Source organism: Streptomyces hokutonensis (assembly GCF_042751305.1).
GTDB lineage: Bacteria > Actinomycetota > Actinomycetes > Streptomycetales > Streptomycetaceae > Streptomyces > Streptomyces hokutonensis_A.
Window position 1 is genome coordinate 318478 of the sequence record NZ_JBHYWD010000001.1, and the last position, 49825, is coordinate 368302.

Below are 49825 nucleotides of genomic sequence, written 5' to 3' on the forward strand. Positions count from 1 at the left end.
TAACCCCCCCCCGCCGACACCCTAGTTCTTTTTATCGCGGGGGGGTGCGTTTTTTTCTATAACCCCCTGTAAAACCCGCCCCCGGCCGCCGCGTGGGGGGCGCCCGACGTCGACGCGGTCCTGATCGCCTCACCGGGCCCCGCCCACGAGGCGGCCCTGCTGACGGCCTTCGAGCACGACCTGCCGGTCCTGTGCGAGAAGCCGCTCACCCCCGACGCGGCCTCCGCGCTGCGCGTCCTGGAGGCCGAGGTGCGCCTCGGCCACCGCCGGGTCCAGGTCGGCTTCATGCGGCGCTACGACGCCGAGTACATGAAGCTCAAGTCCCTCCTGGAAACAGGCCAGTTGGGCCGGCCGCTGATGCTGCACAACCGGCACCGCAACGCGGCCAGCCCGCCCTTCTTCACCAGCTCCATGCTGATCAGCGACTCCGTGGCCCACGAGACCGACGCGACCCGTTGGCTCCTCGGACACGAGATCACGGCCGTCCACGTGCTGCGCCCGCGGCCCTCGGCGAGCGCTCCGGACGATCTCCAGGACCCGCAGTTCGTCGTCTTCGAGACCGACGGCGGCGCGATCGTCGACGTCGAGATGTTCGTCAACTGCGGCTTCGGCTACCAGGTCCAGGCCGAGATCGTCTGCGAACGCGGCACCGCCCGCATCGGCGACGGCCACGCCATGGTCACCAACATGGCCGGCCGCTGGGGCGGCACCATCGCCCAGGACTTCACCGAACGCTTCGCCGACGCCTACGACCGCGAGATCCAGACCTGGGTCGACGCCACCCGCCGAGGCGAGGTGACCGGCCCGACCGCCTGGGACGGCTACGCGTCGGCGGCCGTGTGCGAGGCGGGCGTACGGGCGTTGGAGGAGGGTGTGCGGGTGGAGGTCGAGTTGGTGGAGCGGCCCGCGCTCTACCGATAGCGACTTCAGGGGGAGGCGCGGATGGGCCCGGTGCGCATGCTGCTGCCGTTGCTGCGTGCGACGGCACGCCTGGCTCCCGGTCCGGGAGTTCCGCTGCTCGGGACCGCGTTGCTGCACTGCGCGGTCCCCGGCTGGGCCCTGCTGCGTCCGCCGCCGCCCGTCCGCCGGTCGGCCCGGGCCCGGGAAGCGGTCGCCCTGTACCGCTCCAAGGCCGAACAAACCGACCCCGAACAACGCCAGTTGGACGCGCTGAGCCGCGCACTGGTCGTCCACGCCCACACCCTGATGCTCGCGGAGCGGTACGCGGAAGCCGGCACCGCCGTGGACGCTGCGCTGGAGGTGCCGGGTGCGCGGAGGTCCCCGGCCCTGACCGCGTGCGCCGCTCACGCGCGGGCACAGGCGCTCGTCTTCGGTGGCCGGGCGGAGGAGGCCCAGGAACCCGCCCTCGAGTGCGTGCGGTTGTACCGCGGCTCGCCGCCTCCCGCGCGGCGGGACCGAAGCCTGGGTGCTCTGCCGGTCGCCTTGCGCACGCAGGGACTCGCGTTCGCCCTCGTCGGCCGTACGGCGGAGTCCGTCGCCGTGTACCTGGAGTGTGCCGACCTCCTGCGGGCCATGCCCGTACGGCAGTTGTCGCGTTTCCTGCGGCTGCGGGCTCAGGTGCTGGTCGAGTTGGCCGGCGGACTGCGGGCGCTCGGCCGGTACGAGGAGGTCCTCGCGCTGGAGTCCGAGGCGAAGGAAGCGGTGTACGGGATGATCGCGAGGTTCTATCCGGATCTCGTCCTGCCGTTGCGCGTCCGGCTCCTCACGGACCTGGCCTACTGCCACGACGCGACGGGCTCTCCCGCTGCCGCGCGCACGCTCGCCGAAGAGGCGGTCTCCGAGGCCCGTGAACTGGCCGACCAGCCCGAGTGGTTCGCCGAGGCGCTGCACTGCCTGGGCCTCGTCCTCGACGAACTGGCAGCGTACGACGAGCAGTTGGCCACCCTCACGGAACTCGCCGGGCTGTACACCCGCCTTGCCGCCGACCGGCCGGAGGCCTTCGAGCCGCTGCTCGCCGACACCCTGGACGACCTGGCCCGCTGTCACCGGAGGAGCGGTGACCACCTCAAGGCCGTGGCGGACACGGAGCGGGCCGTGGCAGCGTACCGGCGCGTCGGGCGGCACGAGGACCAACTCGCCCGCATCCTCGCCAACCTGAGTGTCCGTCAGCAGAGTGCCGACGACGCCGAGTCGGCCGTGTCGAGCGCCCGCGAAGCAGTCGACATCACCCGCCGGCTCGCCGAGTCCGACAGCGAGACCCACGGTCGCTCGACGGCCCGCCGCCTGCGGGTCCTGGCCCAGGCCCTCGGCCTCGCCGGCGACCACACCGCCGCCGTCGCCCGCTACGAGGAGGCCGAGGCCGTCCTGAGGGACCTGATCGGCGTCCCCGGCGTCGACGCGGAACTGGCGGTCTCGGTCTCGGCTCTCGCCGGCGCGCTCGACACCGAGGTCCAGGAACAACTGGCCGCGGCTCGTCCAGAGGAGGCGGTCGCCGCCCTGCGCTCCCTGCTCGACCTCACCCGCCGCACCGACGCCAGAGACGTCCACGCCCGGTGCGTCATCGCGTTCGCCGAGGCGCGTGCCGAACGCCCGGACGACATCGACGTCGTCCGGGCGTGGGAGCGGGTGGTCGGGGAGCCGTACCCGACCTTCGTCTACCGCAGAACCGACACCCGCGGCCGGGGTGCGAAGCCCGCCGAGCGGTAGGCCTCGTCGATGAGGGTCATCGTCGCGACCGCGTCGTCCGGGCCCAGCGGCAGAGGTGCGCCGTTTCTCAACCGGGCGGCGAACGCCTCCAGTTGGTAGGTGTACGAGGAGCGGCGGCCGAGCCGCTCCGTGCGCTCGCCGTCCGTCGTGCGGATGACGACCCGGTCGTCCAGGTGGGGAAGGACGAAGTTCGGCGAGAACGCCTCGCCCCGGCTGCCGGTGATCCGGCAGCTCATCACCATCTCGTCGTAGGCCATGTGGCAGCGGGCGGAGCCCGTGGCGCCGCTCGGGAAGGCGAGGTCGGCGTCCAGCCACTCGTCGACGCCCGGCGCGCCTGCGCGTTCGCCGCCCCGGGCCGAGACCAGCCGGGGTGCGCCGCCCGCCCAGGGCGCGAGCATGCGCTGGGCGTGCAGGCTGTAGCAGCCCAGGTCCATGACCGCGCCGCCGGCCAGGTCGAGCGACCAGCGCGGGTCGGTGTCCGGCGGGGCCGGGATCGCCACGAGGGTCTCCACGTGCCGCAGTTCACCGAGTTCACCGGAGGCCAGCAGCTCGTGCAGGCGGCGGGTGACCGGGTGGAAGAGGTAGTGGAAGGCCTCCATGAAGACGGTGCCGGACTTGGCCGCGGCCTCCCGGACCTCGGCCGCCTCCTCGGCGTTGCTCGCCGAGGGCTTCTCCGAGAGGACGTGCTTGCCCGCCTCCAGGGCGGCGAGGTTCCACGGTCCGTGCAGACCGTTGGCGAGGGGGTTGTAGACGACCTCCACCTCGGGGTCGGCGATCAGGTCGGCGTACGAGTCCGCGACCCGCTCGACGCGGTGCGCCGCGGCGTACGCCTCCGCGCGGTCCCGGTCGCGGGCGGCCACCGCCACGAGGCGGTGGCCGGTCGTCCGGGCCGGGCCGATCAGGGACTGCTCGGTGATCCGAGCGGCTCCCAGTACTCCGATGCGCAGTGGTTCCCGGCCCGGACCGCTCATGCTTCGCGTACCTCCTGGATGGTGACGGGGCGGTGCTCGTGCAGCGACAGGGTGCAGGCGTCGGCGATCCAGCCGGCCTCCAGCGCGTCGGCGACGGTGCAGGGTGAGGTGCGGGTGCCGGCCACCACCTCGGTGAACGCGGTGAGTTCGGCGCGGTAGGCGGCGGTGAAGCGGTCCATGAAGAAGTCGTGCGGGACACCGGCCGGGAAGGTCACGCCGGGCTCCACGGAGCGCAGCGGCAGCTTGTCCTCCAGGCCGACCGCGATGGAGTCGGTGAAGCCGTGGATCTCCATGCGGACGTCGTAACCCCGGGCGTTGTGGCGGGAGTTGGAGACCACCGCGATGGTGCCGTCGTCCAGCGTGAGGATGGCGCCGGTGGTGTCGGCGTCGCCCGCCTCCTTGATGTACTCGGCGCCCCGGTTGCCGCCGACCGCGTACACCTCGACGACCTCACGGCCGGTGACCCAGCGGATGATGTCGAAGTCGTGCACGGAACAGTCGCGGAAGATGCCACCGGACGCGGCGATGTACGCGGCGGGCGGCGGCGCCGGGTCCAGTGTGGTCGACCGTACGGTGTGCAGCTTGCCCAGCTCGCCGGACTGCACGGCGGCGCGCGCGTTGACGAAGCCGGTGTCGAAGCGGCGGTTGTAGCCGATCTGGATCGGCACGTCGCTGCCCTCGACGGCCTTGAGGACCTGGACGCCCTCGGCCATCGTCTTGGCGACGGGCTTCTCGCAGAAGACGGGGATGCCCGCCTCGACGGCGGCCAGGATCAGGCCCGGGTGGGCGTCGGTCGCCGCGGCCACCACGACACCGTCGACCCCGGCGGCCAGCACGGCCTCGGGGGAGTCCGCGACCTCGGCGCCGAACCGCTCGGCGGCCTTCTTGGCGGCCTCCGCGAACGGGTCGGCCACGACGAGGGACTCGACCACGTCGAGTCCGGACAGGGTCTCGGCGTGGAAGGCGCCGATGCGGCCGAGGCCGAGGATTCCGATGCGCATGAGGGCTCTTGCTTTCTTGAGGGGTGCGGGTTTCCTGCTGTTGTCTCTCGCGGGGGTCGCTCGCGAGACGGTGAACGTCGGTCGGGGGTGCTCCTCAGCTCTCGCGCCGCTCGGCGCCGGCCCGCAGCTCCCCGCGGAGCGCCTGCGGGGCCCACCCCTCGCGCACCGCGCGGCGCACGATGTCGGCCTGCGAGGGCGGGGCGAGACCCTCGACGGGCGGGTCGTTGTCGAGGTTGGTGGGGAAGGGATAGCCCTCGGCGCTGGCCGCGACGACCGCGTCCAGCCACTCCTCGCGCACGCCCTCGGCCTTCCGCCTGAGCAGCACCGGGAAGACCGCGTTGCTGACGGCCTCGCGGTCCACCGTCTCCATCGCCCGCCCGAACGCTGAGGACACCTGGAGCAGGTTGGCCATGCGCCGTACGTCGGCGGTGCGGTTGGTGCCGGCCGCGTGGAACAGCGCCGGGTTGAAGAACGCGGCGTCGCCCTTGGCGAGCGGGAGTTGGACGTGGTTGGCCTCGAAGTAGGCCTGGAATTCCGGGAGTCGCCACGCCAGGTAGCCCGGCTCGTACTTCTGCGAGTGCGGCAGGTACATCGTCGGCCCCGACTCGACCGGCATGTCGCAGTGCGCGACGGCTCCTTGGAGGGTGAGCACGGGGGAGAGGCGGTGCACGTGCGCCGGGTAGCCGGCGGCGGTCTCGTTGCCGAGGAAGCCGAGGTGGTAGTCGCGGTGCACGGTCTGCGCCGCGCCGCCCGGGTGGACCACGTTGATCTGCGAGGTGACCTGGTAGCCGGGGCCGAGCCAGGCGACGGACACCAGGGCCAGCATGTCGTTCGCGTAGTAGTCGGCGAACGCCTCCGGGTCGTAGAGCGCGGCCTTCTCCAGGGCGTTCCACACCCGGTCGTTGGCCCCCGGCTTCGCGAAGTGGTCACCGGCGCCCGCGCCGGAGGCGTGCTGCTCGGCGATCAGCGCCTCGAAGACCTCGGTCGCACGGTCCACCACCGACGCGTCCGGGAACGCTTCCCGCAGGACCACGATGCCGGGTCCCTCGGCGAACACCCGCACCAGCTCGGCCTGCACCTCGCGGCGCTCACCGGCCGCCACGGACTTGCGGAGCCGGGCGCTGTCGTAGACGAGGACGTTCCGCTCGACCGAGGACGCGTACGGGAAGTCGCCGAGGTCGGTGGGCCGCTCGACGAGCGTGCGGAAGGTGTCGAGATCGCAGTCCTGCTCGGTGAGCCAGGCGGGGCGTTCTGCGGATGTGAAGGACATCGTCGTCCCCTCGGGTCACGTGGTGGTGCGGTCCTGTCATTCTTGTCAGTACAAACCCTTCGAACAACCGGCAGCGAGCCATCAAAAACCCCTCAAGGAGACGACCGGTGGGCCACCCCTTCCCGATCAGGGAAATCGCACGTCAGGCGGGCCTCAGCGAGGCCACCGTGGACCGGGTTCTGAACGGCAGGGGCGGTGTCCGCGAGAGCACCGAGCGTGAGGTCCGGCAGGCGATCGCCGATCTCGACCGGCAGCGCACCCAGGTCAGGCTGGTCGGCCGCACGTTCATGATCGACATCGTGATGCAGACACCGGAGCGGTTCTCCACGGCCGTACGGGTGGCGCTGGAGGCGGAGCTGCCCGATCTGCACCCGGCCGTGGTGCGCTCCCGATTCCACTTCCGGGAGACCGCGCCGGTGAAGGAACTCGTCGGGACCCTGGACCGGATCGCCCGGCGCGGCTCGCAGGGCGTGATCCTGAAGGCGCCGGACGTCCCCGAGATCACCGCGGCCGTCGGCCGGCTCGTCACCGCCGGCATCCCGGTCGTCACCCTGGTCACCGACCTGCCCGCCAGCGCCCGCCTCGCCTACGTCGGCATCGACAACCGGGCCGCGGGCGCCACCGCCGCCTATCTGATGGGCCAGTGGCTCGGCGACCGCCCCGGCAATGTCCTCACCAGCCTGAGCAGCGGATTCTTCCGCAACGAGGAGGAGCGCGAGATGGGCTTCCGCAGCACCATGCGCGCCCGCTACCCGGACCGGTCCCTCGTCGAGATCACCGAGGGCCACGGCCTCGACGCCACCCAGTACGAACTGGTCCGGGCCGCCCTGAAGCGCGACCCGGACATCCGCGCGGTCTACTCGATCGGCGGCGGCAACATCGCGACCCTGCGTGCCTTCGCCGACCTGGGCCGCGAGTGCGCCGTGTTCGTCGCGCACGACCTCGACCACGACAACACCCGGCTGCTGCACGAGCAGAAGCTGTCGGCCGTCCTCCACCACGACCTGCGCCAGGACGTCCGCGAGGCCTGCCGCATCGTGATGCGCGCCCACGACGCGCTGCCGCCGGCGGGCCCGACCCTGCCGTCCTCGATCCAGGTGGTCACGCCCTACAACTTGCCTACGCCGCCCCTGCGTTGAGGCGGTTCACAGATTGATGGCGTACGCCTTGCGCAGCGTCTCGTGCACCGTCCACGTCGTACGGTCGCCCTCGCGCAGCACGGCCATGTCCCCGGGACCGACCTCCAGGGTCTCGCCGCCCTCGACCTCGATGGTGGCCGAGCCGCTGATCACCACGAACAGCTCGTCCGCCTCCGTGTCGGTGACCACACCCGGGGTGATCTGCCAGATCCCGCGGATCTGCCGCCCGTCCTCGGACTCCCACACCTCCTTCCCGGTCACCTCGGGTGTGCCGGAGACGATCTGCGCCGGGTCCAGCGGCTCGGGTTCGAGCTCGGCGTCGGGGATGCGGACAACGAAACTGTGCGTCATGCCGCGACCCTAGCCCGGCCGCCCATGGCACGGATGTGGACACTGTGTGGGGCATCGGCCCAGGTGGGAGGACACTTCGTCGCGGAGTGGCGGCCCGGGTGGCCCCGGGCGATGGTGGAGGGCATGGCGCAGACCACGGAGGCCGTCCCCGACCCGTACCCGCACGCGCACGCGCACGCGACCCGGGAGAACATCCTCTTCGGAGGCGTCTACGGCGCCGTCCTGGCCTGCTCGATGGTCGCCGCGCTCACCCAGTACGGCCACACCTCCCAAGGCAGCCGCCGCTACGACGCCCTGTGGCTGCTGGTCACCGCCGGCGCCTCGGCGCTGGCCCACGGGTACGCCCACTACATCGCCGAGCGCGCCCCGCACCGCCGCTGGGACGCCCTGCGCACCCTGCGCGACGAGTGGCCGCTGGTCGCCGCCGCACTGCCCACCGTACTGCTGCTGGCCGGGGCGGGCTGGGGCTGGTGGCCCGCGAACGGAGTCGAGTACGCGGCCTTCGTCCTCAACATCGCGCTGCTGTTCGGCCTGGGCCTGGTCACCGCCCGCTGGTCGGCGCGGAGTTGGGTGGTCGCCGTGGCGATCGGGGCGGTGGACGCGCTGCTCGGGGTGGTCGTGGTCGTGGCGAACGCCTTGATCAAATAGGCGGGTTCGCCGCCGGACGGGCCCGTACGGCCTGTTAGGAGACGCCCTGGTATCCGCGCAGCTTCCGGTACAGCGTCGCCCGCCCGATCCCCAACGCGGCAGCCGCCCGCGCCTTGTTGCCGCCGTGCCGACGCAACGCGGCCAGGATCGCGGCGCGTTCGGCGTGCTCCATCTGGCTGAGCCGCCGGGCCGCCGGGCCGCCGGGCCGCCGGGCCGCCGGGCCCTCCCGGACGGGGTCGGGGAGTTCGGCCCGGCGCACCGGACCGGTGACCCGCCGGTGTTCCGCCAACGCCCGTACGACATGCGCGAGTTCGGTGACGTTCCCGGGCCACGGGTGTTCCTCCAGGGCCCGCAGCGCGTCCAGCGTCCAGCTGAGCGGCGGCTGTCCCGGGGCGGGGCGGGGAGCCAGGACCGGCAACAACTCCCCTACGTCCTCCCGGCGTTCAAGCAGCGCGGGCAGCGCGACCGACCGGGCGGCCAGCGTGTCGGCAAGGGCCGCTTCACCCCCTCACCGGCATCGGTGGCGAGACCTGGCTGGGCGCGGCTCAGGCACGGTCCCTCGACATCGCCACGGTCGTCATCGGCCCCGGCCGGCAGTACGAGGACCCGTGCGGCGACTGGGCCCGCCTCAGCGAGGTGTCCGACGCGGGCGCCCTGTTGGTCCGCCCGGACGGCTATGTCGCCTTCCGTCACGCCGACGCGGCCGAGAACGCCGAACAGTTGCTCACGGAGGCGCTGCGCCGCATCCTCGGGCACGGCTGACATTTCGTATCGGGCAGGGAGCCGTAAATGACCACTCACGTCACCGTCACGGACGAGGCCGTCGCGAGTCTGCGGGACACCGCCGACCCGCGCCTGCGTGAACTGCTATCCGGTCTGATCCGGCATCTGCACGCGTTCGCGCTGGAGACCCGCCTCACCCAGGCGGAGTGGGAGCGGGCGATCGGCTTTCTGACGGAGACCGGGCAGACCTGCACGGACACCCGGCAGGAGTTCATCCTCCTGTCGGACGTGCTCGGCCTGTCGTTGCTAGTGGAGACCATCAACGGAGACCGCGAGGCCGGCGCCACCGAGTCGACGGTGCTCGGCCCCTTCCACATGACCGAGTCGCCGGTCCGTGAACTCGGCGCGAACATCGACCTGGTGGGCGGCGGCGAGCCCTGTGTGGTCAGCGGCCGGGTCGTGTCGGGGGACGGCACCCCGCTCCCCGGCGCCCTCCTCGACGTGTGGCAGACGGACGGCAAGGGCTTCTACGACGTGCAGCAGCCGGACGTCCAACCCCCGGGCAACGGACGGGGGTTGTTCACCACGGACGCCGAGGGCCGCTTCTGGTTCCGCACGTGTGTGCCGAGCCCATACCCCATCCCCACGGACGGCCCGGTCGGCGACCTCCTCAGGGCGACCGGCCGCCACCCCTACCGCCCCGCCCACATCCACTTCATCGCCTCGGCCGACGGCCACACCCCCGTCACCACCCACATCTTCGTCGCGGGCAGCGACTACCTCGACTCCGACGCCGTCTTCGCCGTGAAACAGAGCCTCGTCGAGGACTTCGCGACGACCGACAACCCGTCCCTGGCAAAGGAGTTCGGCATCGCCAACCCCTTCCGGCACGCGCAGTTCGACCTCGTACTGGAGCAGCAGTCGTGAAGGGCTCCCTGGACTTCGCCTACGACGCCCAGCCCATGCGGGTCGTCTTCCGCCCCGGCGCCGCACTGACAGCGACCGCCGGTGAGGCCGAACGGCTCGGGCTGCGGCGGGTGTTGGTGCTCTCGGGGGCCCGTGGCGCCGACACCGCGCAGGCGGTTGCCGACTCGCTGGGAGAGGTGTGCGTCGGGGTGCACGCGGAGGCTCGTATGCACGTCCCGATCGAAGTCGCCGGCCGTGCCGTCGAGTTGGCGCGCTCGCTGGGCGCCGACGGATGCGTCGCGGTCGGCGGCGGCTCGGCGATCGGTCTCGGCAAGGCCATCGCTCTGCGCACCGGCCTCCCGCTGATCGCCGTACCCTCCACCTACTCCGGCTCCGAGATGACCCCGGTCTGGGGCCTCACCGAGAACGGCGCCAAACGCACCGGCCGCGACCCCGTTGTCCGGCCCCGCAGCGTCGTCTACGACCCCGAACTCACCCTGGAACTCCCCGTACCGCTCACGGTGACCAGCGGTGTCAATGCGATCGCGCACGCCGTGGAGGCCCTGTACGCCCCGGACAACTCGCCGTTGATGGCGATGATGGCGGAGGAGGGCGTAGGGGTGCTGGCGGACGCGCTCCCCGAACTGGCCGCCGAGCCGCGGTCGTTGGAGGCCCGGAGCCGTGCGCTGTACGGGGCCTGGCTGTGCGGTTCGTGCCTCGGCGCCACGACCATGGGCCTGCACCACAAGCTGTGCCATGTCCTCGGCGGCACCTTCGGCCTCCCGCACGCGGAGACGCACACGGTGGTGCTGCCGTACGCGCTGGCGTACAACGCGCCCGCCGCACCGCAGGCGGCGGCCGCCGTGGCCCGTGCGCTGGACGCCGAGGATGCCCCAACTGCCCTGTGGGAGCTGGCCGGGCGGCTCGGCGCCCCGCGCTCGCTCGCCGAACTCGGCCTGAGGGAGAGTGACTTGGCGACAGCCGCCGCGCAGGCGGTGAGCCAGGCGTACGCCAACCCCCGGCCGGTCACCGAGGACGGGGTGCTCGCGTTGCTGCGCGCGGCGTACGAGGGAAGGCCCCCCGCCTAGTCGCTCAGTGGTTCGTGCGGACGCCGTCCAGCGCGATGGCCAGGACGCGGTCGCGCTGGGCGTCGTCCACGAACTTCGTCCCGGTGACGCCGGCCACCAGGCGCAGCAGGTCGCCGAAGTCCATGTCCGCGCGGGCCACGCCCGCCTTCTGCGCGCGCTCGAACAGCGGACCGCCCGCGGAGAACATCGACTCGCGGCAGGTCCCGAAGATCTCCGAGTCGTTGTCCAGCGCCTCGCGCACCGCCTGCTTGGTCACCATGTAGCCGGCGAAACGGTTCAGCCACGAGTTCAGCGCCTCCCACGGCTCCTGGTCGGCGACGGCCAGGGCGACCTGGCACAGGGCGTTGACCTCGTCCGCGTAGACGCTCTCGAAGAGGGACCGGCGGGTCGGGAAGTTCCGGTAGAGCGTGCCGATGCCGACGCCCGCGCGGCGCGCGATGTCCTCCAGCGACGCCTCCGAACCGTGCTCCGCGAAGGCCTCGCGGGCGGCGGCCAGCAGGGCGTCGTAGTTGCGGGCGGCGTCCTTACGGTGGGGGCGCTGGGCCGCGACGATCTCGCTGACGGGGAACGGCTGGGCCGTCACTGGTGCCTCCCGGGGGCGGGCTGGGTTGAACCGGAGGGGTGCCTCCGTTATGGTGGAGGGGTACCTCCACTTTAGCAGTGGCGGGTGCGTACCGCCGTGGACATGCGCGTGCGGACGTGCCCTGCCTGCTTGTTTCGGAGAGGCTCTCCATGCCCCGCACATCCACCACCCGCCTCACCTTCGCGGTTCTCGCGACGGGAGCGGGCGTCTTCTCCATGCTGCAGTCGCTGATCGCGCCGGCCCTGCCGACCGTCCAGCACGCGCTGCACACCTCCCAGTCCACCGCGACCTGGGTGATGACGGCCTATCTGCTGTCCGCCTCGGTCTTCACCCCGATACTCGGCCGCGTCGGCGACCTGATCGGCAAGAAACGCACCCTCGTCGCCGTCCTGCTGGCCGTCCTGGCCGGCTGTCTCGTCGCCGCGCTGGCGCCCAACATCGGCGTACTGATCGTCGCCCGGGTCGTACAGGGCATCGGCGGTGCGCTGTTCCCGCTCTCGTTCGGCATCATCCGCGACGAGTTCGACGCGTCCCAGGTCCCGGGCAGTATCAGCAACCTGTCCGCCGTGATCGCCGCGGGCGGCGGTGTCGGCATGGTGGCCGCCGGACCCATCGTGTCCGCGCTCGACTACCGCTGGCTGTTCTGGTTCCCCGTCGCCATCGTCGCCGTCACCACCCTCATCGCCCTGCGCTACGTCCCCGAGTCGCCGAGCCGCGCCGAGGGAAGCGTCAACTGGTCGGGTGCCGTGCTCCTTTCGGGCTGGCTGGTCGCCCTGCTGCTCCCGCTCAGCCAGGCGAGCCGATGGGGCTGGGGCTCCATCCGGGTCGTGGGCCTGTTCGCCGCGGCCGTCGTACTCTTCGCGGCCTGGCTGTTCGCCGAGGCCCGCTCCCGCAGCCCGCTCATCGACCTCAAGGTGATGCGCCTGCCGTCCGTGTGGACCACCAACACCGCCGCGCTGCTGTTCGGCGCGGGCATGTACTCGATCTGGTCCTTCCTGCCCGGCTTCGTGCAGACCCCGTCGTCCGCCGGCTACGGCTTCGGCGCCAGCGTCACCGCGTCCGGACTCCTCATGCTGCCGATGCTCCTCGCGATGTTCGTCTCCGGCGTGCTCAGCGGCCGGCTGGAGCCCGTCGTCGGCGCCAAGGCGCTGCTCACCACCGGTGCGGCACTCGGAGCGGTCGCCTGCGCCATCCTCGCCCTCTGGCACGACCAGCAGTGGCAGATCGCCCTCGTCGCGGGCATCTTCGGCCTCGGCATCGGACTCGCCTTCGCCTCCATGGCCAACCTCATCGTCGGCAGCGTCCCGCCCGAGCAGACCGGCGCCGCGACCGGCATGAACGCCAACATCCGCACCATCGGCGGCTCCATCGGCGCCGCGGTGACCAGCGTCCTGGTCACCGGCCACCTCCAGGCGTCCGGCCTGCCGTACGGCTCCGGGTACACCCACGGATTCGCGCTGCTGGCGGTGCTGCTCCTCGGGGCCGCGCTGGCCGCGCTCCTGGTGCCGGCGCGACGGTCCGGCCGTAGCGGAGGAACAACGGTCAGCACCTCCGAGTCGGCGCTCCTGAAGGCGGAGGAGGAAGCGTCGGTGATGGCTCCCGGCGCCCTCAACTGATCCGGCCGGTGTGCCAGCATGAGCCGATGATCGAACAGAGCGCGCGGCGCCCCGGCGCCGAACTCCTGGACGTCCACCGCCTCAGGCTCGTCGAATCAGCCGCTCCTCGGCTCACGCCCGAGGAGCGGCTGGCGATGGACCAGGTGTGGGACGCGAAGGTGCGGGACAACCCGAGCTTCTTCGACGGGCCGGTCCTGGTGTGCGCGGGCACGCGGCGCGAGGGGCCGTACGGACTGGCCGTCTCCTGGGTCAGGACGACCTACCGGCACTTCGCCCTCCGCCGCGTCCCGTGGTCCACCTCGTGGCTGCCCTCCTTCTTCGTCTCCGTCCTCCAACCGGCGGACGACGGACGGCTGTTGGTCGGCCGGATGTCGAAATCCACGGCGGCGCCGGGCCGTTGGCAGCTGCCGGGCGGCTCGCTCGAACCCCCCGAGGGCGACGAACCGCTCGACATGCGGGCCCTGCACCGGCATGCCGCACGGGAGTTGATCGAGGAGACCGGCATCGACACCCGGCCCGACGACCTCACCTTCTGGAACGTCACCCGCGCCGGGAACGGCGGCATCGGCGTCCTCTTCCGCGCCCCGTCCCGCCCGGCGGCCCACCTGCGCGAACGGTTCGAGGCGATGACGGCGGCGGAGCGGGCCCAGGGCCGCGAACCGGAGCTGGACAACATCTTCCTGATCCATTCGGCGGCCCAACTCCCGCTCATGGTCGGTCCGCACGCGGACTACCTGGAACCGATCGTCCGCCGCTACGCGGAAGGTGGCGGAACGGGTGTCTCGATATGAGACACCCGCAAAGGTGGCAATCCCTTCAAGATCGGCAGTGCACGACTGCTGTGAAGAAAGGTGATCACCATGGCCCTCGCACTGCTCAGGCGCTGGCTGCCCCAGGGCGCCTCCGCCCCGGCGGCGGGCCTCTCGCTCCCCCTCCCGTCCGGCGCCGGTGGCCTCGGCCGTGAGATCGTCGACCCGATGGGCGTGCCCATGGCGTCCGCCGAGGTCACGGTGACGGCCCTGGACTCGCACCGCGTCACCGCCTCCGGTACGACCGACCCGTACGGATTCTTCCTCGCCGCGCTGCCGCCCGGGCGCTACAGCCTCCTCGTCTCGGCCCAGGGACTCCAGCCGCACCAGGAGACGGTGGAGATCGCCGCCGGAACGGCCGCGCCCACCGAACGCGTATGGCTCCAGCCCGGCCGCGCCCAGGAACTCCCGCCGCCCGGCACCTGGCTCTTCGACCCGCCGCACACCGCGATCCGGTTCATCGCCAAGCACGTCGGCATGGCCCATGTGCACGGCCGCTTCGAGCGTTTCCAGGGCGGCATCCAGATCGCCCAGGAGGTGACCGAGTCCAAGGTCCACGTCCGCATCGACGCGTCCGGCATCACCACCGGCAACACCACGCGGGACAACCATCTGCGCTCCGGTGACTTCCTCGACGTGGAGCGCTACCCGTACATCGACTTCACCAGCACGCGGTTCGCCTACCGCGGCGGCAGCAAGTGGACCTTGCAGGGTTCGCTCACGACGCACGGCGTGAGCCGCTCGGTGAACCTGGACACCACCTACCTGGGCACCGTCAACGGCAGCTACGCGGAGGAACTCCGCTGCGCGGCCCTCGCCACGGCCGAACTGCACCGCGAGGACTACACGTTGAACTGGCACAGCATGCTCGCCCGGGGCATCGCGGTCGTCGGTCCCACCGTCCAGCTGGAGCTGGACACCCAGGCGATGTACCGCACCCACGACACCCCGACGCCGCCGAAGTGACCCGGCGCATGCGGTAAGGTTTACCTGCGCGTTCACCCGACCGACCGGGTGCGACGCGACCGGGACGTGGCGCAGCTTGGTAGCGCACTTGACTGGGGGTCAAGGGGTCGCAGGTTCAAATCCTGTCGTCCCGACTTTTCGAAGTCGTGGATCAGGGGCCGTTTCAGAGGAGATCTGAAACGGCCCCTTGGTCATTTTCGCGTGGTTCATCCCCGGCGATCACGTGGTCCCGAGGGTGTGATCGTCCCTACCGCCTTGAGCGTACGCAGCACCGGCGCCGTCTCCAGAGCACTGATCGCCTTGACCGCGCCCAGGCCGTGGGTGAGGTACCGGTACAGCGCGGCGCTGTCCGGGCACAGGGCGTGCGCCACGAGATTGGTGGGGCCGGTGGTGTGGGCCACGAAGGCCAACTCGTCGTGGCGGGACAGGGACTCCGCCACCTCGTCGAGATGAGCCGGAGAGACCGACATCCACAGCAGGACCTTGACGGTCCCGCCCAGCAGGGCGGGGTCGATCTCTATGTCGAAGAAGATCGCCCCGCAGGCACGCAGGTGGTCCAGTCGTCGTGAGACCGTCGCCGGTGACCAGCCGGTGCCGGCGGCGAGTTCCGCGACGGCGGCCCGCCCGTCCCGTCGCAACGCGTCCATCAGGGCGTGGTCGGCGGGGGACAGCTGGACCTGGCGGCAGTGGTCGGAGGGAGGTGCCTCGCCGTACCCGGGGAACGCTCTTCCGCCCAGCATGCGTTGCTGACGCGGGGTCAGTGTGTTGGCGCTCATCCGCCATGGTGTGCGCCAGCCCCGGTAGGTGTGCAGCAGGTGGTGGGCGGAGACGGCCGTGAGCCCCACACTGGGCGGCAGTTCGTGCAGGAGCAGCGAGTGGCCGTGTGCGGTGCCCAAGGGGGTCTCCAGCACGGCGACGATCTCGGTGCCCCCGCCGGTGAGGTACACCCATGAGGTGTCCGGACGGCGCACCAGGGCGTGCGCGAGGTCCAGGGCGGTCTCGGGAGCGGCGGTGAGACGCAGCAGCCATTGTTCGTGTCCTGTCAGCTGAGGGTCGGGCAGTCCGACGACCCTCAGAGCCGCCTGCTCGCGGAGCCGGTCGTAACGACGGGAGATCGTCTGGGGGGACACCGCCAGCACGGTGGCCAGCTGGGTGAAGGAGGCGCGTCCGTCGATGTGCAGTGCGTGTATCAGGGCGCGGTCGAGTTCGTCGAGCATTCGCACACCATCCTTCACGCACCCTGCGGGGCAGGATGAAACACGGCCGCCGACGGGGAGGGGGCAGCAGCTCCCTCGTCGGCGGGGGCGGTGGGGATTCACCGCCACGGGCAAGGGGGTCGGTGTCAGTCCCTGATCACCGACTTGCAGCGCATGAGGAACTCGGCGAGATACCCGTCGTGCGGCAGCCCGGAGTCCATCCAGTACGTCGGGTGCTTTCCCACGTACACGTTGCTGATCGACGGTTCCTCCACCAGGTCGGCCACCAGCTGGTCGTCGTGTGTGGCCGCGGTCAGGACCAGGCTGTTGCGCAGGGGTGCGACGCCCGCCTCGCGCGTCCAGGGTGCCACCCACACGCAGGGGAAAGGGAGTTCCACGGCGGCCTGCGGAGCATCGGGCCGGTCGAGCTGGTGGACGGCGGCGCGCAGTACGGCACTGCCGTCGCCGAGTTCGTCCCGGACGCCGTCGCCGCCGAGCCATGGCCTGGTGCCGGTCGCTCGGTGCAGCAGAAGGGCTTCGAGCGCCTTGGCCGTGGCCAGCGGCTGGACGGGGAAGACCGCGGCCGGATCCTCCGGGGGCAGGCTCGGGACGGCCGCCAGACGTTCGGCGAGCGCGGCGCACAGCGGGGCGGGATCACCCTCCACGAAGACGGCCGTGGTGTTGACGCAGCCCGTGCCGCCGTGAGCGCTGACCGAGTCGACGATCGTGTCGAGGTATTCCTGCCAGTCCACCTCGCGGGTCAGCAGGATCTTCGACCGGCCCGGACCCTGCGGCAGCACCGAGGGGTCGCCCGCGTACTTGCCCACCACGTCATCGCCGCCGTACACCAGCCCGAGATCGGCACCCCGCAGCAGGGCGTCCGCCGTCGTGTGGTCGGTCGGCAGGAATGCCACCTGGTCGTCGCCGAAGCCGGCCGCGCGCAGAGCCGTGACCAGTCGGTGAGGAGTGAACGGCTCACGGCGGGACGGCCGTACGGCGACGCGATAGCCCAGTGCGAGCGCCTCCGGCCAGAGACTGTGCGGTCCAGGATGGTTGCCGGCCGCGTGCACCCCGAACACGTTCCCGCGCCGCACCCACACGGCGCGCCCGGTGCGGGTCAGCGGATCGTCCCACCGGCGCACGGCGGCGGCCGGCCTGGCGTGCTCCACGCTGTAGTGGGCTTTGCGCAGCCGTGCCGCCGTGGCCGTCGTAGTGGCCCGCACCACGGAGATCGGCGTTCCGCCGACCCTGCTGACCCGGTGGGCGTACTCATCGGGTGTCAGTCCGTCCAGGGTGGCGGTGGCGAAGAGTTCGGCGGCCCGGCCGATCATGCCGATCCGCTCGTCGGGCGGGGGAGTACTGGTCCTGTGCAGGGCCTTCATCGTGCGATCGACGAACAGGGCCGGTACGAGGCTGAGTTCGGCACTCTCCCGGCCCGCCACGTCGGACACGGTCAGTCGGTTGCGGGCACGGTACGGTCCCCGGGGCCCCAGGGCGTCGAGCGGGACCACGTCGGAACGGAGCCCGGTCATCAGTACACACCCTCGATCACGGCCTCGTTCTCGAAGGTCGCCACCGGCGCGATGTCGGCCACGGCGTCGCCCACATGCCCGGTGAGCGCTTCGATCCGGGTCGCGGTGTCCCGTTCCAGGTTGTTGGGCAGGAAGAACGACTTGCTGACGTGATGGACGAGGACGCGGCCCCGATCCCCGTGGTCCACCGGGCGCAGCGTCTTCGGGTCGACGACGGAGAACGTGACGTACGGGCTGTACGGGTCGAAGACACAGCCGGCGTCGTCCGGCAGACCGGGCCGTTCGCCGGCGAAGCCGAGGATCATGGTGCTGCCGTAGTTCCCGCACAGGACGACGTCGGGGAAGATCTCGGTCTTGTAGAGGTGGCGGGAGTCGGGGTCCAGTTGGGTTCCGCCCCAACGGATCGCCCGGACCTTCTCGTTGACCAGTTCGGTCAAGTCGTCCCGCCGGGCGATGCGTTCGAGCAGCGGGGGAGTGATCGTCAGCACGCCGATGTCCTGGGTGCGCAGCACGAACGACGCCTGGTCGACGAGGTGTTCGGCGTAGGCGTCCGCCTCGGCCCGGTGGCCCGAGGCGATCAGCTTCTTCACCCACCGGGGGTCGAGGTCGAGGGTGAACCCGTGTCGTCCGTGAGTGGTCGCGGACCTGCGGAAGTACTCGCCGACGATGTGCGGGCCGCTCGGCACCAGGCCGAGCCAGTCGACGCCCCGCTCGAAGCCGTGGGCGTCGAGGTTGAGGTTGCTCCAGTGGAGCATCCGCTCCAGCCAGTCCCGCAGCAGGACGACGCGCTTCGGCGCCCCGGTGGTGCCGCCGCTCTCGAAGACCCCGACGACATCGGGAGACCGACCGTACCCACGCGGTATGAGGTCCTGCGCTCGTACGTCCCGCAACTCGGCCGTCACGTTGGGGAACAGGGTGAGGTCGTCGTGGGTCCTGACATCGGTCAGCGGATCGAACGGCAGGCTCTTGGCCCGCTCCAGCCAGAACGGTGACCCCGTCTCCGGGCCGAAGTGCCACGCCATGGCAGCCCGGATCAGCTCGTCCGGCTCCGGCGGGATGTCGATGGGAAGGTCGAGGACCTCGGTTGCAGCTCGCGACACTGGGACTCCTGAGTCGGTTGGCGAACGGGGCGGTTGCGGAACTACAGCTCGACGACGACGGCACCGACGTGCCGTCCCTCGATCACCTCCAGCAGGGTCCGCGGCGCGTTCTCGATGCCCTTGACGCGGACATGGGGGAAGGTGATCTCCCCGGCCCTGAGCCACGCACCGAAACGCTCCGTCCACTCGTCCTTGTCGTCGTAGTCGTCGGAGCTGAAGCCGCGCATCTCGATGCGCTTGTGGATGAGCGGCAGCGAGTCCAGCTCGACGGGGGCCGTGGTCCCGGTGCCCTCGGGCGCCAACTGCCCGGACAGCGCGCCGATGAGCACGAACCGGGCGCCCGGGCGCGCAGCGTCCACGGCCGCTCGCAGTTGCTCTCCGCCGACGTTGTCGAAGTAGACGTCGATGCCGTCGGGTGCCGCCTTCGCCAGTTGCTCCGCGAGCGGTCCGGCGCCGCGGACCACCACGTCGTCGTAGCCGAGTTCGGTGCGCAACCGGTCCGCCTTCTCCTGCGAACCGGCACTGGCGATGACCCGCCCGGCCCCCAGCTGCCGCGCGATGAGCCCGGCCATCGAACCGATGCCGCTGCCGCCGGCGGAGACGAACACGGTGTCACCTGGGCGGAGTTCGACCCCGCGGGTCAGCGCCGCGTACGCTGTCCAGCCCTGCTGGAGGTGAGCTACCGGGTCCGGCAGCGCCGTACGGTCGAGCCAGGTGCACTCGGCCGCCGGTACGACGGCGTACTCCCGCCAGCCCAGCCAGTGCGAGACCAGGTCGCCCGGCCCGAGGCCGCTGCCCTCCGGTGCCTCGACGACCTCACCGATCGCGGCGCCGACGAGGGTGTCGCCGGCGTCGAGCACGGGGAACGGGGTGTCCTGGGTCGCACCCGCGATCAGGATGCGCAGCGTGGCGAAGACATGGAAGAAGAGGTTGCGTACCAGCACCTCGCCCTCCCCTGGCGGTACGACGGTGGTCTCGACCACGCCGAAGTGCTCCGGACGTGGCAGCCCGGTCGGCTTGGTGAGGAGGCGGACTTCTCTCTGGGTGGCGGGCACTATGGCCATGCGCGCTCCTGAACAGGATGTACGTGATGGGGTCGGGCCCCGGAACGCCGGTGGCGGCCGGGGAACCCCAGCGTGAAGTGATCACCTGCGGCTGCTCCAGTGGCGACGGGAGACTGGAGCATTTCTTCCATCGGGAGCGCCCTGTTGAAGGAACCTCACACGGCACACCCGGACCCGAGCACGCACGAAGGTGTCGCGGACGTCCTGCTCCCACCGGAGGGGGAAGTGAGAAATCGACTCCAGGGGCGGCGTTGATGGAAGGAATCCGCCAAGTCGCCGCTCTGGCTGGAGCACCTCGTCTCCCCGGCTCCACGCTCGGCAGTGGTCGGTCACGAAGCCTCGCCCGCCGAGGTCGGACCGGCGTGTCGACGACGGTGGAGAGGAACCCCCGATGACTGCTGAGCGTGTGCTGACGCCGACTCCCACGGCGTACCGATGGCGGTGGCTGGCGCTCACCGCCCTGCTGCTGGGCGAGGCGATGAACCTCCTGGACGCGACCATCGTGCAGGTCGCCGCGCCGAAGATCCATGCTGATCTGGGTGGATCGGTTTCCGACATCCAGTGGTTCACGACCGCCTACACTTTGCCGTTCGCGGTGCTGTTGATCATGGGCGGTCGGCTGGGAGACATCGCCGGACGCAAGCGACTGTTCGTGATCGGTGTCACCGGATTCATGGTCGCGTCCGCCGCCTGCGCCGCGGCGCCCACGGTGGGGCTGCTGATCACGTTTCGGGTGGTGCAGGGAGCCGCGGCGGCCGTGATCATCCCGCAGACCATCGGCCTGATCAAGACGATGTTCGCCGGTCCCGAGATGTCCAAGGCCCTGGGCAGCATCGGTCCGGTGATGGGGTTGGCCGCCGTGTGCGGGCCGGTGCTGGGTGGCGTACTCACTCACGCCGACCTGTTCGGCTCCTCGTGGCGTGCGGCGTTCCTGGTGAACGTCCCCGTGTCGCTCGTCGTCCTCGCGATCGCGCCCAAGCTGATGGAGAACCGTGCCCCGAAGCGGCCCGGCCTCGATGTGACCGGCACGCTGCTGGCCATGGCCGGCATCGGTCTCGTCGTCTACCCGTTGATCGGCGCCGACCTGACCGCCCTGTCGGGGTGGAGCTGGGCGGCCATCGCGGCCGGGTTGTGCCTGATGGCGGTGTTCGCGGTGCACCAGCGCCAGGTGGCCGCCGCAGGGCGCAGCCCGCTGGTGGAACCGAGCCTGTTCGCCCACCACGGGTTCCCGGCCGCGCTGGTGACGTCGATGACCTTCTTCGCCGTCACGAACGGTCTGATGATGGTCATCGTGCTTCAGCTCCAACTCGGTCTGGGGACCGATGTGTTGAAGGCGGGGCTGACCCTCGCTCCGTGGTCGGTGGGCCTGGCCGTCGCCTCCTGGGTGGCCGGCGCGCACCTGGTCAGGCGCTACGGCCACCGCATGATGTCCCTCGGCCTGGTCGTTCTGCTGGTCGGTGCGCTTGCGGCCATCGCCGTCTATCACACGGCCGACGCGCACAAGTACCCGACGCCGCTGCTGCTCGCCCTGGCGGTCGTCGGACTCGGAGTCGGCCTGTTCAGTCCGGCGTTCTTCACCATCGCGCTCAAGCCGCTGCAGCCGCAGGAGATCGGCTCGGCCGCCGGTCTGCTGAACGCGGTCCAGCAACTGGGCGCCACGCTCGGGGTGGCGGTTCTCGGCAGTGTCTACCTCGGCAGCGCCGGTGACGGCGGTGCCCGGCCGGCCCTGCACGCCGTCCAACTCGCCTTCTGGGTCGCCGTGGTGCTGGTGGTGGTCAGCTTTGCGACCAGCCGGATGATGATCGACAAGAACGCTCCGGCCGACGAGGGGGCCGGGCACTAGGTCGTGTCCGCGAAGTCCCGTCGTCCGCCCGGAGGGCGGGCCTCGCGGCGTTCGGTGCGTGCTCTGGGGGTCCCCCCCGGCCGAAGGCTGGGGGAGTGCCGGGCGGAAGTCCTCGTACTGGTCGTACGTGGGCTTTCGCCCGGTGCGGCGAGTGGGGGCCCCTCCCACGCCCTTGAGGCAGTGAGGGAGCGTGCCAGGCGTCGCGGGGCTGGGGGTACCCCCTCTGCGGGAGGGACTTCGCGGACACGGCCCAGCGGAGCGATGTCCCGCTGGGTGTGGGCGGCGGCCTTCGGGCCGCCGCTTCGGCGTGCCCGTGGCTTGTGGGCCACAGGCCGTCAGATCCGGGTACGGGCAGGGGCAGGGGGGATCCGGGTGCGGGCCAGATCAGTGATGATGGGGCTCGACGCCTTGAGGTTCTGCAGGACCGGGCTGGTCTCGAGGGTGTGGATGGCGTCCAGGGAACCCAGCCGCCGGGCCAGATAGTGGTGCAGGTCGGCCGGGTCGCGACACAGGGCCTGAGCCACCAGGTTGGTGGGCCCCGTGGTCGCCGCGACGTAGGCCAGCTCGTCGTGTCCGGCCAGTGTCGTCGCCACGTTCTCGAGGTGTGCGGGGCTCACCGACATCCACAGCAGCGCCCTGGTGTTGGCACCGAAGTGGCCGGTGTCGACCTCGACGTCGAAGAAGATGGCGCCGCCCTCCTGGAGATCCGCGAGCCGGCGCGCCACGGTGACCGGGGACCAGCCCGTCTCCTGCGCCAGCTCCGCGTGCGTGGCCCGGCCGTCCTTCTGCAGGGCGACCAGCAAGTCCGCGTCGCCTTCGGTGAGTTGGCGCGGCACGGGCACGTACGAGGTGTCGGCCGTCTCGTGCTCGCGCAGGACACGTTGCTGCTTCTCGTCGAGCGTGTCGGCGCTGCGGCGCCAGTTCGTCGGACCGCCGAGGTAGGTGTGCAGGATGCAGTGCGCGGACACGGCGGTGATGTTGCTCGTGCGTGGGATGTCGCGCAGCAGCAGGGAGTTGCCGGTGTCCGCCTCGGTCGGCGAGTGGATGATCGCGACGATCTCGGTGCCGCCGGAGGTGAGTTTCACCCATGACGTGTCCCGTCGGCGCACAAGCGCGTAGGCGAGGTCCTGAGCGGAACTCGCCGCCGCGGTGAGCCGGACGAGCCACTGCGTCTGACCCGCCTGATGGGGGTCCGGAAGTCCCACGACCCGCAGGGATGCCTCGGTGCGCAGCCGACGGTAGCGACGGGCGACGGTCTGCGGCGAGACGTCGAGGGCGGCGGCGATCTGGCTGAAAGGCGCGCGGCCGTCGATGTGCAGCGCGTGGATCAGGGCACGGTCCAGGTCGTCCAGCATGCACACATCCTTCAGTGAGGGCCTGCTCCGTGGAATAAACTTGAAGATAACGCAGAGCACGCTACCATCGCACCGGTAAGGTCCCACAGAATTCCATCAGGTCAACCGCTCGGGCTGAGATGCGCGGGCGTAGCGGGGGCATGTACGGCGAACGAGCGGGGTCTCTTCCCTCCTCTTTTCGCGCCCCTTCCGCCAGGAAATAGTCAGCAATTTTTACGGATGTTCACGGTCGACGATCTGCATACGTGGACCGCACCTTTCCGTTGAATTGAACTCGTCTTGGGGAGGATTTTATGGTGGAGCTGAAGACACCTTCCGTCGGGGTAGGACAGACCGCGCTCTTCACCGCCTGGATGCGGCAACTGGAAAGTGAGCGTCCGGATGCGCTGTTCCGGGACCCGCTGGCCACCACGATGCTCTCGGCGCTGGCCGAGAACCCGGTGCTGGCCGAGGTCGCCGAGGTGATCAAGCAGACCCACAACAGTGCCGCCGGCTTCCCCACGTACTTCGCGGTGCGCACACGCTTCCTCGACGACGAGATCCTCGCCGGGATCGGCACCGGGATCCGTCAGGTCGTCACGCTCGCCGCGGGGGTGGACGGCCGTACCGTACGGCTCGCGCTCCCTGCCGGGACCCGGTGGTTCGAGGTGGAGCTGCCGGAGATGACGCAGTTCAAGGACGCCCTCATCGCCCGCTCCGGACTGCCCCTGGCCTGCGAGCGTCACGGAGTCGCCGCCGATTTGCGCGAGGACTGGCAGTCCCTGCTGCGAGCTGCGGGCTTCGACCCGCGGCAGCCGACGGTCTGGCTGGTCGAGGGGCTGCTGATGTACTTGAGTGACACCGCGGGAGAGTCGCTCCTCGCCGGTCTCACCGAACTGTCCGCGCCGGGGAGCCGGCTCATGCTGGAACACCTCAAGGCGGCCATGCTCGAGGAAGAGGGCAGGCCCGTGCGTGAACGGGTCGAGGAGCAGGGCGCCAAGTGGCTCTCCGCCCGCGACGACCTCGAGGAATGGCTCGGCGGCCACGGCTGGCGGGCCCGCGTGTACGCGGGAGACGATCCGCGCATCGGTCACGGGCGCACGGTCGCCCCGCTCCCGGCCTGCTGGCTGGCGGCTGCGGAAATCTGAGGGAACTCGCGGGTGCGCGGTCGGTAATTCGGAATTCCGCATTCCGTTGCCGGTTGCTGTATTTCACGCCACGCCGCCCCTGTATTTGGCCGAGACGCGGTCCATGGTGCGGGTTTGGCCCAGAGGGCATACGGGGATAACGCCGGGTACGATCGCTCGCAGTGTATTTCCCTGCGGTTCATCCCCCTGTTAATCGGGGCGGCTCAGCGACGGATTTCGTCCTTATCGCGTCCCGCTAGCCGAGAGTCGCTTTCCCGTGACCCGCAACGAGAGATTCACGGCCTACATGGGGCTCTTCCCGCCGGTGCAACCGGGAAATCGTCCCCGTCATTCGCCTCACGGACAGCAGAGGATTCGCATGTCTGACGACACCGCACGCCCGCATGATCCCAAGGAGCCTCGTGCCCGCAGCGGCCACTGTGTGGTTCTCGGGGCCAGCATCGCCGGTCTCTTCGCCGCCAGGGTGCTGTCCGACACGTTCGACCGCGTCACGGTGGTCGACCGGGACGTCCTCCCGGAGACGGATGAGAACCGGCGCGGTGTGCCGCAGGGGCGACACGCCCACGCGATCCTGCCCGCCGGCACCCGCGGGCTGCAGGAGATGTTCCCCGGGCTGCTGGAGGAGTTCGAGGCGGGTGGCGTCCCCGTCGTCCGGGAGCCGACCGAGATGTACTTCGCGCCGGGCGGTCACCTCCTGTGCCAGGAGGGCCGTTACGCCGACCCCACACCCACCTACCAGCCGACCCGGCCTCAGCTCGAAGGGGGGATCCGGGCGCGGATGAGGAAGGTCCCCGGTGTGGAGATCATCGACCGGTGCGAGGCCGCGGGGTTGCTCAGCGCGCCGGACGGATCCCGTGTCACCGGTGTCCGGGTCGTCGAGCGCGAAGGCGGTGCGGAGCGGGAGTTGACGGCCGACCTCGTCGTCGACGCGACCGGCCGCGGTGGGCGCGCCACCCGCTGGCTGGCCGACCTCGGCTACGAGCCTCCGGGTGAGGACCGGATCGCCGTCGACATCAAGTACGTCAGCCGCACCCTGCGTCTGGCGCCGGGCGCCCTCGGTCGCCGCAAGGTCGTGATCGTGGGAGCCACACCGGGCCGGCCGGCGGGTGCGACCTTCCTCCAGCACGAGGAGGACCGCTGGATGCTCACCCTGATCGGCTACGGCGGCCACCATCCGCCGACCGACCCCGCCGACTTCCTGGAGTTCGCCAAGCCCATCGTGCCCTCCGACGTCTTCGAGGCACTGTGCGCCGCGGAGCCCCTCGACGATCCGGTCGCCCATCGCTACCCGGCGAGCGTGCGCCGGCGTTACGAACGGCTGGAGAGGTTTCCCGACGGGCTGATCGTCTTCGGCGACGCGATCTGCAGCTTCAATCCCGTCTACGGCCAGGGCATGTCGGTTGCCGCGCTTCAGGCCGCCGCGCTGCGGGAGTGTCTCGGCCGAGGACACGACCGGCTGCCGTACCGCTTCTTCCGGGCGGCCGCCCGGAAGATCGAGGTGGCCTGGCAGATGGCCGTCGGCAGCGACCTGGCCCTTCCTCAGGTCGAAGGGGACCGGCCGCTTCCGGTACGGCTGACGAACGCGTACTTCGAACGGCTGCTGACCGCGGCCGAGCGGGACCCCGCACTCACCCAGGAGTTCGTCAAGGTCAGTTCCCTGCTCTCCTCGCCCCTCATCCTCCTCAGCCCGCTCACCGTCGCCAGGGTCGTGCTCGGCAACCTGCGCCGCCCCGTCGGCTCGCGCTGAGAAGACGGACGCCCGAAGACGCGGCCGAAAAGCACGGCGCGTAGTTGAATCCTGCAAATTTCAGCGTTCTGGATTCTTGGTGAATTGGAAATAGTCACCCTTGACTTCCGGGATTTCGGGCCCCTAGCGTTCCACCTGTCGAGAAACGCGAAAGGAATGATTCGGAATGTCAAATTCCGTGTTCCCAGTCGATTCGGTCACCAGTGAGGAACTGATTCCCGACCGTGCGGAACTCGTCGCGCGAGCCGAAGGTCTGCGGGAACTCCTGTGGGCGGACGCCGTCGAATGTGAACGGGAACGGCGGATATCCGACCGGGTCCTCGCTGCCATGACCGGGGCCGGACTGCTGCGACTGCAGACACCGCGCCGGCTCGGCGGCTACGCCACGGACATGCGCACCCTGCTCGAGGTCGCCACCGCGCTCGGCCGGGGCTGCCCCTCCGCCGCCTGGATCGCCGGCGTCCTGAACGCCGGCAACTTCATGGCCGCCCTGTTCCCGGCAGCGGCCGGCGACGAGGTCTGGGGCCGGACTCCGGACGCCCGGTGCGCACTGGTCCTCGGACTGCCCTCACCGGCCGTCGAACCGGTCGAGGGCGGCATGATCGTCAGCGGCGAGTGGGCGTACGTCTCCGGCAGCCTGCACGCACAGTGGGTCAGCGCCCTGATCGCCGTCCCCGCCGACACGGGCCGGCCCGACATACGGTTCGCCCTGATGCCGGCCGACGAGGTCGCCATCAAGGACACCTGGTACTTCGCCGGAATGCGCGGCACCGGCAGCAACACCGTCGTGGCCGACCGGATCTTCGTACCGGACCGCAGGCTGGTGCCGTACCTGCCGATCCTCAACGGCGAGACCGACGGTGTCGTCGATCCCGCGCTGCCCTACCGCAACAGCCTGACCGGCCTGTTCTCGATCGGCCTGATCGGCGCACTGATCGGCGGCGCCGAGGCGGCCCTGGACTTCGTCCGCGACAAGGGCCCCACCCGGCCCGTCGCCGGCTCCACCTACCGGAACCAGACGCAGTCGCCGACCTTCCAGCTCGACCTCGCCGACGCCACCTCGAAGATCGACATGGCGAAGCTGGTGGCCGGACGCATCGCGGACACCGTGGACGAACTCGCCCGGGCCGGCGTCAACGCCGACCTCACCGTCCGGGCCCGCAACCGGCTGGAGTCCACGCTGGTCGGACGGTTGTGCAGGGAGGCCGTGGACACCCTCCTCACCGCCCACGGCTCCTCCGCCTTCAACGAGTCCAACCCCCTCCAGCGGCTCTGGCGCGACATCAACGTCGGCAGCCGACACGCCGGCTTCGGCATGGGCATCCCCGAGCAGGTCTACGGCCGTGCCCTGGTCGGCGGCGACCCGCGCGACATCAGTTTCATCGTCTGACCCCCGCACATCCCCCTCACCCCTCGTCCCGCCGAGCAGAGGACACCCATGCCAGAACCCCGAATACCCACCGACCGGACCGAACTGCGCGCCCACAACCGGGCCATCGTCGAGCAGTACATGAACACGCGTGGTGAGGACCGGCTCCGGCGCCACCTGCTGTTCACCGAGGACGGTGCCGGCGGCCTGTGGACCACGGAGAGCGGCGAACCGATCGTCATCCGCGGTCGCGACCGGCTGGGCGAGCACGCGGTCTGGTCGCTCAAGTGCTTCCCCGACTGGGCCTGGACCAACGTCGAGATCTTCGACACCCAGGACCCCGACCGTTTCTGGGTCGAATGCGACGGCGAGGGAAAGATTCTCTTTCCCGGATATCCGGACGGGTACTACCGCAACCATTTCCTGCACTCCTTCCTGTTCGAGAACGGGAAGATAAAGCAGCAGCGCGAGTTCATGAATCCCTGCCAGCAGTTCAAGGCACTGGGAATAGACGTTCCGCGCATCGAACGTGCCGGCATCCCCACCTGATCCGCCCGCCCGCACGCACGGTATGCCATGACCCGAACATAAATCCTCTCCGCTTCACGGGGGCACTGTCGTGGGACACGCACTTACTGAAATACAGAGGGCCAAGGCGCTGCAACAGCCCGATTGGCCCGACCTCGCGCAGGTCCAGCGGGTACGGGAGATCCTCAGTTCCCGTCCACCGCTCGTCCGGATCGACGACGTCCACACCCTCAGGTCACTGCTCGCCTCCGTCGCGGCGGGGGAGGCCCTCGTGCTGCAGTCGGGAGACTGCGCCGAGGACCCGGAGGAGTGCACGTCCGAGCACGTACGGCGCAAGACCGCCGTGCTCGGTCTGCTGGCCACCACCCTGAAGATGCTCACCGGGAAACCCGTCCTGCGCGTCGGACGGATGGCCGGCCAGTTCGCCAAGCCGCGGTCGAACGACTTCGAGCAGGTCGGCGACCTGGCACTGCCCGTCTACCGGGGGCACATGGTCAACAGCCCGGAGCCCGACCCGGAGGCCAGGCGTCCCGACCCGCTGCGCATCCTCACCGGGTACATGGCGGCCGGCGACATCGTGGAACACCTCGGGTGGCGCGCCCCCGCCCTGCGCACCTGGCCGGGCATCGAACCCCTGGTGTGGACGAGCCACGAGGCGCTCCTGCTGGACTACGAGGTCCCGATGATCCGCGAACTCGGCGACTCCACGCGGTGGTTGGGCTCCACACACTGGCCGTGGATCGGTGAGCGCACCCGCCAGTTGGACGGCGCCCACGTCGACCTGCTGGCCGATGTGGTCAACCCGGTCGCCTGCAAGGTCGGCCCGGGCATGACCCCCGAGGAGATCACCTCGCTGTGCGAGCGCCTTGACCCGCTGCGCGAACCCGGCCGCCTCACCCTGATCTCCCGAATGGGGGCCGACGCCGTCGGTGAGCGGCTGCCGGCCCTGGTGGCGGCGGTCCGCTCCGCGGGCCACCCGGTGATCTGGCTGTGCGACCCGATGCACGGCAACACCATCACCGCACCGGGCGGCCGGAAGACCCGGCTGCTGACCACCATGGCCCGCGAGGTGCACGAGTTCGGCCACGCGGTGGCGGCGGCGGGCGGCGTTGCCGGAGGACTCCATCTGGAGACCACACCGGACGACGTGACCGAGTGCGCCGCGGATGTCTCGGCGCTCGGCCGGATCGGCGAACGGCACACCACCTTCTGCGACCCGCGCCTCAACTCCCGGCAGGCCGTCTCCCTGGTCACGGCATGGGCCGAGACCCTCTGACACGCCCCGCCGCCGCGTCCACCCTGCTGGAAAGGAGCTGAGCCATGGCCGGCCTACCCCCTGTCACGTCGTACGTCCTGCCCACCGCCGAACGCCTGCCCGAGAACGTGGCGGACTGGATCCCGCATCCGGACCGCGCCGTCCTGCTCGTCCACGACATGCAGCGCTACTTCCTCCAGGCGCTGCCCGACCCCCTGCGCGGCGAACTCGTCCACAACGCCGCCGCCCTGCGCAAGCGTGCCGTCGCCCTCGGGGTCCCGGTGGCGTACACCGCCCAGCCCGGCCGGATGACCGACGAACAGCGCGGACTGCTCAAGGACTTCTGGGGTCCCGGTATGCGCACCGACCCGGCGGACCGCGAAGTGGTGCCCGAACTCGCGCCGGCCGAGGACGACTGGGTGCTCACCAAGTGGCGTTACAGTGCCTTCTTCCGCACCGACCTGCTCGATCGCATGCGGGCCGCGGGCCGTGACCAGCTCGTGCTGTGCGGCGTGTACGCCCATGTCGGCGTCCTGGCCACCGCGCTGGAGGCGTTCACCAACGACATCCAGACCTTCCTCGCCGCCGACGCCCTCGGCGACTTCTCCGAGACCCACCACCGACTGGCCCTGGAGTACGCGGCCCAGCGCTGCGCCGTGGTGCTGCCGTCCACGGAGGTGTTCGTATGAGCACACGACATGACCCGGGCTTTCGAACCCCCGGCGACCTGCTCGGCCGCGTACTGGACCTCCGGGCCCCCGCCTTCGCCCTGCTGCACCGTCCGGAGACCGGCACCCCGGACACGGTGGACGTCCTGGTCGGCGATGTGACGCTGCCGGAGACCCTGGCCGACATCCCCCTCACCGACGACCCGGCGCCCGGCAACGCGGAGACCGGGCACGATGTCCTCGTCGTGGCGCCGTACCGGCAGATCACCGAACGCGGCTTCACCGCTCCCGACGACGGCGCACCCCTCATCGCCCTGTCCGTCACCAGCCAGGACCGGGTCTCGGTACCCGAACTCCTTCTCCGGCTCCCGGACACACCGACCTCCGTGACGGCCCGGGGCTTCGACATCGACGACGAGCGGTACGCCGAAACGGTACGCCGCATCGTCGCGGACGAGATCGGCACCGGGGAGGGCGCCAACTTCGTCGTCAAGCGGTCCTTCCTGGCCGAGATCGGCGACTACTCGCTCCGCGACGCGCTGGTGTTCTTCCGCAGGTTGCTGGAGCGGGAACAGGGCGCGTACTGGACGTTCGTCATCCACACCGGTGAGCGCACGTTCGTGGGTGCCACCCCCGAACGCCACATCTCGGTGAGCGGCGGGACCGCGGTCATGAACCCGATCAGCGGCACCTATCGCTACCCGCCGGCCGGCTCCACCCTGGAAGGCGTCACCGAGTTCCTCGCCGACCGCAAGGAGACCGACGAGCTGTACATGGTCGTCGACGAGGAACTGAAGATGATGGCCCGCATCTGCGAGGGCGGCGGCCGTGTTCTGGGGCCCTATCTCAAGGAGATGGCGCGGCTGGCCCACACCGAGTACTTCATCGACGGACGCACCGACCGGGACGTGCGCGAGATCCTGCACGAGACGCTGTTCGCGCCCACGGTCACCGGCAGCCCGCTGGAGAGCGCGGTCCGGATCATCCACAAGTACGAGCCCGAGGGCCGCGGTTACTACAGCGGTGTGGCCGCGCTGATCGGACGGGACACGAGCGGCGAGCGTGTCCTCGACTCGGCCATCCTCATCCGTACCGCCGACATCGACCCCCGGGGCCGGGTGCGGATCGGGGTCGGCGCCACCCTGGTCCGGCATTCCGATCCCCTGTCGGAGGTCGCCGAGACCCGGGCCAAGGCGGCCGGTCTTCTCGGCGCCCTGGAGAACGGACGTGTCCGGCGGTACGGCACACACCCCGACGTGCGCGCGGCCCTGGAACAGCGCAACAGCGGCATCGCGCGGTTCTGGCTCGACGAGAGCGCCGGCCGACGGCCCGCGGTGACCGGGCTGGAAGGACTGAGTGCTCTGATCATCGACGCCGAGGACACCTTCACCGCCATGATCAGGCTTCAACTCCGCTCTCTGGGACTGAAAGTGACGGTCCGTCAATTCGACGATCCATATGCCTTCGACGGCCACGACCTGGTCGTGATGGGCCCAGGACCCGGAGACCCCCGAGCGGCCGACGACCGCAAGATCCGCAGTCTGCGCTCCGCGATCGACCGCCTGCTGGCCGAGCAACGGCCCTTCGTCGCCGTGTGTCTGAGCCACCAGGTCCTCAGCCTCGGCCTCGGCCTCGACCTCATCCGCCGGGATGTCCCGAACCAGGGCGTGCAGCGCGAGATCGACCTGTTCGGCAGCCCCGAACGCGTCGGCTTCTACAACACCTTCGCCGCCCACAGCGAGGAGGACAAGCAGGACATCGCGGGGATCGGTGCCGTGGAGGTGAGCCGCGACCCGGCGACGGGAGAGGTACACGGACTGCGCGGACCCGGCTTCGCCTCCATGCAGTTCCACGCCGAGTCGGTGCTCACCGTCGACGGTCCGCGCATCCTGGGCCGCACCATCCAGGAGGTGCTCGGCCGTGCGGGTTGACATCGCCTGGTGGGACCTCGACGGAACGCCGCAGACCATCGACTCCCTCCGGGAACACCTTCGAGAGGGGGCGGTCGCCGCGTGGAGCGACGTACCGGGTCTGCGGCTGAAGTTCTGGATGGCGGACCGGCAGCACAACCGGTGGGGCGCGGTGATGCTCTGGGAGGCGGACCGCCCCGCCGAGCTGCCGCCCAACCGGGCCGCGCAGCTGATCGGGCGCCCGCCCACGCACCGGACTCGCTTCGACGTCGAGGCCACGGTCGAGGGCGCGCACATGCTGCCCCGACTCGACGGACTCGGGCCCGTGTTCACGCCGACCGCCTGAACATCCGTACCTATACCCGGGGGACCCTCACGTGCACGAATACACAGTCGTCGACGCCTTCGCCCGTACTCCCCTCGAAGGCAATCCGGTGGCGGTCTTCTCCGACGCCGCGGACCTGACCACCGAGCTGATGCAGCGCATCGCCCGGGAGATGAACCTCTCCGAGGTCACCTTCGTCCTGCCCCCCGAGCAGGGCGGAGACGCCCGCATCCGCATCTTCACCCCCGTCAACGAGCTGCCGTTCGCCGGCCATCCGCTGCTGGGGACCGCGGTGGCGCTGGGCCACACGCTCAAGGAGGACCGGCTCAGGCTCGAGACAGCCATGGGCGTCATCCCGTTCGAACTCGCCGCCGACGACGGGGTGACGACCGTACGGATGCGACAGCCCATCCCCACCTGGGAGCCGTACGAGCACCAGGAGGAACTCCTGGCGGCGCTCGGAGTCGAGGAGACCGTCGCGCCGGTGGAGATCTACCGCAACGGCCCCCGGCACGTCTTCGTGGGACTCCCCGGCGTCACGGAACTCTCCGCTCTGCGCCCCGATCACCGCGCCCTCGGCCGATTCCCGGACATGGCGGCGAACTGCTTCGCCGGCGCGGGCGTCCACTGGCGGACCCGCATGTTCTCACCCGCCTACGGCGTCGTGGAGGACGCGGCGACGGGCTCGGCCGCCGGCCCTCTCGCCATCCACCTGGCCCGGCACCGGCTCGCCGGCTACGGGCAGCGCCTGGAGATCCTCCAGGGCGTCGAGATGGGCCGCCCGTCCCTGATGCTCGCCACCGCCGAAGGCAGCGGCGAGTCCGTCCGGTCGGTCGAGGTCGGCGGCCACGGCGTCGTCGCCGCCCGCGGCACCCTCTACGTCTAGCGAGGAACGCGTGAACAGCAGCCGATTCGAGAGCCTCACCGGCGAAGTCGACCTGGACTTCCCCGAGTACGACAGTCCGCCCGCCGAGCCCATGGGCCTCGTCCACCAATGGATCAGTGAGGCGACCGCACGCGAGGTGCGCGAACCCCGCGCGCTGGCGCTGGCCACCGCGGACAGCCAGGGGCGGGCCTCCAACCGCATCGTCTCCGTCACCGACATCACCCCCCGCGGGCTGGTGTTCGCCAGCCACTCCACCAGCCAGAAGGGCCGCGAGATGGCGGCCACCGGCTGGGCATCCGGCCTCCTCTACTGGCGCGAGACCGGCCAACAGCTCATCCTCTCCGGGCCCGTGGCCCAGTTGAGCGACGCCGACTCCGATGCCCTCTGGTCCGGCCGGCCGATCCCCATGCACTCCATGTCCGCGGCCTCCCGGCAGAGCGAACCCCTGCGGGACGCGGCCGCCCTGCGTGCCGAGGCGGATCGCCTGGCGGCACCGGCGACCCCGCTGCCGCGCCCCGCACGCTTCGTCGCCTACCTGCTCAGCCCGGTCGCCGTGGAGTTCTGGTGCGCCGACTCGGACCGACTGCACCGCAGGCTGCGCTACGACCGGCACGACCGAGGATGGCGCACGTGCCGCCTCCAGCCCTGATCCGCTCGCCACCGGAAGGTGATCGCCCCATGAAAGGCACAGCAGGCACTACCGGCGCGGCCCTGACCCACGCCATGTCCAGGGTTCCCGGACCGGTGACCGTGGTCACGACCGTCGACGGCACCGGGCGGCGCCGGGGTTTCACGGCGACCTCCTTCAGCTCCCTGTCCCTGGACCCGCCCCTCGTCCTGGTCTGCCTGAACAAGACCGCCAGCACCCACGCGGCGTTCGCGTCAGCCGACCGCTTCCTGGTCAACCTCCTCGCACACGGGCAGGACCAGATCGCACTCCGCTTCGCCCGGTCCGGCGTCGACCGATTCGCCGAAGGCGACCTGGAGGGGGACATCGTGCCCTGCGAGCTGGGCCTGCCCGGCGCGCCGGGAGCCTCCGCCCGGATCGCCTGCGCACTGCACGCCGTCCTGGACGGGGGCGATCACAGCATCGTCGTCGGCCGCGTCCTCGACACCCACGTGGACGACGACCGCACTCCGCTCGTCTACTACGACCGGACGTTCACCCACCCGGCCTCCGCCCTCGGCATGACGGATCCGCTGCTGTCCCTCCACCTGGCGGACTGGTGATGACCGGCAGGGACACCGCCGTGAAGGTCACCGTCGTCTACTACTCCGCCACGGGCCACGTCGCCGACATCGCCCGGGAGATCGCCGACACGGCCGAGAAGGCCGGCGCCGAGGTCCGGCTCCGCCGGGCCGCGGAACTGGCCCCCCGGGAAGTCGTCGCGTCCCAGCCCGCGTGGGCCGCCACCGCCGAGGCGACCGCCGGCATCCCGCTCGCCGCTGTCGAGGACGTCGTCTGGGCCGACGCCGTCCTCATGGGTTCCCCGACCCGGTTCGGCAACATCGCCGCCCAGCTCAAGCAGTTCCTCGACACCCTCGGCGGCGCCTGGAGACGTGGCGAACTGGCCGACAAGATCTACAGCGGTTTCACCTCCACCGGCAGCCCGCACGGTGGCAACGAGTCCACTCTGCTCGCCCTCATGCAGTCCTTCCACCACTTCGGCGGCATCGTCGTCGCCCCCGGGTTCACCCACCCCGACAAGTTCGTCGACGGCAACCCCTACGGCACCGCCCACCACGATGCCGGCGGCACCGCCCCCGTCGGCGACGTCACCCGCAACGCGGCCCGAGTCCAGGCCGAGCGGGTGGTGCGCCTCGCCAAGGTCCTCACCACCGCCGCTTCCTGACCACACATCACCCTCAGCAGGGCCGGAGAGCTCCTACTTCCCCCGGGGAGCTCTCCGGCCCGACACCCTCGCGCCTTCCCGTTCGACGTTCCACCAGTCAGCAGCCGCTGCGACCCCAGGGAGAGCCATGTCCCGCCGCCTGTTCACCTCGGAGTCCGTGACCGAGGGACACCCCGACAAGATCGCCGACCGGATCAGTGACACCGTCCTCGACGCCCTGCTCACGGAGGATCCGCGGTCGCGGGTCGCCGTGGAGACCCTGATCACCACCGGGCAGGTGCACATCGCCGGCGAAGTGGCCACCACCGGGTACGCGGACATCCCCGCCCTGGTCCGGGACGCCGTCCTCGACATCGGCTACGACGCCTCCCAGAAGGGGTTCGACGGACGGTCGTGCGGGGTGTCCGTGTCGATCGGCGCCCAGTCCCCGGACATCGCCCAGGGCGTCGACACCGGCGGCGCGGGCGACCAGGGCCTGATGTTCGGCTACGCCTGCGACGAGACACCCGAACTGATGCCGCTGCCCATCCAGTTGGCCCACCGCCTGTCGCATCGGCTCGCCCAGGTCCGCAAGGAGGGCATCGCCCCCTATCTGCGCCCGGACGGCAAGACCCAGGTCACCATCGAGTACCTGGGCAGCCGCGCCGCCCGCCTGGACACGATCGTCGTCTCCGCGCAGCACGCGGCGGACACCGACCTGGACGGCCTGCTCACTCCCGACATCCGCACCCACGTCGTCGAGCACGAACTGGCCCGGCTGGCGGACCACGGCATCAAACTGGACACCGAGGGCTACCGTCTCCTGGTCAACCCGACCGGCCGCTTCGAGATCGGCGGCCCGATGGGCGACGCCGGTCTGACCGGCCGCAAGATCATCATCGACACGTACGGCGGCATGGCCCGGCACGGCGGCGGCGCCTTCTCGGGCAAGGACCCCTCGAAGGTGGACCGTTCGGCGGCGTACGCGATGCGCTGGGTCGCCAAGAACGTGGTCGCCTCCGGACTCGCCCGTCGCTGCGAGGCGCAGGTGGCATACGCGATCGGGGTGGCCGAGCCGGTCGGCCTGTTCGTGGAGACCTTCGGCACCGCCGCCGTGTCGCACACGGCGATCGAGCACGCAGTCCGGCAGGTCTTCGACCTGCGTCCCGCCGCGATCATCCGCGACCTCGACCTGCTGCGCCCGATCTACGCCCGGACCGCCGCATACGGCCACTTCGGGCGCGAGCTGCCCGACTTCACCTGGGAGCGCACCGACCGGGTCGACGCCCTGCGCGAAGCGGCCGGGCTCTGACATGCGGATCGCCGTCACCGGTTCCATCGCCACCGACCACCTGATGACATTCCCCGGCCGTATCGCGGACCAACTGCTCGCCGACCACATCGACCGTGTCTCGCTGTCGTTCCTGGTCGACACCCTGGAGATCCGCGACGGAGGAGTGGGCGCGAACATCGCGTACGGTCTGGCCCAACTGGGCCACCGCCCGCTGCTGGTGGGGGCGGTGGGCGCGGACTTCGCCCGGTACGGGCAGCGGCTCTCCGCGCTCGGCGTCGACACCTCCGGGGTCCATGTCTCCCGCAGCCGCCACACCGCCCGCTTCCTGTGCACCACCGACCCGGACGGCAACCGGATCGCCTCCTTCTACCCGGGAGCGATGACCGAGGCCGCCGACATCGACCTCGTCGACGTGGTGAGCCGGGGCGGAGGCGCCGATCTCGTCCTCGTCGGTGCCGACGACCCGGCCGCGATGCTCCGGCACACGCGCGCGTGTCGCGCCCACCGCATCCCCTTCGCCGCCGACCCGTCCCAGCAACTGGCCCGGCTCGACGCCCCCCGGATCCGCGAAGTCGTCGAGGGCGCCGACCACTTGTTCACCAACGAGTACGAACACGCGCTGCTGCTCGCCAGGACAGGCTGGTCCCGGGCCGACGTCCTGCGCCGTGTCGGCGTATGGGTCACCACCCTGGGAGAGAAGGGCAGCCGCGTCGAATGCGCGGACGGGCCCGCGCTGGACGTCCCCGCCGTCGCGACCCCCGAAGCGGCCGACCCGACAGGCGTGGGCGACGCCTTCCGCGCCGGATACCTGGCTGCCCTGGCCGCAGGCGAGGACACCACCCGATGCGCGCAGTCGGGCTCGGCCCTGGCCGCCCAGGCGCTGTCCTGCGTCGGTATCCAGACCTACACCACGTCCGCCGCACGTCTGCGAGACCTGACGACCGCGGCGTACGGACCGGCAACCCCGCCAGGAGGCGACACGGCATGACGGCTCCCGCCCCGGTGGCCGAGCGGAATCGCACAGGACCGGCCGAACTGATCACGGCAGGCCACCGCTCGTACTCCTTCGAGTTCTTCCCGCCCAAGACCCCCAAAGGGCAACGCGCCCTCTGGGACGCGCTGCGCCGCGTCGAGACTCTCAACCCGTCCTTCGTGTCGGTGACGTACGGCGCCGGCGGCACCTCCCGGGAACGCACCACGGCACTCACGCGGCGCATCACCGAGGACACCACGCTGCGCCCGGTGGCCCACCTCACCGCGGTCCAGCACTCCACGGCCGAACTGCGCGCGATCATCGGCCGCTACGCCGACGCCGGTATCCGCGACGTCCTCGCCCTGCGCGGAGACCCGCCCGGAGACCCCCAGGGCCCGTGGCTCCCGCACCCCTACGGCCTGCGGCACGCGGCCGAACTCGTCGAACTCATCCGCCGGTGCGGCACGTTCAGCATCGGCGTCGCGGCCTTCCCGGAACGCCATCCCCGCTCACCGGACTGGGACACCGACATCCGCCATTTCGTGGCCAAGTGCCGTGCCGGCGCCGACTACGCCATCACCCAGATGTTCTTCCGCGCCGAGGACTACCTCCGGCTGCGCGACCGCCTGGCCCGCGCCGGATGCCACACCCCGGTCATCCCGGGCATCATGCCCGCCACCCGCTACGAACAGATCGCCCGGTTCGCCCGCCTCAGCAACGCGACGTTCCCCGACGACCTCGCGCTGCACCTGCGGACCGCGCAGTACGACCCGGGAGAGTCCCATCGCATCGGTGTCGACCACGCCACCGAACTCGCCCAGCGGCTGCTCGACGAGGGCGCCCCCGGGCTGCACTACATCACCCTCAACCAGTCGTCCGCCGCCATGGACATCCACCGGGGGCTGCGCCTGCCCGTGCCACCCCGCAACCCGGAGGTGGTCACATGATCACGGACACCGCACGCGGCACGAAGCCCCTCATCGGCCGGATCCCCGGCTCCAAGAGCCTGACCAACCGGCTGCTGCTGCTCGCCGCTGCCGCCGAGGGCACCAGCCGCATCCATGCCCCGCTGGTCGGCGAGGACACGCTCACCTTCCGCGACGCGCTCAGGGAATGCGGTATCCCCGTACGGGTCGGCCCTGAGGACGAGTACTGGGCGGTGACGGGAGCGGGCCGGGGCCCGGCCGGCCGGGCCCGCCCGTGGTGCGCGGACGCCGGGACGGCCGCCCGCTTCCTGCCCCCTTTCGCCGCCGCCGGCCGCGGCACCTTCCTCTTCGACGGCTCCTCCCAACTCCGGGCCCGACCCCAGCAGGCGCTGCTGGAGGCGCTGCGCGGACTGGGAGCCGACATCGAGGCAGGTCCTGGCAACGGCCTCCCCCTGCTGGTCCGCGCCGAAGGACTGGCCGGCGGGAACATCGCGGTGGAGTCGTCACCGAGCAGCCAGTACCTCAGCGGTCTGCTCATGGCGGCGCCCCTGATGCGCACGGGACTTCGGGTGCGCGCCCCCGGCCTGGTCAGCCGCCCCTACGTCGACATGACGGCGGCGCTGATGCGACGGTACGGCGCCCGCGTCACCGAAGGCGAGGACGGCGAACTGCGGGTCGAGCCGGGGTCGTACACGGCCACCGACACGGTCGTCGAACCGGATGCCTCCACGGCGTCGTACGTCTTCGCCGCCGCGGCCGTGACGGGACGCACCGTCACCGTGCCCGGCCTCGGCGCGGGCAGCCTTCAAGGCGACCTCCGCTTCGTGGAGATCCTCGCGAAGGCGGGCGCCGAGGTCCGGGTGGACGAGACGGCGACAACGGTGACCGGCACCGGACGACTGCGTGGAGGCTTCGCCGTCGACATGGGCGATATCTCGGACACCTTCATGACCCTCGCCGCGATCGCCCCGCTGGCCGACGCGCCGATCACGATCCACGGGATCGGACACACACGCCTGAAGGAGTCCGACCGCATCGCCGCCATTGTGCAGAACCTGCGGTCCTGCGGAATCGAGACCGCCGAGGGCACCGACTGGATCACCGTGCACCCAGGTACGCCACGCTCCACGCACGTCGCCTGCCACCACGACCATCGCATCGCGATGGCCTTCTCGGTGCTCGGCCTCACCGTCCCCGACACGCTGACTCTGGACGACCCGCACTGCGTGGCGAAGACGTTTCCGGGGTTTCACAGCGAGCTGCGGCGGCTCTTTCCTTGGTACGAACTGCCCGTTGGCGCAGCCGAGTCGATGGAGGAGCACCGTTGAGCAGGTTGCGCTGGCTGACCGCGGGGGAGTCCCACGGTCCCGCACTCGTGGCGACGTTGGAGGGTCTTCCCGCCGGTGTGCCGATCACCACGGAGATGGTCGCGGACCACCTGGCCCGGCGTCGGCTCGGTTACGGGCGTGGTGCGCGCATGAAGTTCGAGCGTGATGAGGTGACTTTCCTGTGCGGTGTCCGCCACGGCCTCACGCTCGGTTCCCCGGTCGCGGTCATGGTGGGCAACACGGAGTGGCCGAAGTGGGAGCAGGTGATGGCGGCCGACCCGGTCGACCCGGAGATCCTCGCGGGGCTGGCCCGCAACGCCCCGCTGACCCGCCCCCGCCCCGGCCACGCAGACCTCGCCGGCATGCAGAAGTACGGTTTCGACGAGGCCCGCCCGATCCTGGAGCGCGCCTCCGCGCGCGAGACCGCCGCCCGTGTCGCACTGGGTGCGGTGGCCCGGTCGTACCTCAAGGAGACGGCCGGAATCGAGATCGTCTCGCACGTCGTCGAGCTGGCCTCCGCGAAGGCCCCGCGGGGTGTCCTGCCCACCCCGGCGGACGTCGAGCGGCTGGACGCCGACCCCGTGCGGTGCCTGGACGCGGATGCCTCGAAGGCGATGGTCGCGGAGATCGACCAGGCACACAAGGACGGCGACACGCTGGGTGGTGTGGTCGAGATCCTGGCCTACGGTGTTCCGGTGGGTCTGGGCTCGCATGTGCACTGGGACCGCAAGCTGGACGCCCGTCTGGCCGGTGCCCTGATGGGCATCCAGGCGATCAAGGGTGTGGAGATCGGTGACGGGTTCGAGCTGGCGCGGGTGCCGGGTTCGAAGGCGCACGACGAGATCGTGAAGACCGATGAGGGTATTCGTCGGGTCTCCGGGCGGTCCGGGGGTACGGAGGGCGGGCTGTCCACGGGTGAGCTGCTGCGGGTGCGGGCCGCGATGAAGCCGATCGCGACGGTGCCGCGGGCGCTGCAGACCGTGGATGTGGTCACCGGTGAGGCCACGCAGGCCCACCACCAGCGCTCCGACGTGTCCGCGGTCCCGGCCGTCGGCATCGTCGCCGAGGCGATGGTCGCCCTCGTCCTCGCGGACGCGGTCGCGGAGAAGTTCGGCGGCGACTCGGTGCCCGAGACCCGGCGCAACGTCCGTTCGTACCTCGAGAACCTGGCCATCCGGTGACCGCGACCCCGCTGGTCGTCCTGGTCGGTCCGATGGGCGTCGGCAAGTCCACCGTCGGACAGCAGCTCGCGGAGCGGCTCGGTGTCGGCTACCGGGACACGGACGACGACATCGTGGCCGTCGAGGGCCGTACGATCGCGGAGATCTTCGTGGACGAGGGTGAGCCGGTCTTCCGTGCGATCGAGAAGCGGGCGGTGGCCCGGGCGCTCGCCGGGCACGACGGTGTCCTGGCGCTGGGCGGCGGTTCGGTCCTCGACGAGGACACGCGTGCGCTGCTGGCCGCGCACCGGGTTGTCTATCTCTCGATGGACGTGGACGAAGCCGTCAAGCGCACCGGCCTCAACGTGGCCCGCCCGCTGCTGACCATCAATCCGCGCAAGCAGTGGCGTGAACTGATGGAAGCCAGGCGGCACTTGTATGCCGAGGTCGCGCGGGCCGTCGTATCCACCGACGGCCGCACCCCCGAAGAGGTCACCCAAGCCGTCCTGGACGCACTGCCGGTCGCGAGATGGACGAAATCGACGCGAGCGACTCAAGGAATGGAAGGAACAAGCGAGTTGACCGCGTTGGCTGGAGCCCTGTCCTGCGGCACAGCCACTCTGGGTGAAGATCGATCGTTGTGACCCGAGGAGAACCGATGAAGATCACTCGTCATCCTGCCGGTGCACCGTGCTGGGCGGATCTCGACACCCCCGACGTCGCCTCTGCCCGCACCTTCTACACCTCCCTTCTGGGGTGGGAGGCCCTCGAACTACCCAGCGGATACGTGAACTTCGTGCTGCGGGGCGAGAAGATCGTGGGCGCGGTCAAGCTCAGGGAAGGGCAGGAGCACTCGGCCGGCTGGAGCGTCTACTTCATGTCGGACGACCTGAACGGGACGACCAAGGCCGTCGAGGAGGCCGGGGGCCGTGTGGTGAGTCCGCCCACGAAGGTGTCGGTCGCCGGTAGCGCGGCCGTCTACGAGGCCCCGGACGGGGCGGTGTTCGGCGCCTGGGAGCCCGACAAGCACCCCGGTTCCGGACTGGTGCGTGAGCCCGGCGCGCTGTCCTGGTTCGGCCTGAGCACACCGGACATCGACGGCGCCAAGGCGTTCTACACCCAGGTCTTCGGCTGGAGCGCCGCTGTACCCCCGGCCGGCGGGGCCGCGGCTCATCTGACCTTCGTCGGCGGAGTCGCGGAGTTCGGCGGCATCACGAGCGGGCCCGAGGGCGCCGCCGGCTGGACCCTGCACTTCGGTGTCGCGGACGTGGACGGCGCGTCCGTCGCCGCGGTCGCGCTGGGGGGCACCGTCGTGTCCGCGCCTTCCGAGGCGCCCGGCGTCGGACGAGTCGCCGTACTCAGGGACCCGGCAGGTGTGAGTTTCGCCCTGGTCCAGCACACCTGACGGCCCGAGAGCCGCCCCGGTGGGCCGGTACATCCCGCCGGGGCGTCACCGTGGCGCCTCGGCGCTTCGACGCCCTGATCGTCTGCACGCATCCTTCAGGCGACTCATCCGGTACGGAAGAAACCCCGCAGATCGGCCGTACGGCTCGCGCGTGGAGTACGGCGTGAGCACGATCTGCCTGTCGGCCCAGGACATTCGTCAGTGGAAGAAGGAGGTGGTTCGCCGTGCAGAGCGAACCTCCCAGTCAGCCCCGGCGTACCGCAGCCCCTCACCCACGCGGGCCGTGACGGCTCACGGCTGACCCTTGTCAGGGCGGTGACGGACTCCGGTATGCGCCTTCGAGCAGGAGAGCATGCTCCTTCCCTCCGTCCCGCCGAGGTGACCTGTCATGACACACACTCAGCTGCCCGACGAACTGCCCACCGAGCTCCAGAACGCCCTGGAGCGCCATGACCTCTGCGATGCCCAGCACCTGCTGTGCCGGCGCCCTTCGCACGTGATCGCCGACGATCTGGCCCGGATGGACACCGTGGACGCGGTCGTCGCGTTCCGGCTGCTAGGCAAGGACCAGGCCATCGAGGTGTTCGAAGAGCTGGAACCCGTGGATCAGCAGGCCATCCTGATGGGACTGCGGGACGTGGCGTTCCGCGAGCTGGTCGAGGAACTGGACCCCGACGACAGAGTGCGCATGCTGCGCGAAGCGCCCGCCAAGGTGGTCCGGCGGGTCCTGGCCGGGCTCAGCACGCACGAGCGCCAGGTGACGGCGGCGCTGCTCGGCTACCCGGAGGGCTCGGTGGGGCGCTACATGACACCGGAAGTCGTCGCCCTCGACGGACAGTCGACGGTAGGGCAGGCACTCCAACGGGTCCGGACCAAGGGCGCGGACGCGGAGACCGTCTACACGCTGCCGGTCGTGGACACCGGGCGCCGCCTGAGCGGCGTGGTCACCTTGCGTGAGCTGGTGCTCAGTCCGCCGGACGACAACGTCACGGACCATGTCGTCACCGGCGCTGCCCGCGCGTACGCCTCCGATTCCGCCGAGGGCGCCGCGCGCCTCATGCGCGAGACCAATGCCCTGGCCCTGCCGGTCGTCGACAGCGAGGAGCGGCTCGTGGGGCTGCTCACCATTGACGACGCGGTCGAGGTCATCGAGGAGGCGGACACGGAGGATGTCGTGCTGCAGTCCGGGGCGGCTCCCTGGATGGGGCACTACATGGCGGCGTCCGTCTGGCAGTTGGCGCGGTATCGGGTCGTGTGGCTGTTGCTTCTGCTACTGGCCGCGACGCTCACGGTGACCGTGACAGAGGCTTTCGAGAGCACGCTCGAAAGGGTCACTCAACTGGCCATGTTCATCCCGCTGTTGATCGGCACCGGAGGCAATGCGGGAGCGCAGGCGGCCACCGCCGCGGTACGGGCGCTGGCCGTGGGTGAAGTGCGCGTCTCCGATCTGCCGGCGATCATCTGGCGCGAGTGCAGAGTGGGCGTGGTGCTGGGCACGATGCTGGCCACCCTCGGGATGGTGCTGGGCACGTTGTTCGTAGGCGCGCAGATCGCCGTTGTCGTCGGCGTCACGCTGGTGATCATCTGCGGGTGGGCGGCCACGGTCGGTGGCGCCATGCCGTTGCTGGCCAAACGCCTCCACATCGATCCCGCGGTGGTGTCGGCCCCGATGGTGACGACCCTGGTGGATGCCACGGGGCTGGTGATCTACTTCCTCACCGCCCGCGCGGTGCTGGGCATTTGACGGGATGGGCCCCGAACGCTGAGGGGAAGACCTGACCGGTCGGAACCTTGTCGGGCTGTCTGACGCGTTCGTAGCGTGTGTTGTGGCCTGGTGCCTGGGAGGCGTCGACAGGGCGACGCCGGTGAAAGGGCTGACCGGCCAGGGCAGAGTGCGGACGGTGTGCGCGTCCGATCGCCGGCGGTTGTCGTGGTGACGTTCAGATTTCTCGGGCCCGTCGGGATAGTGGGCCGCGGCCAGGTCGACGTAGGTCCTCCGCAGCGGCGCAGTGTGATGGCGGCGCTCGCCGTGGACGCCGGCCTGGCGGTGCCGCTCGAGACGTTGATGAGGCGGGCGTGGGGCGAGGAGCCGCCGGAGGGGGGATGCTCCGCGAGGCTCAGGACCTGTGGCGCGGGGAGCCGCTCACCGGACTGTCGGGGGAGTGGGTGTCGCGGATGCGCGACAGCTGGGAGCGGCAGCGGCTGGCCGCGGTCACGGCGTGGGCCGACGCGGAGACGGCGGTGGGCAACCACGCGGTGGTGATCGGCTGGTTGCCCGAACTGATCGGCGAACACCCGCTCGTGGAGCCGCTGGTGGCCGTGCTGATGCGGGCGCTGTACGAGGCGGGGCGCGGCGCCGAGGCCCTGGAGTGCTTCGCCGAGGTACGGAAGGGGCTGGCCGGGGAACTGGGCGCCGATCCGGGTACCGAACTCCGGCAGATCCACCGGGCGATCCTGTACCGGCCTTCAGCGGCCGGGAGGGGGAGTTGGCCCGGCTCGACAAGATCCTCGCGGAGGGCATCGGCAGCCCCGCACCGGCGAGACCCGAGCTGCACAGCGGGCCGCCCGGAGCGCGGCGGACATCCTCGGCGAACTCGGCGTACCGGGCTCGGACGGCGTCCGGGCCCGGCTGCGCCGGCTCGGCCGGAGTGCTCCGGTTCAGAAGCCGCAGTAGTAGTGGGAGCCGTTGTTGGGCAGCAGGGAGTCGCTCACCCACCCGTACGTGCCGTTGGTTCGTTCTTGAGGTACGTCCAGGTGGCGGTGCCGTTGAAGGTGTAGCAGTAGTAGTTCGGGACGTCCTGGTTGTTCGCGTAGTGGCCGTTGTTGGGGCAAGCGGTGCTGGACCCTGTGCGCATGTTCGCCGAGACGCCTGCCGTCTGCCTGACATAGGCGCCCGGGTCGAGGATGGGGCCGGACGTACCGCAGGCCGCCGCCGCGGACGCGGACCCGGCCGTTCCGACCACGGCCGCCGGAACGGCGAGTGCGGCCACTGCGACGGACGCGAGACCGTACGAGACCACCGGACAGGAACTGGCCCGCTACACCTACCGGCCGCCACCGGCCCGGTTGTGACCGCTCCCGACCCGTGCCGAGCGGCACGGGTGGGGAAGCGGGAGCGTCGGCCGTGCCGCAGACGCGGCGTCACCGACCGCCCCCGGCCGATGTCGTGAGCCGCTACCGCCGCGTTCCGCACCCCGGGCAGAACGCCGCGCCGTCCGGCACCGTGGCGGAGCAGGACGCGCACGCGTTGGACTGGGCGAGGTGATAGCCGCAGCCGGAGCAGAAGGCGGCGCCATGGGTCTCGGTGCGGCACTGCGGGCACACCAACTGCCGTGGTGGGGTGGGGTCGTAGCCCTGCCCGGCCTGCTGGCCCGCGGCGTACGCCCGCTGGGACGCCATGTCGTTGAGGCCGCGCTGCTGGGCCGCCATGGCCTCGGCCGCGGTGTCGGGCGCGCAGCGCAGACACAGGCCCTGCGCCGCGTTCCAGCAGCGTCCGCAGACGTAGTCGGTGCAGCGTGCGCAGCGGTTGAAGTGCCCCTCCGCGTTGTCGATCGCCTGCTGGAACGCGTGGTCGCGGGCCTGCCCCCAGCCGGCTCCCGCGAGCCCGTCGGCCGCGGACGACACTCCCCGGCCCGCGCTGCCCAGCAGACTCCAGGCCACATCGACGCCCTTGCCGAGCCAGGTGGCGGCCCGCTCACCGACGTACGCCTCGAACGGCGAACGCCATGTGTCGTAGCAGCGGGCGCACGAGAACTCGAACTGGAAACCGGCCCCCGTTCCGTTGCGCACGCACAGGTCTCGGTAGTTGTTGCTGAAGTAGATCTCACCGCTCACGTGGTCCCCCCACAGTTCAGGCCGTCGGCACACTGCCGTATGACGCGAGCGGCAGGGTACTGGTTCTGGCCAAATTCCCGATGATGGGGGGACATCTGCCCAGCGGAAGGGCTTGCGGTACGTTCGGACTCAGGATGTGCACGCCGTCCTGAGAGAAGGCGGGAGATGGCCGAACCCCGGTCCCGGACCCGGTGGCGATGGCTCGTGCTCGCGGTCTTCGCGGTCGTCGTCTACGTCCTCGTACGCGCGGCCGACACTCCCCAGGCAGCGACTCCGCACCCCGCGACCGGGGCGTCCGGATCGGCGACGGCGGGCGGTTCGCGCAGTCCCTCGCCCTCGCCCACCACCTCGTCCTACGACCCCGCCGCCTACGTGTCCCAAGTCCGTACCCGGGCCCAACAGGCGGGAGTGAGCGCCCAGTTGGTGATGGCGATCCTCTACAACGAGGCCTACAAGCCGCACGACGCGGCCTTCGAGCGGGCCTGGCAGCGGTACAAGCCGGACGCGGCCTTCGGTATCGCCAACATGCACCGCGCGACCTTCGACGAGGTCAAGCAGGGCCGGGACTTCGCCGACCGGCGCTGGGACGAACTGCCCGACGACCGCGACCTCGCCATCGAGGCCGAAGCCTGGTACCTCCACGACCTGGCGGCTCAACTCCCCGCGACCCGCCACACCTCCCTCGGCAAGGACGATCTCCTCGCCCTCGGCTACAACACCGGCGCGGGCAACATGCTCGCCTTCGCCCGCGGTACGACACCGGGCAGCCAGGCCCAGTCGTACCTGGACCGCTTGCACGCCAACTGGGCCAGGGCCGCGAAAGCCGTTGCCGGGTAGGGCAGTTGAGACCTCCGCCGCCTGATCGGCGCGCCTCAGGGGGAGAGCCCAACGGCGGCACCGATGACGGTTGCTATATTGCGCAATCATCCGGTGCGAGGGGTGTGCCCTGACGTGCGGGTGGGCCAGTTGGGGCGGCGGTCGGTGCCGGTGCCGGTGACAGCGTAGGGAGTGGTGGATGAGCGACCCCCGGGGCGAGAGGTCCGGCCGTGCGGCCACGCGGGATCGCTCCGGCATGCCACGTCCGCGCAGAGCGGACGAAGGGTCTGCCCATCGGCCACCGGCCGGCAGAGCCGCCGCGCGGCAGGCGGCGCGGAACGGCGGTCACCGCTCGCGCCGCCGGGCCAAACCGGTGGCCCGGCGCCGCAGGGCCGCCCGCATAGCCCTGATCACGGTCTCGGCGCTGATCCTCGTCACCGCCGGAGTCGGCACCTGGCTCTGGCAGCACCTGAACGGCAACATCAACAGCGTCGCCCTCGACGACGGCGCGGGCGGCAAGGAGAAGGCCGACGCCTTCGGCCGTACCCCGATCAACCTCCTGGTGATCGGTTCCGACGGCCGGAACAACGCGGCCGACTGCAAACTGGGCGGCGGCTGCGGCTCGGGGAAGTCGACCGTCGGCCACAACGCGGACGTGGAGATGGTGGTGCACGTCTCCGCGGACCGTTCCAACGCCACCGTGATGAGCGTGCCGCGCGACACCATGACCCAGGTGCCCGCCTGCAAGGACCCGGACAGCAGCCAGACGACGGCCGGTTACTACGGCCAGATCAACAGCGCGCTGCAGTACGGTCCGGCGTGCCAGGTGAAGACCGTGCACCAGCTCACCGGCATCACCATCGACCACTTCGTGATGCTCGACTTCGCCGGCGTGGTGAAGATGTCCGACGCGGTCGGCGGTGTCTCGGTCTGCGTCAGCGACAACGTGTACGACACCTACTCGCACCTGAAACTGGCCAAGGGCACCCACACGCTCAAGGGCACCGCGGCCCTTGAGTTCGTCCGTTCCCGGCACGGCTTCGGCGACGGCAGCGACCTCGGCCGTACCGTCTCCCAGCACCTCTTCCTCAGCGCGATGATCCGCAAGTTCAAGAGCGCGGGCACGCTGGCCAACCCCGCCAAGGTGTACTCCCTGGCCGACGCCGCCACCAAGGCCCTGACCGTCGACACGGGCCTCGGCAGTGTCGGCAAGCTCGTGGACCTGGCGACCGACCTGGACAAGGTCCCGTCCAAGCGGATGACCTTCACCACCATGCAGACCGGCGCCGACCCGGCCAACGCCGACCGCGTCGTCCCGGCGGCCGGTGCCAAGTCGCTGTTCGCGGCCATCGCCAACGACCAGTCGCTGAGTTCGGGCAGCGGCAAGAAGAAAGCATCCTCCTCGCCCTCCGCGACCGCGCCCGCCGCGGTGCCGGCCGCCGAGGTCGCCGTAAAGGTGGAGAACGGCACCACCATCGGCGGACGCGCCTCCGTGATCGCCAACGCGCTCATCGCCAAGGGCTTCAGCCCCGGCACCAGCACCGGCAACGCACCCGAACAGACGGCGACCACCAAACTCACCTACGGCCCCGGCGAGAAGGCCGAGGCACAGACGGTGGCCTCCGCCCTCGGCCTGTCCGCCTCCCACCTCACCCAGAGCAGCGCGAGCGGCCTGACCCTCGTCATCGGCGCCGACTGGACCACCGGCACGACGCTCTCGAGCGCATCGTCCGCCGCCCCCGCCGACACCCACGCGGCCGTCTCCAACGCCAACGCCTCGACCGCCGACCAGTCCAAGACCTGCGCCAAGGTCAGCCCGTACAAGACCGTGTCCCTGAACGGCGTGCCGATGACACCCGCCCAGGCCTACGCGGCGGCGAGCAGCAGGAAGGACTCCGCTTCGTAGCCGACGAAGACCGTCGCAATATTCCGAGCGGACGTCCTCCCCGCGTCCGTATGATCCTGCCGCGATGAAGAGACGTGTGCAGTTCACCGAGCAGGTGGCGCGGTTCCGTGACTACATGCCGGCCTCGGACCGGGAGAAGTTCGAGCGCCTTGTCGACCGGATCGCGGCCGATCCCGAGGGCGACGACAGTCAGCTCGTCTACACCACCGACACCGTGACGCGTTCGGCCTGGGAGGACCGCGTCAACATCCACTACGTCGTGACGTCTTTCTTCGTGGTCGTCATCGAGTTGGACATCTACGACGCGGCGCGCGGCTTCAACGAGGAGTAGCCCTCGGGGGCTCCACGACACGGCGCGCCACATTTGCGAATTGCGCGATGACACAAGGAACTTGCGGACATTTGCGCAATTCATTCTTTACTTCGTCGTAATCTAGCGGGCTGGATGCGGGCTCTGTACGGTCGGGGCGCCGGATTCCCCCACTCCGCGAGGGAGCAACTCGGTGAACTACAACACCAACAGCGACGGTTCCAAGACCTACTACAACCCGATGACGAATGTCACCGTCAGCGACAACACCTCGATCGCGCCCTGGGGCGGCAAGGGCGTCGGCATCTACGGCGGCAGCGGCCACCCGGTCAAGGACAACTACGTTGGTGACACGGCCCGTTACATCGGCCTGGGCGCCGGACGCTTCGGTGTCAACGGCAGCGACCTGCTCTCCGCGACCGTGACCGGCAACACCGTGGTCCGCTCCGGCGGCAACGCCTAAAGCCAGGGCCGGCCCGCCCTGCACATCGGCAACGGCGGCGACGGACAGAACGTCGGGACCGTCGACAAGGTCACGGTCACCGGCAACACGGTCACCGACTCCCTCTACGACGGCATCGGCTTCTCCACCTCGACCAACACCCTGCTTCAGGACAACACCGTCAACACCCCGGGCCGCAACGGCATTTCGATCTCGCCGCCGTTCCACCCCTCGCCCACCGGCTCCGCGACGATAACTGGCAACACGGTCACGGGACTTCGCTCCGGCGCCTCGGCCTTCGTCGACAACTCCACCGGTTTCACCGCCACGTTGAGCGACAACCACTGGCCGCCGCCCGCACCTGAGGGCCCCTACGGCGGCACCCCGGCGGCCGTGCCCGGCACGGTGCAGGCGGAGGACTACGACACCGGCGGCCAGGGGGTGGCCTACAACGTGACCTCCGTCAACGGCAACGCCAACTCCTACCGCGCCGACGGCGTGGACCCGGACAACACCGCGGACACCGGCGGGGGTTACAACCTGGGCTGGACCGGCGCCGGACAGTGGTTCCGCTACACGGTCGACGTCGCCACGGCCGGCACGTACACCCTCGGCCTCCGGGTCGCGGCCCCGACCGCGGTGTCTGGCGCGCTCCATCTGTCCGACGCCTCCGGCACGAACCTCACCGGAGCCGTCGACCTGCCCGCCACCGGCGACTGGCAGACCTGGTCCACCGTGACCACCCGGGTGACACTGCCCGCCGGCCGCCAGGTTCTGACACTCGATCAGGACACCGGCGGCTGGAACATCAACTACCTGGCCTTCGCCGCGAGTTCGGACACCACCGGCACCGCCGCCACCACCTTAACCACCCCGAAGCCGTCGGCCACCTGACCCCTGACCCCTGACCCCTCAACCCTGACCCCACCCTCCCCACGGTGCCGCCGGACCCTCGG

The 49825-nt window shown here is 70.6% G+C and carries 47 protein-coding genes, 1 tRNA gene and 4 pseudogenes; 39 read left to right on the forward strand and 13 right to left on the reverse strand.

What is annotated here, in order from left to right; all coding sequences use genetic code 11:
* Positions 1 to 81: 81 nt before the first annotated feature.
* Positions 82 to 921: pseudogene (locus ACFXC1_RS01435) on the forward strand (Gfo/Idh/MocA family protein); the annotation flags it as partial.
* Positions 922 to 942: 21 nt separating this feature from the next.
* Entirely contained in the window at positions 943 to 2667 is a 1725-nt protein-coding gene (locus ACFXC1_RS01440) for a tetratricopeptide repeat protein (protein WP_381237199.1), read from the forward strand.
* On the opposite strand, the gene ACFXC1_RS01445 is transcribed toward ACFXC1_RS01440, so the two are convergent.
* The 3 genes from ACFXC1_RS01445 to ACFXC1_RS01455 form a co-directional block, all read right to left on the reverse strand.
* Positions 2616 to 3638, reverse strand: coding sequence for a Gfo/Idh/MocA family protein (locus ACFXC1_RS01445; RefSeq protein WP_381237200.1), 1023 nt, complete (start codon positions 3636 to 3638; stop codon positions 2616 to 2618). The genes ACFXC1_RS01440 and ACFXC1_RS01445 overlap by 52 nt on opposite strands.
* Positions 3635 to 4639 carry a Gfo/Idh/MocA family protein gene (locus ACFXC1_RS01450; protein WP_019072704.1) on the reverse strand — a complete coding sequence of 335 codons (1005 nt, stop codon included), beginning with the start codon at positions 4637 to 4639 and terminating at the stop codon, positions 3635 to 3637. The genes ACFXC1_RS01445 and ACFXC1_RS01450 overlap by 4 nt, the downstream gene beginning before the upstream one ends.
* A gap of 94 nt (positions 4640 to 4733) precedes the next feature.
* Positions 4734 to 5909, reverse strand: coding sequence for a phytanoyl-CoA dioxygenase family protein (locus ACFXC1_RS01455; RefSeq protein ID WP_381237203.1), 1176 nt, complete (start codon positions 5907 to 5909; stop codon positions 4734 to 4736).
* Between the two features lie 107 nt (positions 5910 to 6016).
* On the opposite strand from ACFXC1_RS01455, the gene ACFXC1_RS01460 reads away from it, so the two are divergent.
* The gene (locus ACFXC1_RS01460; RefSeq protein WP_381237204.1) at positions 6017 to 7048 is read left to right on the forward strand and encodes a LacI family DNA-binding transcriptional regulator; all 1032 of its coding nucleotides are present in this window, start codon (positions 6017 to 6019) and stop codon (positions 7046 to 7048) included.
* Positions 7049 to 7054: 6 nt separating this feature from the next.
* Here the strand turns inward: ACFXC1_RS01460 and ACFXC1_RS01465 are convergent, their stop codons facing one another.
* Positions 7055 to 7399 carry a cupin domain-containing protein gene (locus tag ACFXC1_RS01465; RefSeq protein WP_381237206.1) on the reverse strand — a complete coding sequence of 115 codons (345 nt, stop codon included), beginning with the start codon at positions 7397 to 7399 and terminating at the stop codon, positions 7055 to 7057.
* Between the two features lie 123 nt (positions 7400 to 7522).
* Between ACFXC1_RS01465 and ACFXC1_RS01470 the strand changes: the two genes are divergently transcribed.
* The gene (locus ACFXC1_RS01470) at positions 7523 to 8047 is read left to right on the forward strand and encodes a hypothetical protein (RefSeq protein WP_381237209.1); all 525 of its coding nucleotides are present in this window, start codon (positions 7523 to 7525) and stop codon (positions 8045 to 8047) included.
* A gap of 34 nt (positions 8048 to 8081) precedes the next feature.
* On the opposite strand, the gene ACFXC1_RS01475 is transcribed toward ACFXC1_RS01470, so the two are convergent.
* Positions 8082 to 8465: a helix-turn-helix domain-containing protein gene (locus tag ACFXC1_RS01475; RefSeq protein ID WP_463293152.1), complete on the reverse strand. Its 384-nt coding sequence runs from the start codon at positions 8463 to 8465 to the stop codon at positions 8082 to 8084.
* 66 nt (positions 8466 to 8531) lie between these two features.
* Here ACFXC1_RS01475 and ACFXC1_RS01480 point away from each other — a divergent pair.
* The 3 genes and pseudogenes from ACFXC1_RS01480 to ACFXC1_RS01490 form a co-directional block, all read left to right on the forward strand.
* Positions 8532 to 8809: pseudogene (locus ACFXC1_RS01480) on the forward strand (aromatic-ring hydroxylase C-terminal domain-containing protein); the annotation flags it as partial.
* 27 nt (positions 8810 to 8836) lie between these two features.
* Positions 8837 to 9697: an intradiol ring-cleavage dioxygenase gene (locus tag ACFXC1_RS01485; RefSeq protein WP_381237210.1), complete on the forward strand. Its 861-nt coding sequence runs from the start codon at positions 8837 to 8839 to the stop codon at positions 9695 to 9697.
* Positions 9694 to 10764 carry a maleylacetate reductase gene (locus ACFXC1_RS01490; protein WP_381237212.1) on the forward strand — a complete coding sequence of 357 codons (1071 nt, stop codon included), beginning with the start codon at positions 9694 to 9696 and terminating at the stop codon, positions 10762 to 10764. Before ACFXC1_RS01485 ends, ACFXC1_RS01490 begins: the two co-directional genes overlap by 4 nt.
* A gap of 4 nt (positions 10765 to 10768) precedes the next feature.
* Here the strand turns inward: ACFXC1_RS01490 and ACFXC1_RS01495 are convergent, their stop codons facing one another.
* Positions 10769 to 11347, reverse strand: coding sequence for a TetR/AcrR family transcriptional regulator (locus ACFXC1_RS01495; RefSeq protein ID WP_381237214.1), 579 nt, complete (start codon positions 11345 to 11347; stop codon positions 10769 to 10771).
* 149 nt (positions 11348 to 11496) lie between these two features.
* Here ACFXC1_RS01495 and ACFXC1_RS01500 point away from each other — a divergent pair, with 149 nt between their 5' ends.
* The 4 genes from ACFXC1_RS01500 (at position 11497) to ACFXC1_RS01515 (ending at position 14872) form a co-directional block, all read left to right on the forward strand.
* Positions 11497 to 12963: an MFS transporter gene (locus tag ACFXC1_RS01500; protein ID WP_381237216.1), complete on the forward strand. Its 1467-nt coding sequence runs from the start codon at positions 11497 to 11499 to the stop codon at positions 12961 to 12963.
* Positions 12964 to 12989: 26 nt separating this feature from the next.
* Complete coding sequence (locus tag ACFXC1_RS01505) at positions 12990 to 13754, forward strand: NUDIX domain-containing protein (RefSeq protein WP_381237219.1); 765 nt, start codon at positions 12990 to 12992, stop codon at positions 13752 to 13754.
* Positions 13755 to 13823: 69 nt separating this feature from the next.
* Positions 13824 to 14738 (forward strand): YceI family protein, encoded by a 915-nt coding sequence (locus ACFXC1_RS01510; protein ID WP_381237221.1) that lies wholly within the window; start codon positions 13824 to 13826, stop codon positions 14736 to 14738.
* 60 nt (positions 14739 to 14798) lie between these two features.
* Positions 14799 to 14872 (forward strand) — tRNA-Pro (locus ACFXC1_RS01515).
* A 72-nt stretch (positions 14873 to 14944) separates the two neighbouring features.
* Here the strand turns inward: ACFXC1_RS01515 and ACFXC1_RS01520 are convergent.
* The 4 genes from ACFXC1_RS01520 to ACFXC1_RS01535 form a co-directional block, all read right to left on the reverse strand.
* Positions 14945 to 15955 (reverse strand): Lrp/AsnC family transcriptional regulator, encoded by a 1011-nt coding sequence (locus ACFXC1_RS01520; protein WP_381237224.1) that lies wholly within the window; start codon positions 15953 to 15955, stop codon positions 14945 to 14947.
* A gap of 125 nt (positions 15956 to 16080) precedes the next feature.
* The gene (locus tag ACFXC1_RS01525) at positions 16081 to 17466 is read right to left on the reverse strand and encodes an aldehyde dehydrogenase family protein (RefSeq protein WP_381237227.1); all 1386 of its coding nucleotides are present in this window, start codon (positions 17464 to 17466) and stop codon (positions 16081 to 16083) included.
* A complete protein-coding gene (locus ACFXC1_RS01530) occupies positions 17466 to 18566 on the reverse strand; it encodes a phenazine antibiotic biosynthesis protein (RefSeq protein WP_381237230.1) in 1101 nt (366 codons plus the stop codon). Before ACFXC1_RS01530 ends, ACFXC1_RS01525 begins: the two co-directional genes overlap by 1 nt.
* A 41-nt stretch (positions 18567 to 18607) precedes the next feature.
* Positions 18608 to 19630 carry an MDR family NADP-dependent oxidoreductase gene (locus tag ACFXC1_RS01535; protein ID WP_381237233.1) on the reverse strand — a complete coding sequence of 341 codons (1023 nt, stop codon included), beginning with the start codon at positions 19628 to 19630 and terminating at the stop codon, positions 18608 to 18610.
* A 391-nt stretch (positions 19631 to 20021) separates the two neighbouring features.
* Between ACFXC1_RS01535 and ACFXC1_RS01540 the strand changes: the two genes are divergently transcribed.
* Complete coding sequence (locus tag ACFXC1_RS01540; protein ID WP_381237236.1) at positions 20022 to 21473, forward strand: MFS transporter; 1452 nt, start codon at positions 20022 to 20024, stop codon at positions 21471 to 21473.
* 335 nt (positions 21474 to 21808) lie between these two features.
* Here the strand turns inward: ACFXC1_RS01540 and ACFXC1_RS01545 are convergent, their stop codons facing one another.
* On the reverse strand, positions 21809 to 22828 hold the full coding sequence (locus tag ACFXC1_RS01545) for an Lrp/AsnC family transcriptional regulator (RefSeq protein ID WP_381237239.1): 1020 nt from the start codon (positions 22826 to 22828) through the stop codon (positions 21809 to 21811).
* A gap of 293 nt (positions 22829 to 23121) precedes the next feature.
* Between ACFXC1_RS01545 and ACFXC1_RS01550 the strand changes: the two genes are divergently transcribed.
* The 21 genes and pseudogenes from ACFXC1_RS01550 (at position 23122) to ACFXC1_RS01650 (ending at position 44339) form a co-directional block, all read left to right on the forward strand.
* Positions 23122 to 23955: an SAM-dependent methyltransferase gene (locus ACFXC1_RS01550; RefSeq protein ID WP_381237242.1), complete on the forward strand. Its 834-nt coding sequence runs from the start codon at positions 23122 to 23124 to the stop codon at positions 23953 to 23955.
* 358 nt (positions 23956 to 24313) lie between these two features.
* Entirely contained in the window at positions 24314 to 25702 is a 1389-nt protein-coding gene (locus tag ACFXC1_RS01555; RefSeq protein ID WP_381237245.1) for an FAD-dependent oxidoreductase, read from the forward strand.
* A 166-nt stretch (positions 25703 to 25868) separates the two neighbouring features.
* Positions 25869 to 27092, forward strand: a complete 1224-nt coding sequence (locus ACFXC1_RS01560) for an acyl-CoA dehydrogenase family protein (protein WP_381237248.1) — start codon at positions 25869 to 25871, stop codon at positions 27090 to 27092.
* Between the two features lie 48 nt (positions 27093 to 27140).
* Positions 27141 to 27620 (forward strand): PhzA/PhzB family protein, encoded by a 480-nt coding sequence (locus ACFXC1_RS01565; protein ID WP_381237251.1) that lies wholly within the window; start codon positions 27141 to 27143, stop codon positions 27618 to 27620.
* Positions 27621 to 27690: 70 nt separating this feature from the next.
* Entirely contained in the window at positions 27691 to 28875 is a 1185-nt protein-coding gene (locus tag ACFXC1_RS01570; RefSeq protein WP_381237252.1) for a 3-deoxy-7-phosphoheptulonate synthase, read from the forward strand.
* A 44-nt stretch (positions 28876 to 28919) separates the two neighbouring features.
* Positions 28920 to 29543, forward strand: a complete 624-nt coding sequence (locus ACFXC1_RS01575) for an isochorismatase family protein (protein ID WP_381237255.1) — start codon at positions 28920 to 28922, stop codon at positions 29541 to 29543.
* Positions 29540 to 31453: an anthranilate synthase family protein gene (locus ACFXC1_RS01580; RefSeq protein ID WP_381237258.1), complete on the forward strand. Its 1914-nt coding sequence runs from the start codon at positions 29540 to 29542 to the stop codon at positions 31451 to 31453. The genes ACFXC1_RS01575 and ACFXC1_RS01580 overlap by 4 nt, the downstream gene beginning before the upstream one ends.
* Positions 31443 to 31778 carry a hypothetical protein gene (locus ACFXC1_RS01585; RefSeq protein WP_381237261.1) on the forward strand — a complete coding sequence of 112 codons (336 nt, stop codon included), beginning with the start codon at positions 31443 to 31445 and terminating at the stop codon, positions 31776 to 31778. The genes ACFXC1_RS01580 and ACFXC1_RS01585 overlap by 11 nt, the downstream gene beginning before the upstream one ends.
* A 31-nt stretch (positions 31779 to 31809) precedes the next feature.
* Entirely contained in the window at positions 31810 to 32643 is an 834-nt protein-coding gene (locus tag ACFXC1_RS01590) for a PhzF family phenazine biosynthesis protein (RefSeq protein WP_381237263.1), read from the forward strand.
* 10 nt (positions 32644 to 32653) lie between these two features.
* Complete coding sequence (gene phzG / locus ACFXC1_RS01595; protein WP_381237265.1) at positions 32654 to 33292, forward strand: phenazine biosynthesis FMN-dependent oxidase PhzG; 639 nt, start codon at positions 32654 to 32656, stop codon at positions 33290 to 33292.
* Positions 33293 to 33321: 29 nt separating this feature from the next.
* Positions 33322 to 33873, forward strand: coding sequence for a flavin reductase family protein (locus ACFXC1_RS01600; protein WP_381237268.1), 552 nt, complete (start codon positions 33322 to 33324; stop codon positions 33871 to 33873).
* On the forward strand, positions 33873 to 34496 hold the full coding sequence (gene wrbA / locus ACFXC1_RS01605; RefSeq protein ID WP_381237270.1) for an NAD(P)H:quinone oxidoreductase: 624 nt from the start codon (positions 33873 to 33875) through the stop codon (positions 34494 to 34496). The genes ACFXC1_RS01600 and wrbA overlap by 1 nt, the downstream gene beginning before the upstream one ends.
* Positions 34497 to 34623: 127 nt before the next feature.
* Positions 34624 to 35787, forward strand: coding sequence for a methionine adenosyltransferase (gene metK / locus ACFXC1_RS01610; RefSeq protein ID WP_381237273.1), 1164 nt, complete (start codon positions 34624 to 34626; stop codon positions 35785 to 35787).
* 1 nt (position 35788) lies between these two features.
* On the forward strand, positions 35789 to 36757 hold the full coding sequence (locus tag ACFXC1_RS01615) for a carbohydrate kinase family protein (RefSeq protein ID WP_381237276.1): 969 nt from the start codon (positions 35789 to 35791) through the stop codon (positions 36755 to 36757).
* Positions 36754 to 37689, forward strand: coding sequence for a methylenetetrahydrofolate reductase [NAD(P)H] (gene metF, locus ACFXC1_RS01620; RefSeq protein ID WP_381237278.1), 936 nt, complete (start codon positions 36754 to 36756; stop codon positions 37687 to 37689). Before ACFXC1_RS01615 ends, metF begins: the two co-directional genes overlap by 4 nt.
* Complete coding sequence (gene aroA, locus ACFXC1_RS01625) at positions 37686 to 38996, forward strand: 3-phosphoshikimate 1-carboxyvinyltransferase (RefSeq protein WP_381237280.1); 1311 nt, start codon at positions 37686 to 37688, stop codon at positions 38994 to 38996. Before metF ends, aroA begins: the two co-directional genes overlap by 4 nt.
* A complete protein-coding gene (aroC, locus tag ACFXC1_RS01630) occupies positions 38993 to 40177 on the forward strand; it encodes a chorismate synthase (RefSeq protein ID WP_381237283.1) in 1185 nt (394 codons plus the stop codon). Before aroA ends, aroC begins: the two co-directional genes overlap by 4 nt.
* Positions 40174 to 40674, forward strand: a pseudogene (locus ACFXC1_RS01635) (shikimate kinase); the annotation flags it as partial. The gene aroC and the pseudogene ACFXC1_RS01635, both read left to right, overlap by 4 nt.
* 140 nt (positions 40675 to 40814) lie before the next feature.
* Positions 40815 to 41561 carry a VOC family protein gene (locus ACFXC1_RS01640; protein ID WP_381237285.1) on the forward strand — a complete coding sequence of 249 codons (747 nt, stop codon included), beginning with the start codon at positions 40815 to 40817 and terminating at the stop codon, positions 41559 to 41561.
* A 388-nt stretch (positions 41562 to 41949) separates the two neighbouring features.
* Positions 41950 to 43305 carry a magnesium transporter gene (gene mgtE, locus ACFXC1_RS01645; protein ID WP_381237288.1) on the forward strand — a complete coding sequence of 452 codons (1356 nt, stop codon included), beginning with the start codon at positions 41950 to 41952 and terminating at the stop codon, positions 43303 to 43305.
* Between the two features lie 359 nt (positions 43306 to 43664).
* Complete coding sequence (locus ACFXC1_RS01650) at positions 43665 to 44339, forward strand: AfsR/SARP family transcriptional regulator (protein WP_381237290.1); 675 nt, start codon at positions 43665 to 43667, stop codon at positions 44337 to 44339.
* On the opposite strand, the gene ACFXC1_RS01655 is transcribed toward ACFXC1_RS01650, so the two are convergent.
* Positions 44270 to 44581 carry an SH3 domain-containing protein gene (locus tag ACFXC1_RS01655; RefSeq protein WP_381237292.1) on the reverse strand — a complete coding sequence of 104 codons (312 nt, stop codon included), beginning with the start codon at positions 44579 to 44581 and terminating at the stop codon, positions 44270 to 44272. The two genes, ACFXC1_RS01650 and ACFXC1_RS01655, sit on opposite strands and share 70 nt — an antisense overlap.
* A gap of 154 nt (positions 44582 to 44735) precedes the next feature.
* Positions 44736 to 45395: a double zinc ribbon domain-containing protein gene (locus tag ACFXC1_RS01660; RefSeq protein ID WP_381237295.1), complete on the reverse strand. Its 660-nt coding sequence runs from the start codon at positions 45393 to 45395 to the stop codon at positions 44736 to 44738.
* A 165-nt stretch (positions 45396 to 45560) separates the two neighbouring features.
* On the opposite strand from ACFXC1_RS01660, the gene ACFXC1_RS01665 reads away from it, so the two are divergent.
* The 6 genes and pseudogenes from ACFXC1_RS01665 to ACFXC1_RS01690 all read left to right on the forward strand — a co-directional run bounded on the left by ACFXC1_RS01665 (position 45561) and on the right by ACFXC1_RS01690 (position 49763).
* Positions 45561 to 46232, forward strand: coding sequence for a lytic transglycosylase domain-containing protein (locus tag ACFXC1_RS01665; protein ID WP_381237298.1), 672 nt, complete (start codon positions 45561 to 45563; stop codon positions 46230 to 46232).
* Positions 46233 to 46410: 178 nt separating this feature from the next.
* Positions 46411 to 48117, forward strand: coding sequence for an LCP family protein (locus tag ACFXC1_RS01670; protein ID WP_381237300.1), 1707 nt, complete (start codon positions 46411 to 46413; stop codon positions 48115 to 48117).
* A 64-nt stretch (positions 48118 to 48181) separates the two neighbouring features.
* Positions 48182 to 48448, forward strand: a complete 267-nt coding sequence (locus tag ACFXC1_RS01675) for a hypothetical protein (protein WP_381237302.1) — start codon at positions 48182 to 48184, stop codon at positions 48446 to 48448.
* A 172-nt stretch (positions 48449 to 48620) separates the two neighbouring features.
* Positions 48621 to 48890, forward strand: a complete 270-nt coding sequence (locus tag ACFXC1_RS01680; RefSeq protein ID WP_381237304.1) for a hypothetical protein — start codon at positions 48621 to 48623, stop codon at positions 48888 to 48890.
* A gap of 24 nt (positions 48891 to 48914) precedes the next feature.
* Positions 48915 to 49181: pseudogene (locus ACFXC1_RS01685) on the forward strand (right-handed parallel beta-helix repeat-containing protein); the annotation flags it as partial.
* 18 nt (positions 49182 to 49199) lie between these two features.
* Complete coding sequence (locus tag ACFXC1_RS01690; RefSeq protein ID WP_381237307.1) at positions 49200 to 49763, forward strand: carbohydrate-binding protein; 564 nt, start codon at positions 49200 to 49202, stop codon at positions 49761 to 49763.
* The last annotated feature ends 62 nt before the right edge of the window (positions 49764 to 49825 follow it).

Coding starts and splice junctions, on each gene's coding strand:
- ACFXC1_RS01555 (WP_381237245.1), top strand. CDS start 24,314: ATGTCTGACGACACCGCACGCCCGCATGATCCCAAGGAGCCTCGTGCC.
- ACFXC1_RS01615 (WP_381237276.1), top strand. CDS start 35,789: ATGCGGATCGCCGTCACCGGTTCCATCGCCACCGACCACCTGATGACA.
- ACFXC1_RS01525 (WP_381237227.1), bottom strand. CDS start 17,466: ATGACCGGGCTCCGTTCCGACGTGGTCCCGCTCGACGCCCTGGGGCCC.
- ACFXC1_RS01520 (WP_381237224.1), bottom strand. CDS start 15,955: ATGCTCGACGAACTCGACCGCGCCCTGATACACGCACTGCACATCGAC.
- ACFXC1_RS01510 (WP_381237221.1), top strand. CDS start 13,824: ATGGCCCTCGCACTGCTCAGGCGCTGGCTGCCCCAGGGCGCCTCCGCC.
- ACFXC1_RS01575 (WP_381237255.1), top strand. CDS start 28,920: ATGGCCGGCCTACCCCCTGTCACGTCGTACGTCCTGCCCACCGCCGAA.
- ACFXC1_RS01580 (WP_381237258.1), top strand. CDS start 29,540: ATGAGCACACGACATGACCCGGGCTTTCGAACCCCCGGCGACCTGCTC.
- ACFXC1_RS01440 (WP_381237199.1), top strand. CDS start 943: ATGGGCCCGGTGCGCATGCTGCTGCCGTTGCTGCGTGCGACGGCACGC.
- ACFXC1_RS01470 (WP_381237209.1), top strand. CDS start 7,523: ATGGCGCAGACCACGGAGGCCGTCCCCGACCCGTACCCGCACGCGCAC.
- ACFXC1_RS01540 (WP_381237236.1), top strand. CDS start 20,022: ATGACTGCTGAGCGTGTGCTGACGCCGACTCCCACGGCGTACCGATGG.
- ACFXC1_RS01455 (WP_381237203.1), bottom strand. CDS start 5,909: ATGTCCTTCACATCCGCAGAACGCCCCGCCTGGCTCACCGAGCAGGAC.
- mgtE (WP_381237288.1), top strand. CDS start 41,950: ATGACACACACTCAGCTGCCCGACGAACTGCCCACCGAGCTCCAGAAC.
- ACFXC1_RS01665 (WP_381237298.1), top strand. CDS start 45,561: ATGGCCGAACCCCGGTCCCGGACCCGGTGGCGATGGCTCGTGCTCGCG.
- ACFXC1_RS01550 (WP_381237242.1), top strand. CDS start 23,122: ATGGTGGAGCTGAAGACACCTTCCGTCGGGGTAGGACAGACCGCGCTC.
- ACFXC1_RS01535 (WP_381237233.1), bottom strand. CDS start 19,630: ATGGCCATAGTGCCCGCCACCCAGAGAGAAGTCCGCCTCCTCACCAAG.
- ACFXC1_RS01450 (WP_019072704.1), bottom strand. CDS start 4,639: ATGCGCATCGGAATCCTCGGCCTCGGCCGCATCGGCGCCTTCCACGCC.
- metK (WP_381237273.1), top strand. CDS start 34,624: ATGTCCCGCCGCCTGTTCACCTCGGAGTCCGTGACCGAGGGACACCCC.
- aroA (WP_381237280.1), top strand. CDS start 37,686: ATGATCACGGACACCGCACGCGGCACGAAGCCCCTCATCGGCCGGATC.
- ACFXC1_RS01500 (WP_381237216.1), top strand. CDS start 11,497: ATGCCCCGCACATCCACCACCCGCCTCACCTTCGCGGTTCTCGCGACG.
- ACFXC1_RS01465 (WP_381237206.1), bottom strand. CDS start 7,399: ATGACGCACAGTTTCGTTGTCCGCATCCCCGACGCCGAGCTCGAACCC.
- ACFXC1_RS01545 (WP_381237239.1), bottom strand. CDS start 22,828: ATGCTGGACGACCTGGACCGTGCCCTGATCCACGCGCTGCACATCGAC.
- ACFXC1_RS01485 (WP_381237210.1), top strand. CDS start 8,837: ATGACCACTCACGTCACCGTCACGGACGAGGCCGTCGCGAGTCTGCGG.
- ACFXC1_RS01445 (WP_381237200.1), bottom strand. CDS start 3,638: ATGAGCGGTCCGGGCCGGGAACCACTGCGCATCGGAGTACTGGGAGCC.
- ACFXC1_RS01640 (WP_381237285.1), top strand. CDS start 40,815: ATGAAGATCACTCGTCATCCTGCCGGTGCACCGTGCTGGGCGGATCTC.
- ACFXC1_RS01675 (WP_381237302.1), top strand. CDS start 48,182: ATGAAGAGACGTGTGCAGTTCACCGAGCAGGTGGCGCGGTTCCGTGAC.
- ACFXC1_RS01670 (WP_381237300.1), top strand. CDS start 46,411: ATGAGCGACCCCCGGGGCGAGAGGTCCGGCCGTGCGGCCACGCGGGAT.
- metF (WP_381237278.1), top strand. CDS start 36,754: ATGACGGCTCCCGCCCCGGTGGCCGAGCGGAATCGCACAGGACCGGCC.
- ACFXC1_RS01505 (WP_381237219.1), top strand. CDS start 12,990: ATGATCGAACAGAGCGCGCGGCGCCCCGGCGCCGAACTCCTGGACGTC.
- ACFXC1_RS01565 (WP_381237251.1), top strand. CDS start 27,141: ATGCCAGAACCCCGAATACCCACCGACCGGACCGAACTGCGCGCCCAC.
- wrbA (WP_381237270.1), top strand. CDS start 33,873: ATGACCGGCAGGGACACCGCCGTGAAGGTCACCGTCGTCTACTACTCC.
- ACFXC1_RS01600 (WP_381237268.1), top strand. CDS start 33,322: ATGAAAGGCACAGCAGGCACTACCGGCGCGGCCCTGACCCACGCCATG.
- ACFXC1_RS01560 (WP_381237248.1), top strand. CDS start 25,869: ATGTCAAATTCCGTGTTCCCAGTCGATTCGGTCACCAGTGAGGAACTG.
- ACFXC1_RS01650 (WP_381237290.1), top strand. CDS start 43,665: ATGCTCCGCGAGGCTCAGGACCTGTGGCGCGGGGAGCCGCTCACCGGA.